Source organism: Sphingobacterium micropteri (assembly GCF_014692515.1).
In the GTDB taxonomy this organism is placed as follows: domain Bacteria; phylum Bacteroidota; class Bacteroidia; order Sphingobacteriales; family Sphingobacteriaceae; genus Sphingobacterium; species Sphingobacterium micropteri.
This window is the reverse complement of record NZ_JACOIK010000016.1, coordinates 57672-115342: the sequence shown is the minus strand read 5'-3', so window position 1 is coordinate 115342 and position 57671 is coordinate 57672. Positions and strand designations below refer to the sequence as shown.

The 57671-nt window shown below is 39.2% G+C and carries 59 protein-coding genes (1 of these 59 only partly in view); 30 read left to right on the top strand and 29 right to left on the bottom strand.

Features of this window, described 5'->3' with window-relative positions; all coding sequences use genetic code 11:
- On the bottom strand, nucleotides 1–703 hold the 5' portion of the coding sequence (locus H8B06_RS19160; protein WP_190995806.1) for a GIY-YIG nuclease family protein. Its footprint begins 80 nt before the window's first position; only the first 703 of its 783 coding nucleotides appear in the window; the start codon lies at nucleotides 701–703; its stop codon lies beyond the left edge, outside the window.
- A gap of 157 nt (nucleotides 704–860) precedes the next feature.
- On the opposite strand from H8B06_RS19160, the gene H8B06_RS19155 reads away from it, so the two are divergent.
- The 5 genes from H8B06_RS19155 (at nucleotide 861) to H8B06_RS19135 (ending at nucleotide 3800) form a co-directional block, all read left to right on the top strand.
- Nucleotides 861–1016, top strand: coding sequence for an ORF6N domain-containing protein (locus H8B06_RS19155; RefSeq protein ID WP_190995805.1), 156 nt, complete (start codon nucleotides 861–863; stop codon nucleotides 1014–1016).
- A 278-nt stretch (nucleotides 1017–1294) separates the two neighbouring features.
- Nucleotides 1295–1660, top strand: coding sequence for a hypothetical protein (locus H8B06_RS19150; protein ID WP_190995804.1), 366 nt, complete (start codon nucleotides 1295–1297; stop codon nucleotides 1658–1660).
- 251 nt (nucleotides 1661–1911) lie between these two features.
- Nucleotides 1912–2490 carry a hypothetical protein gene (locus H8B06_RS19145; protein ID WP_190995803.1) on the top strand — a complete coding sequence of 193 codons (579 nt, stop codon included), beginning with the start codon at nucleotides 1912–1914 and terminating at the stop codon, nucleotides 2488–2490.
- A gap of 279 nt (nucleotides 2491–2769) precedes the next feature.
- On the top strand, nucleotides 2770–3144 hold the full coding sequence (locus tag H8B06_RS19140; protein WP_190995802.1) for a hypothetical protein: 375 nt from the start codon (nucleotides 2770–2772) through the stop codon (nucleotides 3142–3144).
- Between the two features lie 155 nt (nucleotides 3145–3299).
- Nucleotides 3300–3800 (top strand): MepB family protein, encoded by a 501-nt coding sequence (locus H8B06_RS19135; protein WP_190995801.1) that lies wholly within the window; start codon nucleotides 3300–3302, stop codon nucleotides 3798–3800.
- A gap of 79 nt (nucleotides 3801–3879) precedes the next feature.
- Here the strand turns inward: H8B06_RS19135 and H8B06_RS19130 are convergent, their stop codons facing one another.
- Nucleotides 3880–5019, bottom strand: a complete 1140-nt coding sequence (locus H8B06_RS19130; RefSeq protein ID WP_223857784.1) for an MBL fold metallo-hydrolase — start codon at nucleotides 5017–5019, stop codon at nucleotides 3880–3882.
- A gap of 110 nt (nucleotides 5020–5129) precedes the next feature.
- On the opposite strand from H8B06_RS19130, the gene H8B06_RS19125 reads away from it, so the two are divergent.
- Complete coding sequence (locus H8B06_RS19125; protein ID WP_190995800.1) at nucleotides 5130–5492, top strand: MerR family transcriptional regulator; 363 nt, start codon at nucleotides 5130–5132, stop codon at nucleotides 5490–5492.
- Here H8B06_RS19125 and H8B06_RS19120 read toward each other — a convergent pair.
- On the bottom strand, nucleotides 5451–5780 hold the full coding sequence (locus H8B06_RS19120) for a Fic/DOC family N-terminal domain-containing protein (RefSeq protein WP_317170961.1): 330 nt from the start codon (nucleotides 5778–5780) through the stop codon (nucleotides 5451–5453). The genes H8B06_RS19125 and H8B06_RS19120 overlap by 42 nt on opposite strands.
- 277 nt (nucleotides 5781–6057) lie before the next feature.
- Here H8B06_RS19120 and H8B06_RS19115 point away from each other — a divergent pair, with 277 nt between their 5' ends.
- The 4 genes from H8B06_RS19115 to H8B06_RS19100 all read left to right on the top strand — a co-directional run bounded on the left by H8B06_RS19115 (nucleotide 6058) and on the right by H8B06_RS19100 (nucleotide 8244).
- Nucleotides 6058–6486 (top strand): hypothetical protein, encoded by a 429-nt coding sequence (locus tag H8B06_RS19115; RefSeq protein ID WP_190995799.1) that lies wholly within the window; start codon nucleotides 6058–6060, stop codon nucleotides 6484–6486.
- A 45-nt stretch (nucleotides 6487–6531) separates the two neighbouring features.
- Entirely contained in the window at nucleotides 6532–7275 is a 744-nt protein-coding gene (locus H8B06_RS19110) for a hypothetical protein (protein WP_190995798.1), read from the top strand.
- Nucleotides 7276–7486: 211 nt separating this feature from the next.
- Nucleotides 7487–7765: a hypothetical protein gene (locus tag H8B06_RS19105; RefSeq protein WP_190995797.1), complete on the top strand. Its 279-nt coding sequence runs from the start codon at nucleotides 7487–7489 to the stop codon at nucleotides 7763–7765.
- A 317-nt stretch (nucleotides 7766–8082) separates the two neighbouring features.
- Complete coding sequence (locus H8B06_RS19100; RefSeq protein ID WP_190995796.1) at nucleotides 8083–8244, top strand: hypothetical protein; 162 nt, start codon at nucleotides 8083–8085, stop codon at nucleotides 8242–8244.
- Here H8B06_RS19100 and H8B06_RS19095 read toward each other — a convergent pair.
- The 12 genes from H8B06_RS19095 to H8B06_RS19045 form a co-directional block, all read right to left on the bottom strand.
- Nucleotides 8222–8464, bottom strand: coding sequence for a DNA/RNA helicase domain-containing protein (locus H8B06_RS19095; protein WP_223857783.1), 243 nt, complete (start codon nucleotides 8462–8464; stop codon nucleotides 8222–8224). The two genes, H8B06_RS19100 and H8B06_RS19095, sit on opposite strands and share 23 nt — an antisense overlap.
- 10 nt (nucleotides 8465–8474) lie before the next feature.
- The gene (locus H8B06_RS19090; RefSeq protein ID WP_190995794.1) at nucleotides 8475–9893 is read right to left on the bottom strand and encodes a Fic family protein; all 1419 of its coding nucleotides are present in this window, start codon (nucleotides 9891–9893) and stop codon (nucleotides 8475–8477) included.
- 328 nt (nucleotides 9894–10221) lie between these two features.
- Complete coding sequence (locus H8B06_RS19085; protein ID WP_190995793.1) at nucleotides 10222–11037, bottom strand: SDR family NAD(P)-dependent oxidoreductase; 816 nt, start codon at nucleotides 11035–11037, stop codon at nucleotides 10222–10224.
- A gap of 76 nt (nucleotides 11038–11113) precedes the next feature.
- Entirely contained in the window at nucleotides 11114–11935 is an 822-nt protein-coding gene (locus H8B06_RS19080) for a helix-turn-helix domain-containing protein (protein ID WP_190995792.1), read from the bottom strand.
- 600 nt (nucleotides 11936–12535) lie between these two features.
- Entirely contained in the window at nucleotides 12536–12853 is a 318-nt protein-coding gene (locus H8B06_RS21010) for a DUF5763 domain-containing protein (protein ID WP_223857792.1), read from the bottom strand.
- Nucleotides 12854–13054: 201 nt separating this feature from the next.
- The gene (locus tag H8B06_RS19075) at nucleotides 13055–13498 is read right to left on the bottom strand and encodes a hypothetical protein (RefSeq protein WP_190995791.1); all 444 of its coding nucleotides are present in this window, start codon (nucleotides 13496–13498) and stop codon (nucleotides 13055–13057) included.
- 31 nt (nucleotides 13499–13529) lie between these two features.
- Nucleotides 13530–14507: a DUF4407 domain-containing protein gene (locus H8B06_RS19070; protein WP_190995790.1), complete on the bottom strand. Its 978-nt coding sequence runs from the start codon at nucleotides 14505–14507 to the stop codon at nucleotides 13530–13532.
- Between the two features lie 4 nt (nucleotides 14508–14511).
- Nucleotides 14512–15075 carry a hypothetical protein gene (locus H8B06_RS19065; RefSeq protein ID WP_190995789.1) on the bottom strand — a complete coding sequence of 188 codons (564 nt, stop codon included), beginning with the start codon at nucleotides 15073–15075 and terminating at the stop codon, nucleotides 14512–14514.
- Nucleotides 15076–15603: 528 nt separating this feature from the next.
- Complete coding sequence (locus tag H8B06_RS19060; RefSeq protein WP_190995788.1) at nucleotides 15604–16176, bottom strand: thermonuclease family protein; 573 nt, start codon at nucleotides 16174–16176, stop codon at nucleotides 15604–15606.
- Nucleotides 16177–16200: 24 nt separating this feature from the next.
- The gene (locus H8B06_RS19055) at nucleotides 16201–16866 is read right to left on the bottom strand and encodes a response regulator (protein ID WP_190995787.1); all 666 of its coding nucleotides are present in this window, start codon (nucleotides 16864–16866) and stop codon (nucleotides 16201–16203) included.
- Between the two features lie 12 nt (nucleotides 16867–16878).
- Entirely contained in the window at nucleotides 16879–18564 is a 1686-nt protein-coding gene (locus H8B06_RS19050; protein ID WP_317170960.1) for a tetratricopeptide repeat-containing sensor histidine kinase, read from the bottom strand.
- 194 nt (nucleotides 18565–18758) lie between these two features.
- The gene (locus H8B06_RS19045) at nucleotides 18759–19019 is read right to left on the bottom strand and encodes a hypothetical protein (RefSeq protein WP_190995786.1); all 261 of its coding nucleotides are present in this window, start codon (nucleotides 19017–19019) and stop codon (nucleotides 18759–18761) included.
- Between the two features lie 195 nt (nucleotides 19020–19214).
- Between H8B06_RS19045 and H8B06_RS19040 the strand changes: the two genes are divergently transcribed.
- Nucleotides 19215–20150: a hypothetical protein gene (locus tag H8B06_RS19040; protein ID WP_190995785.1), complete on the top strand. Its 936-nt coding sequence runs from the start codon at nucleotides 19215–19217 to the stop codon at nucleotides 20148–20150.
- Here the strand turns inward: H8B06_RS19040 and H8B06_RS21005 are convergent.
- The 5 genes from H8B06_RS21005 to H8B06_RS19015 all read right to left on the bottom strand — a co-directional run bounded on the left by H8B06_RS21005 (nucleotide 20063) and on the right by H8B06_RS19015 (nucleotide 24182).
- Complete coding sequence (locus tag H8B06_RS21005; protein WP_190995827.1) at nucleotides 20063–20389, bottom strand: DNA/RNA helicase domain-containing protein; 327 nt, start codon at nucleotides 20387–20389, stop codon at nucleotides 20063–20065. The two genes, H8B06_RS19040 and H8B06_RS21005, sit on opposite strands and share 88 nt — an antisense overlap.
- A gap of 382 nt (nucleotides 20390–20771) precedes the next feature.
- Nucleotides 20772–21692: a helix-turn-helix domain-containing protein gene (locus H8B06_RS19030; protein ID WP_190995784.1), complete on the bottom strand. Its 921-nt coding sequence runs from the start codon at nucleotides 21690–21692 to the stop codon at nucleotides 20772–20774.
- 94 nt (nucleotides 21693–21786) lie between these two features.
- Complete coding sequence (locus tag H8B06_RS19025) at nucleotides 21787–22773, bottom strand: aldo/keto reductase (RefSeq protein ID WP_190995783.1); 987 nt, start codon at nucleotides 22771–22773, stop codon at nucleotides 21787–21789.
- Nucleotides 22774–23074: 301 nt separating this feature from the next.
- Nucleotides 23075–23512, bottom strand: coding sequence for a DoxX family protein (locus H8B06_RS19020; RefSeq protein WP_190995782.1), 438 nt, complete (start codon nucleotides 23510–23512; stop codon nucleotides 23075–23077).
- A gap of 10 nt (nucleotides 23513–23522) precedes the next feature.
- Nucleotides 23523–24182: a hypothetical protein gene (locus H8B06_RS19015; protein WP_190995781.1), complete on the bottom strand. Its 660-nt coding sequence runs from the start codon at nucleotides 24180–24182 to the stop codon at nucleotides 23523–23525.
- A gap of 467 nt (nucleotides 24183–24649) precedes the next feature.
- Between H8B06_RS19015 and H8B06_RS19010 the strand changes: the two genes are divergently transcribed.
- Nucleotides 24650–25726: an energy transducer TonB gene (locus H8B06_RS19010; RefSeq protein WP_190995780.1), complete on the top strand. Its 1077-nt coding sequence runs from the start codon at nucleotides 24650–24652 to the stop codon at nucleotides 25724–25726.
- An 81-nt stretch (nucleotides 25727–25807) separates the two neighbouring features.
- Here H8B06_RS19010 and H8B06_RS19005 read toward each other — a convergent pair whose 3' ends face one another.
- From H8B06_RS19005 to H8B06_RS18995, 3 genes are all read right to left on the bottom strand, one after another.
- Nucleotides 25808–26668 (bottom strand): sugar phosphate isomerase/epimerase family protein, encoded by an 861-nt coding sequence (locus H8B06_RS19005; RefSeq protein ID WP_190995779.1) that lies wholly within the window; start codon nucleotides 26666–26668, stop codon nucleotides 25808–25810.
- 177 nt (nucleotides 26669–26845) lie between these two features.
- A complete protein-coding gene (gene prfH / locus H8B06_RS19000) occupies nucleotides 26846–27451 on the bottom strand; it encodes a peptide chain release factor H (protein ID WP_223857789.1) in 606 nt (201 codons plus the stop codon).
- A 14-nt stretch (nucleotides 27452–27465) separates the two neighbouring features.
- On the bottom strand, nucleotides 27466–28866 hold the full coding sequence (locus tag H8B06_RS18995) for an RtcB family protein (RefSeq protein WP_190995777.1): 1401 nt from the start codon (nucleotides 28864–28866) through the stop codon (nucleotides 27466–27468).
- Nucleotides 28867–29586: 720 nt separating this feature from the next.
- Between H8B06_RS18995 and H8B06_RS18990 the strand changes: the two genes are divergently transcribed.
- The 5 genes from H8B06_RS18990 to H8B06_RS18970 all read left to right on the top strand — a co-directional run bounded on the left by H8B06_RS18990 (nucleotide 29587) and on the right by H8B06_RS18970 (nucleotide 32671).
- Nucleotides 29587–30330 (top strand): tetratricopeptide repeat protein, encoded by a 744-nt coding sequence (locus H8B06_RS18990; protein ID WP_223857782.1) that lies wholly within the window; start codon nucleotides 29587–29589, stop codon nucleotides 30328–30330.
- A 19-nt stretch (nucleotides 30331–30349) separates the two neighbouring features.
- Nucleotides 30350–31006 carry a carboxypeptidase-like regulatory domain-containing protein gene (locus tag H8B06_RS18985; protein WP_190995776.1) on the top strand — a complete coding sequence of 219 codons (657 nt, stop codon included), beginning with the start codon at nucleotides 30350–30352 and terminating at the stop codon, nucleotides 31004–31006.
- Nucleotides 31007–31028: 22 nt separating this feature from the next.
- On the top strand, nucleotides 31029–31619 hold the full coding sequence (locus H8B06_RS18980; RefSeq protein WP_190995775.1) for a hypothetical protein: 591 nt from the start codon (nucleotides 31029–31031) through the stop codon (nucleotides 31617–31619).
- Between the two features lie 30 nt (nucleotides 31620–31649).
- Nucleotides 31650–32036 (top strand): hypothetical protein, encoded by a 387-nt coding sequence (locus H8B06_RS18975; protein WP_190995774.1) that lies wholly within the window; start codon nucleotides 31650–31652, stop codon nucleotides 32034–32036.
- 431 nt (nucleotides 32037–32467) lie between these two features.
- Complete coding sequence (locus H8B06_RS18970; RefSeq protein WP_190995773.1) at nucleotides 32468–32671, top strand: hypothetical protein; 204 nt, start codon at nucleotides 32468–32470, stop codon at nucleotides 32669–32671.
- A 433-nt stretch (nucleotides 32672–33104) separates the two neighbouring features.
- On the opposite strand, the gene H8B06_RS18965 is transcribed toward H8B06_RS18970, so the two are convergent.
- Nucleotides 33105–33584 carry a DinB family protein gene (locus tag H8B06_RS18965; protein WP_190995772.1) on the bottom strand — a complete coding sequence of 160 codons (480 nt, stop codon included), beginning with the start codon at nucleotides 33582–33584 and terminating at the stop codon, nucleotides 33105–33107.
- A 115-nt stretch (nucleotides 33585–33699) separates the two neighbouring features.
- Nucleotides 33700–36441 (bottom strand): DEAD/DEAH box helicase family protein, encoded by a 2742-nt coding sequence (locus H8B06_RS18960; RefSeq protein ID WP_190995771.1) that lies wholly within the window; start codon nucleotides 36439–36441, stop codon nucleotides 33700–33702.
- Nucleotides 36442–36690: 249 nt separating this feature from the next.
- Between H8B06_RS18960 and H8B06_RS18955 the strand changes: the two genes are divergently transcribed.
- A complete protein-coding gene (locus H8B06_RS18955; protein ID WP_190995770.1) occupies nucleotides 36691–37845 on the top strand; it encodes a TlpA family protein disulfide reductase in 1155 nt (384 codons plus the stop codon).
- A 47-nt stretch (nucleotides 37846–37892) separates the two neighbouring features.
- On the opposite strand, the gene H8B06_RS18950 is transcribed toward H8B06_RS18955, so the two are convergent.
- Nucleotides 37893–40430, bottom strand: coding sequence for a tetratricopeptide repeat protein (locus H8B06_RS18950; protein ID WP_190995769.1), 2538 nt, complete (start codon nucleotides 40428–40430; stop codon nucleotides 37893–37895).
- A 255-nt stretch (nucleotides 40431–40685) separates the two neighbouring features.
- On the opposite strand from H8B06_RS18950, the gene H8B06_RS18945 reads away from it, so the two are divergent.
- The 5 genes from H8B06_RS18945 (at nucleotide 40686) to H8B06_RS18925 (ending at nucleotide 44111) form a co-directional block, all read left to right on the top strand.
- Entirely contained in the window at nucleotides 40686–41048 is a 363-nt protein-coding gene (locus tag H8B06_RS18945; RefSeq protein WP_190995768.1) for a VOC family protein, read from the top strand.
- 18 nt (nucleotides 41049–41066) lie between these two features.
- Nucleotides 41067–42152, top strand: a complete 1086-nt coding sequence (locus H8B06_RS18940; RefSeq protein ID WP_190995767.1) for a Gfo/Idh/MocA family protein — start codon at nucleotides 41067–41069, stop codon at nucleotides 42150–42152.
- A 125-nt stretch (nucleotides 42153–42277) separates the two neighbouring features.
- Nucleotides 42278–43105, top strand: coding sequence for a helix-turn-helix domain-containing protein (locus H8B06_RS18935; RefSeq protein ID WP_190995766.1), 828 nt, complete (start codon nucleotides 42278–42280; stop codon nucleotides 43103–43105).
- 71 nt (nucleotides 43106–43176) lie between these two features.
- Complete coding sequence (locus H8B06_RS18930) at nucleotides 43177–43782, top strand: DUF417 family protein (RefSeq protein ID WP_190995765.1); 606 nt, start codon at nucleotides 43177–43179, stop codon at nucleotides 43780–43782.
- Nucleotides 43783–43886: 104 nt separating this feature from the next.
- Nucleotides 43887–44111, top strand: a complete 225-nt coding sequence (locus tag H8B06_RS18925) for a VF530 family protein (RefSeq protein WP_190995764.1) — start codon at nucleotides 43887–43889, stop codon at nucleotides 44109–44111.
- A gap of 40 nt (nucleotides 44112–44151) precedes the next feature.
- On the opposite strand, the gene H8B06_RS18920 is transcribed toward H8B06_RS18925, so the two are convergent.
- Nucleotides 44152–44610: an SRPBCC family protein gene (locus H8B06_RS18920; protein ID WP_190995763.1), complete on the bottom strand. Its 459-nt coding sequence runs from the start codon at nucleotides 44608–44610 to the stop codon at nucleotides 44152–44154.
- 135 nt (nucleotides 44611–44745) lie between these two features.
- Between H8B06_RS18920 and H8B06_RS18915 the strand changes: the two genes are divergently transcribed.
- The 3 genes from H8B06_RS18915 (at nucleotide 44746) to H8B06_RS18905 (ending at nucleotide 48211) form a co-directional block, all read left to right on the top strand.
- The gene (locus H8B06_RS18915) at nucleotides 44746–45189 is read left to right on the top strand and encodes a DinB family protein (protein WP_190995762.1); all 444 of its coding nucleotides are present in this window, start codon (nucleotides 44746–44748) and stop codon (nucleotides 45187–45189) included.
- 175 nt (nucleotides 45190–45364) lie between these two features.
- A complete protein-coding gene (locus H8B06_RS18910) occupies nucleotides 45365–46873 on the top strand; it encodes a gluconokinase (RefSeq protein ID WP_223857781.1) in 1509 nt (502 codons plus the stop codon).
- An 18-nt stretch (nucleotides 46874–46891) separates the two neighbouring features.
- Nucleotides 46892–48211, top strand: coding sequence for a gluconate:H+ symporter (locus tag H8B06_RS18905; protein WP_190995761.1), 1320 nt, complete (start codon nucleotides 46892–46894; stop codon nucleotides 48209–48211).
- 8 nt (nucleotides 48212–48219) lie between these two features.
- Here H8B06_RS18905 and H8B06_RS18900 read toward each other — a convergent pair whose 3' ends face one another.
- Nucleotides 48220–48585 carry a winged helix-turn-helix transcriptional regulator gene (locus H8B06_RS18900; protein WP_190995760.1) on the bottom strand — a complete coding sequence of 122 codons (366 nt, stop codon included), beginning with the start codon at nucleotides 48583–48585 and terminating at the stop codon, nucleotides 48220–48222.
- 150 nt (nucleotides 48586–48735) lie between these two features.
- Here H8B06_RS18900 and H8B06_RS18895 point away from each other — a divergent pair, with 150 nt between their 5' ends.
- The 4 genes from H8B06_RS18895 (at nucleotide 48736) to H8B06_RS18880 (ending at nucleotide 55515) form a co-directional block, all read left to right on the top strand.
- Nucleotides 48736–49416: a YceI family protein gene (locus tag H8B06_RS18895; protein WP_190995759.1), complete on the top strand. Its 681-nt coding sequence runs from the start codon at nucleotides 48736–48738 to the stop codon at nucleotides 49414–49416.
- 778 nt (nucleotides 49417–50194) lie between these two features.
- Nucleotides 50195–51745 carry a PepSY-associated TM helix domain-containing protein gene (locus H8B06_RS18890; protein ID WP_190995758.1) on the top strand — a complete coding sequence of 517 codons (1551 nt, stop codon included), beginning with the start codon at nucleotides 50195–50197 and terminating at the stop codon, nucleotides 51743–51745.
- A gap of 74 nt (nucleotides 51746–51819) precedes the next feature.
- Nucleotides 51820–54219: a TonB-dependent receptor gene (locus tag H8B06_RS18885; RefSeq protein ID WP_190995757.1), complete on the top strand. Its 2400-nt coding sequence runs from the start codon at nucleotides 51820–51822 to the stop codon at nucleotides 54217–54219.
- Nucleotides 54220–54225: 6 nt separating this feature from the next.
- Nucleotides 54226–55515, top strand: coding sequence for an ACT domain-containing protein (locus H8B06_RS18880; RefSeq protein WP_190995756.1), 1290 nt, complete (start codon nucleotides 54226–54228; stop codon nucleotides 55513–55515).
- Nucleotides 55516–55787: 272 nt separating this feature from the next.
- Here H8B06_RS18880 and H8B06_RS18875 read toward each other — a convergent pair whose 3' ends face one another.
- Nucleotides 55788–57431, bottom strand: a complete 1644-nt coding sequence (locus tag H8B06_RS18875) for a glycoside hydrolase family 32 protein (RefSeq protein WP_190995755.1) — start codon at nucleotides 57429–57431, stop codon at nucleotides 55788–55790.
- Between the last annotated feature and the right edge of the window lie 240 nt (nucleotides 57432–57671).

Here is a 57671-nt window from a genome sequence, read left to right as displayed (position 1 = left end):
GGTCCCCAGGTGTTTCCCGGGCACAAAAGCCGAACCCTCTGTAGATACCGCGCTCGATATAGACCAGCCCCTTTTCCGCCGAACTTCTGCCTTCTACCTCAAATAGTTTGGTAAACCGCTCGAAACGATGGGCATGCAAAAACGTATCGACACGCTGGTTATAGCTTTCGGGAGGTTCCTGATCAATGCAGGCACCATAGCAGCTCTTAATCTGGTAATGAAAACAGGCAGACCGTGTTTTATAGAGTCCGTTTATTTTCGGACAGAGCTTATATTTTTCCGTGAGCCGATAAAGGGTGTTTTTCGCCTCCGTCATCCCGGCAAAGGTAATGATCTCGTCTCCCCGCTCCTGGTTATTCGCAATGTGCAGTGCCTTATAGCCATTTTCGTGCTGTATATATAATCCGAACGGATCCATAGTACGCCGCTGTGTACAGTTATAAAGCGGCTGGTGGCGCTTGATAAGGTCGGACTCATAAAGCAGGGAGATGAGTTCGCTCCCCATTGGCTCGTAGGCGATACGTGTCACCGTGCGTTGTATTTTGCGCGATTTACTGTCTTTGCCTTGAAAATGTTGCTGCACACGCTTACGGATGTGTATGCTCTTGCCGATGTAGACCAGATCGTCGTGTTGGGTGTAGAAGAAATAGACACCCGGCAGGCCGGGCAGTCTTTCGATCATAGCTTGCAATTCTGCTGTCATTCGTTAAATCTGCTGCGTATCATGTTCAGACGTTAATAACACTTTGTTCAAAATCTGAATAACAAAAATACTAATATTTTTAGTTTTTAGAAATATTAGTTATATTTGAGGCTTATAAGTTCTAACACCAAAAAAGTTATCATAAACTGAGTAAATTATGAGTAAGACCAATGAAATAGCAATAACGGAAGAGAACGTGATGAACAAGATTTACTACATCAGGGGGCAAAAAGTCATGTTAGATAGTATCTTAGCAGAATTATACGGAGTCGAGACCAAGGTATTAAGAAGTCCCCAAGCCATCCCACACTAGGCTCCTATTTGTTATCTTGGAGTAGTGTTTAGCAGGAGTATAAATTAGCACTAATTCGGTAAAAGGAAGTATGTGCAAGGTCAACTTCATTTAATTGACCGTCATTTTTAAATAATGCGCTGTAATATCTATCTTTATTTTTTCAGAAGGAGCAGATAATATTAAATTTTCTTTCACAATAGAAATCTAATAACCCTCTTCGACATCATACATTTTTTCGTAGTTTTATAAATGGATGTGCATAATAAAAACACATCTCAATCAATAATATTTAATAATTGATGATTTTATACATTTTATCTATTGTAGGCATCGCTTTATTATCGGTAACTGCGATAGACGCGTTAGGTGCTATAGCTTCCAGAAAGTTTCGATTCAACTATGGTTATTTTGCTATTTTGTCGTTCATTACATATTTCTTCACAGGATACTACTTATCTTTCGTCACCTCCCCAAATTCGGTTTTACTTTTGTGCGGTATGGTCGGAATATTTGATGGAACAATCGGTTTTAAAATTGCGAAGAAATTAAAACCATACGCAGGAAAGGTAAATTATGATGAAATTAAACATGATTATTCCATCGTACTAATAATTTTCTTCTTAGCTATAATAGTAGGAGCGCTGGGTCATGCAATAGCTTAATTCGTGCTCGATATTAAAAATGAAAGAACAAATTAAACGTAATTTCAATGGATATCAGACGCCAGTTAACGGATTACAACTAAAATTTGTTCCACCTTTTTAGTCGGTTTAGAATAATTAACTTTACTCCATGGACACAAGCTTATCCCCTATTATTACAGCCGAGGATTTAACACCTTGTTGTAGTTGCTGCACACATACATTGAACGGAGTAGTTTTCTAATGGGAAATCTGCCAAAACTGATTACAAATTGAAACGATATCAATATAAAGATCTGACAATTGAAATACTTGATGAGCAAGATTATAGATTGGGATCGGCAGATAATTCTTTCTTTTACAAGAAACAATATTTCGGTATTGATGCACAAGAATATCCGACTTCAAAACACGGCATCAAGGTTTGGCGAGACGACCAAGTAATTGATAGTTGTATCATAATTGGCTCCGGTGGCGCTACAGGTATTCATCAAAATTCTTCGCTACTTGACGACGAGCATTTACTAATTTGCTGTTGCGACACCATATTTTGCGTTACGCTTCCATATCTAAACTTAGAATGGAAGACGCAGGCCGACCCAGCCACATGTTTTCAGGTATTTAAATTACAAGATGACTATGTTGTTCACGGTGAACTTCAAATAGTTAGGATTAATAAAAAGGGAATAATAAAATGGGAATTTAGTGCTGCAGATATTTTTGTCTCGGTAGACAATAAGGAAGAATTTAAAATCGAAAATGACGGAATTTTACTTACGGATTTTTCTAATACGAAATATAAAATTGGTTTTGATGGAAAACTAATTTCGGATACTTATGGCAAGTTATAACTAATCAACCGTTCCCTTATCATGAAAATCTAGGGATTGATGAAGATGAGTACCGGTCGATCTTAACCGCTTTGGATTCCGAAAGATTGATAAAAGTAGATTCGACAAGCGTACGTATTATTCATTCGGAGCCTTTCGACGCGACACTATTTAGATGTACTATCGGTAAAATCGAGGAAACTGATGATATTATATTGTATATTACGGCGAAGATAATTGAACAGGGACAACCAGCTGTTGATACGAAGTTGATGTTAGTGCTTAGGAAATAACTAAAAGATGGATTGGTTTTATATACTGAAACACTGGGGATGCACATTGATTCTGGCTCCTATCCTATCGCAATTAGCCAAAGAGATTGGGTTGTTACCTATTCGTCTATCATATAACACAGCGCTGGGGAATGAAAATACATTGGATAAAATCGATTTTAATCATTTGGACGATATGTGGCATTTCTTTAACACTTCATCTATTAGGCGGAAGTGTCATACCACAAATCAGCGTGTATTATATGATAGCTTCTGCCATTTGTGGAATATTGATAAAAATGAAAAGGAAAGAAGTAGAACCTATCGTTGTATGAGTATGAATATAGGTTTTGACAACATATTACAACACGTAAAATTGGTTTCAGATTATGATCTTAGTTAATTCATTCACAGAAATTAGCAGCATAAAAAGTCTCCACTTTTAAGTTGCAATTCCAATTACTTTGTACAACTTATTTTGATGGACAACAATAAATTTCGAGAGAGCAGATTTATGGGTGAAAAATATTGCCCTATCTTTGGATTTTAATCCAAAGTATGATTGACGAATTAAGACATATACAAGATTTCATATTCCGTGCCCTCGGGTTGCCTATTGCTGGTATAACTGAAGATAAAGAGTGTAAAGAATATGATGGATATAACTTTCAGATAGGAAGTTTCAAGATTAAATTTAGGAATGCGAAAGTCACGCCAAAGAAAATAGGACAATTTGTAACCCTTTGGAGGCGTAACGCGGAAAAACAAACGGAACCGTTTCATATAAATGATGATCTTGATTTCTATATGATCACTACGCATAACAACGAAAGGTTTGGATTTTTCTTTTTTCCAAAGCATGTACTGGGCCTACATCAAATTCTGACCGAAAACGGGAAGATTGGAAAAAGAGGGTTCAGGATTTATCCTGATTGGGACACACCTGTAAATGAACAGGCCCGGGCAGCAAAAGCATGGCAAACAACATATTTTATCGATTTGACTGATGATAGCAATACAGCCATTGAAAAATTAAACGTCCTTATTCAGGATAAGTAGCAAGGACTGCATTTAGTCATGACTATCAAATGTTAAAGTAATGTGCTAAATCTTTAACATTCTTTTCCATATGATAACTTCAATCGAGGCTTTCCCACCATTTGGTAAACGTTTGCTCCGTATCGTTCAAGTATACGATGTCGCCTATTCTGGGTGTGATCAATGTCGTTTTATGCGCTTCTTCATTTAACGCAGTAACACTTGTCAAAGGTTCGTCCCAAGGGTGGTAGCCCAATTTGAATTTGGATGAATGTATCGGTAACAATCGCTTTGTCTGTAAGTCCTTTGCGGCTTTCAATACTTCATCTGGCAATAAATGGATCTCCCTCCAGGCTGGATTGTACTGACCGTTGTCCAAAAGGGCTAGATCGAATCCACCAAACTGTTTCCCAATCTCGGCAAAATGCGTATCGTAACCGCTATCACCACCTAGATACAATTTCAAATCTGGTGTCTGCAAAATGTAAGAAAGCCAAAGCGTACTATTACTCTTCATGCCTCTGCCGGAAAAATGCCGTGCTGGCGCAGTGTGGACTGTAAGATCATCTCTGATCAAAATACGTTCGCTCCAATCTTTTTCGATTATTTGCGCAGGATCAAACTTCCAATATTCAAAATGCTCGCCCACTCCCAGACCACATATAACCTGCTTTATTTTGGGTTTTAATTTTATAATGGTTTCGTAATCGAGGTGGTCGTAATGATCGTGCGTGATGAGGAGATAATCAATATCGGGCATATCGTTAGCCGAATAAATATCTGTTCCAATGAATGACTTATTTGAACCTGGAATAGGCGAAGCATTGCCGCTGAAAACAGGGTCTACCAGGAACCGCGTACCGTTGAGCTGGATGAAGTAGGACGAATGACCGAACCAGATCAATACATTCTCGCTGACCGGCAAGCTTTTCAAATCGGTCTTTAAAGATGGGATTTCGTCTATCGGTTTGGTCCGAGGAAATTTTCGGAAAATAAAATCAAAGGTCACTTTGGTCATCGAATATCCCTCGCTGACCATAGGTGTATAGTGTGTGTTTTGAAATTTCCCGTCTCTGTACTGGGGCGATTGTTTTATCCGTTCCAATCGTTTTCCACTTGGTGCTTTCCCGAATTTAGGATGTTGCATATAGGCAAGGACAGCTACAGTCAATATACCTATAAAAATGAGTATCCCTATCATTACATTTTTCAATATTTTAAAAAGCTTCTCCCTTCTCATACTTTTGCCTTATGCACTTTGATTATGCAAATATACTTTGTAGATTTACAACCAACAACCATATAGTATGGTTTATACTTTATATTTTTTATCCACAAAAACATAAAGACATGTTAATCAATGAATTATCAAAAAGAACTAGCGTATCGATAGCTACGTTGCGATATTACGAGAATTATGGAATGTTCAAAGGTGTATCTGATGAAAAGGTGAGAACAAACAACTATAAACATTATGACGAACTTGTAGTGGAGAAAATAGAAATCATCAAAGGTGCCAAGGAGGTTGGATTTACATTAGCTGAAATAAAAGATTTGTTGGAAAACTGGCATAGTGAGCAACTATCGGTAGAAAAGAAAATAGCGGTCGTAAATAGCAAAATCAACGAGGTCGATGCCAAGATCCACCAACTAACGGAAGTCAAAAAGCTCCTAGCAAGATGCATTGAGGATATCGAAAACGGGAGGTGTTAGTATGATTTGAAAAAGTTTTTCCTTTATACGTTTATATCCCTCCCAAAGTGCTTCCCTATACCGCAGAACTTCTTTTGTTGCAGGATTTGCATTTTTTTCTTGGATAGTATCCCAAACGGCTTTATAAAGTTCATCTTCTGTCGTAAAAATATTTTCAATAGCTGATGATGCCCTGGCCTCTTGGAGAGCAATAGTATTGATCAACATATGGGGATTGGGCAGACGTTGGATATTACTGTATACACAAAGTAATAAAAGAAAATGGACATATTTATGGCATTTGTTCACTTTGTTTCAAAAAATGAACATATAAGGATTACTTGTTCAACCGCTTGATGGTGCGGTATAGTTCAAAGCTGATTTCAACCTACCGTTTAGCGAGGTCAATTGATCTGACCTGTGAGGCATGAATATAGAGGCTACAACATACAACTACTCGATTTTGAGTCTCTATTGACTCAGTTCGCGCTGAAAACAATAATTTTGTCACAGATATTCACTAAACTTGTGATAAAATAAAAAGGGGACTCCGATTCCCGCCTGACATATTAAACCGTCGTTACACATGAAATTATTCTTTTTATCAGCGTTAATATTCATAACAACATTTGTTAAAGCACAAGTTGACACATTAAAGGCCTACGATAGGGCGGATAGCATAATCCGATTAATAGACGAAAGAAAGATGGAAGAGCTTATATTAAACAGTACAGATTCAATAAAATGTTTTCCATGCGAGAATAAGAACATGCTGGCATCACGCTTTTTCAAATATGAATTATACCATATTTTCAATCCCGATTTAATAAGAAGGCTTAAGTCTTCCGTTAAACAGCTACATGTCGACAAACATCATGCTGATGTGGCAATAGTGTTCTATAATATTTACCAAAAGAATGAACTTGCTCCAGGCCATGAGGGCGGTACGTTCGGTATCTGGCTATATAGGGATGACGAAAATTTGAAATTTACGGGAGTTGAAACTGTGCCGTAATTAATGATTAAAAATTAACTGCCTTGTACTTTTACAAACTACACCATGATAAAATATTGCCTATTGCTGTTTGCCTTGTTTGTAGGCAACGTGTATGGTCAGCTAAAAGAGCCCCAGCTCCGACCTAAAATCAACAGAGATTCCCTAATAAAGACGCTTATAGAGGAATTTTCCGCAGAAGAGCAATCGGAGTTGCTTAATGCTACGGATGAGACTATAGATTTCATTCTTTTTATGGGGACAATGCCGACATCAAGCAAAAAGGAACTTATAGATAACTATACAGAACGGGAAGCAGAAATAAAACAACTCAAAGATCATTTCAAAGAACTAATCCCTGCAGGGGTCCATGTCGATTTTGGAGTTGATCCCCCTCATAAATATTTTGATATTCCAGAACGTATATCGCTGAAAATATTTAAAACAGGAGACAAAGAGAATTCAAGAGATAGGATGATATTCCATAGCGACAGCTATAATGACGTACCAGACTCATTGGAAACAGGATATAAGATATTGGGATGGGACGAATTTACATTGACAAAGATAAGACAGCTCCTCTCCGATGCAAATTGTATATCGATATCGACAGGCAATGAACTGGCTACAATAGGATTCTCTTATAGCGGTTTAGGTAAATACGCTTACAAACTATTTGATCAACTACTTAGTGAAGAGCAACAACAGAAATATAATGACGGATGTTTTTACATTTACTATAAAGACAATGTCGTTCTTGAGTATGGAGGCGGCGCGATTGGACGTCAATGTTTTGAAGAGGATGAGTAATAGCAGCAAAAAGCTTGTTATCTGATGAATTCAATAGCACTAAAAAAGGGATGTGTTATCACATCAATAGTGTACACACTATTAATTTTAGGCTTTTATTGGAGCCTTCTTGAAGCTTTCGGCACCAAAATAAGAACTGTGGAAATCGACAAACCATTAGGAAAATACTGACAATAGCATGTGGTGGAGAATATCAACTGACTAATAAATAATGAAAATTCATAAATTAATAATGTCATTAACATTGTTGACGATGGCATCATGCGCTACAAACAAATTTACATTTCAAAAAAAAATGTTTAACAGATTGAGCGAACTTGACATCAAGACCGTAATTGAAGTAGAAAAAGAAAGGAACTCTAAAGATATTACCCCCGTTCATCTGATAGAAATAGGAGAAGGAATTTATCCAAATAAAAACAGATATATTTTAGTGACACCTAGGAGTTATGAAAGCAAAGACAAGCCAAATTTCAAACTTGCAACATAATATTTTTATAGCGTAAATGACAGCTTGGTAAAAGTGATCCTATACCAATGGGATTTAGCATACAAAAACGATTTTGATTTTTTTGAAGATGAAAACTATACGCGGATGTTCAATGAATTTCAAACTAAGTTTGATGATCTAACTATCAAATTAACAAAGGAATTTGGCCAACCTGTTTTAAAAAATATCGAACAGAATACTTGAGGTCAAAGGCTTCTACAAGGACAGCTGGGAATCTTTTCGAAAAGGTAAAAACTACGATGCTTTTTTTATATTTAAAAAATAATAACGAACTTTGTATTAGGAGGTTTAAGACTATGAGTACCAACAGAGATAGAAAGAACAAGAAAAATGATGAGTTGACGGCTCAAGAACGTCAAAGCATCTATAACAACTCCTACTTCTTTAAAAAGAAAAACGAAGAGGCAATTGACTTCCTGAAAAAACATCCGATACCTAAGGAATATCTTCAACGCTAAGAGGGTCCTTTCCTATACTCGGTTTTAAGAAAGAAACGGACTCGGCCTGCATGCAGATAAAACTTGATGAGCCGATCTTCCCTCTGCGTACCGCTTGATAATCGTCGGTAAAGAATACCGATATACGTGCTTCCCGCAAGAGGTCCTCGACCTGTAATCTTCCAGTAGGTTTGAAAGGGTATCCGGTCTTCTCGCGTATACGGCGCGATTCATCATCCATGAGCAGGACATTAGGCGCGACCTCTCCAGATTTCCTGCCACTTCCTAAACTCGTCAAGCGAAATCTTGTACCGGGCATAATTTCCTTCGTGCATACCTAACAGTTCCGTTTCCAATGCTTCTATGAATTTGTTACGATCATCAGCCGGCAGTGTTTGGGCTTCGCTTTGTATGGCGTGTTTGGCCTGGTCTTTATTCATCATCTGCAAAGCAATATTCAGTATAACAGTCCGGATTTTGTCGCGATATTGTAAACGGAATGTGTCCGGTTCGCCCAATGATTGACGGATTGCAGCATAGCGCATCGCTGATCTTTCATAAGCCCAGATAAAAACGTCTTTAAACAACTCGATACGGTTCAATTCGTATACACCAAGAAGACCTCTGACATAATATTCCTCTGGAACATCTATGAATGTTAATGGGGCAAGGTTATGACGGTTCAGCGGTATATTTGCCGCCAAGCGTGAAACCCTCTTATTAACATCATCGAAAGGTTGTAGGTATGGTAAATGAACCGATACGAAGAATGCCTGCTCAAACGGATTTTCGATGAGGTTTGCGTTTTCCAAAATGAGGTCAAAGAACTCAGAAATAAGTTGTGGAATAGCCAAAGGGGTAAAAACGGAATTGGTAATGCCTACGGAAAACTCTCTTAACCTGCCCGGTGCTGCAGGATCTGGCAGCAAATTGTTTGAAAGGAGTGCATGCAGATTCAAGATGATATGCCGGCTAAATGAAATATCGCCTGCCGTATCTACAAGGAACTCAATAGCATCTTTATGGTTCAAGATCATTTGTGTTTCTCTGAGAGATTTATCCTGTGCCGGTGTTCCTTCGTGGATAAGACGTTCCGTATCCAACAATGAATAGGTATTACCCTCCAAACGGCTGGAGTTCCATGAGAGATCGATTAGTAATCTGTTTAAAATTTGTTGAGCGTATGTTCCAGCCGGTTGATTGCCTCCTTGTGTCCTGCCGATTTCGGCAAGTTTTTCTTTGTCCCCATTAGTTAGGTAGCTATCTATATTGGGACGGTAATGCTCTAAAAACAACCTATTGTAGCTAACCGGCTTCCGTTTGGCTACGTGCTTGGTAATAAAGCCAAGAATCTCTTTCCCTTCGGGAGACAGTGGAATCAGATCTTCCTGCTCCTTTGGCAAGCCCTGTAGTTTTTCTTTCAATGAGTAACGTGTAGCACGGGCGTCTCCCGACACAGCAATACGATTATCTTCCTTTAACTCCTTTAACCGTCGCTGTAATGTCCGTCGCTTAATGGCAAAACCGAGTTGATCACTAATCTGCTCAATAGACAAACTGCCTTCTGCCAGAAGGGACAAGATAATTTCTATTTGTTTTTTCTTATCCACACTATTTCTTATCGCGACAAAGTTAAATGAATTCTGTCGCGATACCAAGTATTGCGACATGTTTTGTCGCAATACTTGGTATCGCGACCGTTGTCAATTCCAGTAAATACGATGCTAATACATCCGTTGGAGCAATGCATATCGCTGAAAATATTTTAAAACAGAAGACAAAGAGAATTCAAGAGATAGGATGATATTCCATAGCGACAGCTATAATGACGTACCGTACCAGACTCATTGGAAAGCTGTTTGACCAACCAATTAGTGAAGAGCAACAAGAGAAATATAATGACGGATGTTTTTACATTTATTCTTTTTGAAACTGGCCCTTGGTTGATGGTTGTACACGGCCAGTTTTCACTAAAATCGATTTTTGTTCGTGGTCTACTTAATCAGCTTCACGGCTCAAATCTTCCCATTTTCTGTATTCATTTAATCTAGCATCAATCATTACTAATACTTGGTCATAAGCAACTCCTCCTAGAATTATTTTCTTGGGCGGTTCTTCAATATCTACAATTTTAGATACAACCGCTGATGCTAAAGAAACAGGTACGTCATATGAAGATGTCCATAATTTAGCAAGCTTGTTACGCAAATCTATGTAAGAGGGATTCTCTCTAGTAGAAGTAAGACCTCTTGTAAATAAATCGGTAACATACCCCCCTGGTTGTAAAATAGTTACTTTTATTCCAAAACTCTCAACTTCCATAGCGAGTGCCTCGCTCAGACTATCTAATGCGGACTTCGATGCGCTGTAAAGACCTACAGATGCAAAACCACCATTAGCACCCATAGATGTTACTTGAAGGATATGACCGTGTCCTTGACTTCTTAGTACTGGAGTTACTGCTTGTACTACCCATAATGCTCCAAAAAAATTGACTTTCATATGGTTCATTGCTTGCTCCTCGGTGACTTCCTCTACCATACCGAATAGAAATTGTCCTGTATTATTAATAACGACATCTATTCGACCATATTTTTCTATACATCTACCAACACTAGCAAAAACTGCATTTCGATCTGTTACGTCTGTTGATAATGCATAGAATCGATTAGGAAATTTCAACACTAAATCGTTTAAGGGGTCGACATTTCTTGCGATCACCATAACAGAATCACCCCTAGATAATGCTGTTTCAGTGAATGACCGACCAAGTCCACTGGAACCGCCGGTAATAAACCATACTTTAGATGACATTTCTTTTCTTTCTTTTGATTATCATTTTGTAAAACTACATTTGATAATCTTTGAAAAATTGTAAATAAACGACATTTTAGGTTTTGGCAAAGACAATATCTGAAGAGGCTACATTTTGATATGTAAGAGGTGTAAAACCACTGAATTGTTTAAAATCTTTAATAAAGTGAGCTTGGTCAAAATAGCCAAAACGGTAAGCTATATCGGTCATTTTGAAACGGTTTTCCAGACAGATGTCAGCGGCTTTTTCAAATCGTGAAATTCTATGGAAATGCTTAGGGGAAAATCCTGTCATTTTTTTGAAATTACGCTCAAATTGCCTCAAGGATAAGGAGTATTGATCCGAAATATTATTTATATCTAAAACACCTTCCAAGTTAATCAATTCATTGACGGCGTTTGCAATTATTATTTCTCCTTGAGACCTACAGTTTTTATTCCATTTTTTTTCAAGGAAAGAGCTTATGATTTTTATACGTGAATAATTGTTTGGAGCGGTAACAACTTTCTCCTCCAGATCATTTCCAAGCTTAGACCAAATAGAGTTAAAGTCTAAATATTCATTACTTAAAATTTCGGCTATATGCCCGGTTAGACTAAATAAGCTGTAAGGTTTTAAGACTACACCAAAAACAGAAACTTTCTTGCTGTATACAGTAAATTTCATAAAGGTGTTTGTTTGGCCATTAAACCCTGAACTATTTAAATTGATTTGTCTACCATCATCTGAAGAAATAGAAAAACAACCTTCAAGACCAAATACTATCCTAGGAAAAACTGTTGCTGTTGCGTAATGTGTATAGGCACCGATTCCCTCATCTGATTCAAAAAACCAGAAATTGGAAATAATATGCTGTACATTTAAAGGAGCAGCGAAAGTTCTAAAGATAAATGACATTTTCAAATTTAGCTAACAAAAATTGAGTTAAAAAATGAACCTTTTTTGTGCGAACGTCTTAATTGCACCCGTTGACCAGAGTGCCAATAGAATTAAAACCGGTTGAAAGAACAACCGCATAAGTCTTTTTTTGTCTGTATCGAGACCAAAGGCATCAATCTGGCAAATAACATAAATCCGCACAAAAAGATCCTGCATATATTTTGAAAATTAGATGTTTTTATCGAGGCCATAATTATAAATATTGCCCGGCGAATGTCTGCACAACCCTTTGCAATGTTCCCTCAAAGCTGTTATCTTTCTCGTTGCCGAATAATGCTGTTGCTTCCTTTTTCTTTATTAACTGTTTCTTAAGTTCAGCAATGGCAATCCTTGCTTCAGCATAATTAATTTCGTAAGTAATATTTTCGCACAAAACTTTGGGTATACTGTGAAATGATATCCATAATACCCTTCGCCTCGTCTACATTTTCTATATCTCTTGCCTTTTCGGCAATGAATTGCACAGTCTGTTGTAACTCGTACAGACGTTTTTGATTGATAGTGTAGCCTTGAATTAGGTACTCTTTAAATCGTTGGAAAAAATAGCGTTAAGAATAGCTATTGACTCGGCTCATGTTGAAAACAATAACCATTGACATTTTTTGTCATACGCTTGCAGCGAGCGCCCGCTTTAGTAATACCCCGGCACCGAACAGAAGTACTTCGCACACCTTTCGCCTCTCCCTGTCTGATTCCTAGTCCCGACGAAGAAGCATTACTTTGGCCAGTTTGATCTGGTCGACATTGGCTGCACGGAGAGAGTCCCAATTTCCTAGCGTCAGCAACCGTCAACTTTGTCGATACATTCTTAACGTAACGACACGTAGCTGTATGATACTTTTGGCCAGAAGGCGTCTTGTAGACTGTCTGTCCCATTACTATCGAAACGCTTAAAATAAACCCAGCAATAAGTAAAATTCTGATCATGGACAGTCAATATATAAATCCATCTACTAACGTTGAAGATTGTAGCTTATAACCAATTATCGATCTTAAAGATAGCTATTTAAAGTAAGTTTGAAAATTATTCTTACCCTGTATGGTAACAAAGAAATTTTAAATGAATAATATAATGAATTATTTATGCTGCCAACATCTTCCTCCACCACTCACCTTGCGCTGGCATGGAGCGCCTTTCTGGGTAGGTGCACCACAAATACCGGACACTGGCCTTGACGATCCTGACGACGGTACCTTATGACTGGCGGTAACACTGCCTTCGCCCGAATGGGTACTGATACGCGAACCATTTTTCAAAACGTATACATAAATGATATCCGATGAATTGGATTTTGAATTTACAGTTATATACATTTCAGAAATGCCTCTGAATTCCTTCTTCCATTGATTTCGATGCTCCTGAACATGTACATAGGTATTAAATTCGTTGAGATAGCGAATATCACAATAGTCACAAGTGACTTCATATCCGTAGGTTTCCTCCCCTTGATCATCTTTGCTGCATCCTGCTATCATAACAAATCCCAGGAATAGCATGTAAAGTAGTCTCTTTTTATTCATATCTGTAGTCTATAAAATCTATTTAGAGTATTTAATGTAGCTGTTGTGTCGGACTGATTTTTAATTGACTTAACATTTCCAATCTAACATCGACCTGATGTGCTATCAGTTTATCGTAATCGGATTCTTTGTCACTCATTTTCATGATAAGGATAAAAAGCTCCAATGAAAGGAAGAAAAACAAAAACAAGCTGTATACAAACATACCTACCCAGCTTTCTGCTACAACTTCTTTCAGCAAAACGAGTTCATCTAGAAAGCCAGTCGCTTCCTTAAGTTCTTGCTCTTTTTTGGTGCGTAATTCTGTGATAGACTGGCTCAATTCAAACTTTTTCTTATTCAGCTCGCCTATCTGATTTTGTAAGAACTCAAATTCTATTTTCAGCGGATTGTCAGCCACGGATGTATTACGCTGTGTAGTCGAATTCAATTGGTTACCTGAGCTATCCCTTGTAATACTTCCTGTGGTATAACTTGTGACGATTACAGGTCTTTTTTGCAATTCTTCACTTAAACTGAACAGCTTCTTATTGGAACCATCCAGCATGCTATCTATTTCCGCGACTTGGCGACGTATATCGACTTCGCTTATCTTTATTGCTTCTTCTACTCTTAAGCTCAATACCTGCGATTTCCGCAATTCAATATCATCTTTGAATGTAAATTGGTCCATGATCATCGCTCCTAATAATGCCATCACCAGTCCAAGGATTACACGGAATACCTTACCTCCCCGACTGATATGGTGCGACAGGATAATGATACGCTCTATCTGGAGAATGATAAAAGCCATGAGCAATCCTCCTATAATTCCGCCTGCTTCTCCCATATGGAGATACCTCGTCGCAAAACAATAGCCGATAAAAAACCAAACGAGCATAATAATCAACAACGCGCCGGTATATTTTTTGGCATTTTTCACGCTCTGTTCGCTGGAATTTCGAATCAACGGATAGCTTAATCCGGTTAAAAAGCAACAAAACTTTAAATAAGTATGATGAGCTTTCATAACTTTAAAATGATTTAGTTAACAGACTTGCCTGTGTGATAGATGCCATACCTTTCGTAAAACCTCGCTGATACGAGAGAATCGCTCGTTCGCAATAACCATTGTTACTTTTCAACGAAGTATCTATTTCGTTCACTTTCTGAATGTGCTCCATCAGATCCGTCTTACGACTTTTTAACTCTTCAACTAAATCCACCAATCCCGCTCTCGATCTGGACAGGATATGAAAATCCAAATCCTTTAAAAGGGAATCATGGTATATTCTGACTTTTTGGATAATGATCTCCAAGTCATATTTAATCAGTTGGACATTCTCTCTTTTATAGCTTTCATCGGGGCTAACCATAGCATCATTAAAGCCTTTTGTTTCAAAATCCCCTTCTAGATAATGGTAGATGGCTAGGATTCCTTTGGTATTCGATAAATATCCGTCAGAAGAAATTGCATTCTTTTCGATAAAAATTTCTTCTTTAATATCCTTGACGGATCGGTCTTCTTTGAAGGATTCTGGAACCGGAGGAATAGAAGCATCGTTTCTTCCGAAGATGTTTTTGAATAAAGCTGTCATATTTTTTATTTTAAATTACTATTGATGGTACTTTGTACAGGTAATGCCCTCGTTGGTGGCAAGTTTCACAGAGGGCAATCATCAGAACATGGGGGTAATCCCAAGGTTCTTTGAATTTCCTTGTTTTAATATCGAAATGGTATTGTCTATGATGTACCTGCAATTTTTCTTTGGCCCCACAGTTCACACATTGATGTTGATCCCTCTCCAAAATTTCCTTCCGCTTCTTTTTCCACCTTTCATCTAACAAGGACGCACCATAAGTACCGTGGGTGTGTTTACGCAAGAGTTCTAAAATAACGGTCATCGGTATAGTTTCAAGTGAACTCCGGGGATAATCTTTACACGTCGTCTAAATTTCCATGCCATGATCATTCATATTTAGTCATCTGGTGATTGTTAATGATACAAATGTATGGCCTCCAATGGTTTTGATTTTACGGCTTCCCGTAAAGCAACGATTTTGTAGAAAATAAAAGAGACTGCCGATTTCAGCAGTCTCCAGGTGAGAATTAATAATTGGGAATATTATTCGGGCAATTCTCCCCAAAGCCCTTGTTTTGTCTCGCGCGCCTGTTTTTGCAGATCAATAAACAGCTCCACATATTTTACATTGGGTGGATAGGTGTCGACTACGGCGTAGCCTTGTTCTACCAAAGAAGCATTTAAAAACGTTCCGTCTTCCAGATAAACATAGGCAAGCATCCGCTTATACCTATCCATAGATTGTACATCGAACTCCAAGCGAACCCATTGGTGTTCCGTCTGAGTCTGAACAATTTTTTTAGATTCGGATGCATAATATCCTTTCTTCTTCCAACGGGAGTTCCGTGTTTCCGGAGCATCGATACCAATGAAGCGTACTTTAAAAGATTCCGTACCGTTGTCCACCCAGAATGTGTCACCGTCGATAACTTTAGTTACATAGGCAAAACCCTCTTTCCAGCGTTTTTCTTTTTCCGCGCGCGAAGGTTCGTTTTCATGAAGCACTTGATCGGCGCCTCCTTTTATACTATAAATGTAATCTGATTGACTCTGGCACGCAGTATAGACATAGCATAACAACACCGATAAAATGGTAAAAATGTAACGATTCTTCATCGTGCAAAGATAGATTCCAATTTGCTAAATAATGCCAACATCTTTACAATAGGCTACGAGTTGTTCATTCTTTGAGAAACCTAGCACAGTACGCATAAGGCCTAATCTTTTCTCGACACTACTAAGCCCTGAAGGCTTCATGTTCTTCTCTTGTAAATAGAAAGGGATATTCTTCTGCGGAACGCCCTCCGCCAATAAGGAAATAATGTAAACATCAAACGCCGTGAATTCATGGCTATGTTTTTCCCGTAAAGATTCTTTAACCTCAGGTGAATAGTAGGCTCTGTTGTTATAAACTGCTTGTAAAGCTTCTTTAAGATGTTGCGCATCGCGGCGTGCTTTACGGACATAGCCATTGACAGCATCATGTTTAAATAACTCGTCTATGATACTGAACCGCGATTCTAATGAAAGTACGATTACTTTTATATCGGGCTGAATTTGTTTAACTGCTCGGACAAGTTCTGCACCATGTTTAATCTGTTGTGGAGTATGGTCATCTTCAAAAATCAGATCGGTAATCAATAGATCATAAGGTTCGCCCTCGTGCAACGCTTTTTTTATCCAATTTAAAGCGTCGTCACAATAGTAAACATATTTTGCGTCTTGAATACCTAAATCGTGCAATGTTTTCTGAACGGAAATATTGGCTATTTCGTGGTCTTCAGCAATCAATATTTTTTTAAACATACATCTCTTTTTTTAGGAAATGGGAATTGCGATTTCTACTTTCAACCCGTTTCCCGTTTCGCTGACAAAGATAATTTCACCATCTAGATTTTTAATACGGGAACCCGTATTCTTTAACCCATTTCCTTGAGCATGCACATTTTTCATTCCCACGCCATTGTCTTTGTAGAAGATTTTTAGTTTCCCTTCGTTTTTTCCGAAACGGATCACGACCTGGTCGGTATGGCTATGCTTTCGCATATTAACCATAAGTTCCTGCAACATGTGCTTGATTTCGGCTTTTACATTCTCGTTGACATGATCCCAGAGTTGACTCTCATTTCCTACGATGAGTACTTTTTGGTGTGCTGTGGCAAATGATGTCAATAATTCGGTTATCTGTTGTGCATAGGACTGCTCGGCTGGTAAAGAATCTTCGGCTTCATAAGATATATCACGGGATTTATGGTAAACACCTTCCAATTTATCCAAAATTCCTTCCCGGTCGATATCTTCTTTGTTTTCTATTTCACTCATCACCCGATAAATACCGTTGGCGACGACATCATGAACTTTGCGGGAGGTTTTAAGTTGGCTGGCTTTGATTTTATGCTGTGCTTCGAGCTCCAGCCGTTGTTTACGTTTTTTATACCAAAACCGTCCTCCTGCAACAAACAGTATCAGTAGGAATACAAGGCTTCCGATAAAAAATCGTTGTCGAGTCAGCCTATTGATTTTTTCTGCATTGTCTTTCTGCAGCCGCAGGTTATCGGCTTTATTTTTCTCTACTTCATACCGTATAAGGGCGAATTGATTTTTAGCAGCGGCTCTAGCTTGATGTAAACTATCGGTAAGCGACTGGTACGTCTGAAAATATTCCTTTGACTCTGTCTCGGGACTCAGTTCGATAAGTTTGCTTAAGGCGTAAACTTGGTCATCGGCACTTTGTATCTTTTTAGCCGTGTCGTACATTTTTTTTGCATACCATAGTGCGGAATCAGGCCGTGTATCGGCGTAATAGTCTGTCAGGTGAACGTAACTGGCATTCAACCCCCATAGATCATTTTCCTGTTCCCGGATAGCCAATGATGTTAGAAACTCATCTATAGCTGAATATGCAGGGTCAGCAAGCCATTTTGTTCTGGCTAAATTTGACAAGACGCGGGCGTATTCTATCTGGCTAGATTTTATTTCTTCATGAACGCGAACATAAATCTGCAATGCTTTATCATATTTCTTAAGTTGTTGATAGCATATCGCTATGTTATTCTGATATACCAATGTATTTAAAGAGTCATTCGAAAATTGAAGTGCGAGTTCGTAGAAAGTTAACGCTTGTCCAAAATCGCTGAGTTTTACTGTAGCAGCACCAAGATTATTGTAATTTGTACTAAGGTAGATATAATGCTCAGGATTACTTTCATCCAAATAATCTGTTGCTTGAAGAGCTGTCTCCTGTGCACCAAAATAGTCACCTTGATCTTTTTGGGTAATAGCCATATTGATTAGGCAGTTGGCTACATTCAGACTATCATCTGCTTCTATATAGATATCCTTCGCTTTGCTAAAAGCAAAAAATGCACTGTCATCAACTCCTCGCTCCAAATATTCATATGCCTTATCGATATCTGGATTTTGTACAACAACACGATGATTCTTATCGTCTTCTGAACAGGCGACAAAAACGAAAGCAGCGATATATATAGGCAGTGACTTCACTAAGGTTTGTTTTCTCTAAATTAGAGAGAATAATTGGCAAAACAAAAAAGGCAGCTTTCGCTGCCTAAATGAAAAATTATTGATTTTTGGGACGGGGGGGACGCGGTGGACGAGGAGTTGACGTTTCTCCACCGTGATCACCAGCTGTTTGAACGGTTTGCTGTCCACATTTATTACCATTGTGAGCTGAGTCACTACCTTGTCCAAATAATAGGGCTAAAATTAAATACCACATTTTTCAAAAATTTAAAAGTCAAAAACTTGGTAGGTCCACGTGCTTCATGCACGGGATTGCTACGATTGTTTTCAGAAGGCCTTCTGAATTTTTGGGAAGTGGGAGCTTCGGTCGCGGGAGACAATAACTGCTTCCCAAACCGGCTAATGCCTACCGCGACTTCTTCTCTTTTTGGAATCTCTTTCGTATCTTTCCTCGAAAGAACGAGTTGATGTTTCAACTGATTCCGAAAGCAAATTTATGACTAATAAAGACCTACAAACCAATGTTTTACGATGTTTCCGACATTTCCGAAATTATTCCAATTATTCCGGCAATTCGCTGGAATTTCCGATGTATTGATGTTGATTTTAGGTTCGCTATGTTTACGGGTTTCCGTAATTTCCGGTAATCCAATTGATATAATTTTGTAATAATGTTTGAAAAATTCCAAATGGCGGTGAGAAACGCCTACCTAGATTTGAAGAATGAAGGCCGACTAGATTTCGGTAGGGAATGTCCTTCGCCGGGGAAACTTAGATCCTGGTGCTTAAAACGTTACCTAGAAAATCTCAATCATGATGACGAAAAAGTCTTTATTGATTTTTTTAATAGCGGAAAGTCCTCAAAGGATCTCTCCGTTCTTATCGAAAAATTTGATTTGGACAAGCTAAAACCTTTGCGGAGTTTTATAAATGGTGATACGAAGAAAAGACCAGACGAAAATATTGTGAAGTTGCTCGCTGTGCTGATCGACTTCAAACCTCGCCCCTACAATGCTTCGCATTGGAACGAAGATTCATACGGTGATAATTTGAATAACAACGGAGAAAATCCCCCGACATCAAGTTCGGACTCCGAAGACTTTCCTTCAGAAAATCTATCTGACACAGCTGAAGCTGGAAAAGAAGGACATACGCCAGAAGCTATTGACCAGGCACAGGTTACAACGACAGAATATAAACAGGATATAAAGCCGATAGAAAGAAAATCGAAGAATAAGACGCTATTATACGCAGGCAGCGGTTTAGTTCTCGCCTCCGTATTCTTTATTGTTTATAATATAATTACGCCTGCGGACTGTATGTGTTGGAATGGTGCACGTTATGTGGAGGTGGATTGTCAAGATAAAGGACAGCCCTATCAGATTATCGGGCTTGACAAAAATAAATTGGCTCATTTTCAAAAAATTACTCGTCCGGACACATTAAACGATGAGGACATAGGAAAGGTTTGGTACTCTAAAATAAATAATGAAGTGGAATTTTTCACGTATCCAGGACATCATCCGATAAAACAAGAGAGATCACTAAAAGCGGTCACAAAACACATTATTGAGAGATATGCAGGGGAATATATAAAGGAGGAATGATGTTGTGTGAAGCATCGTTTCAATCGCCTCCTCACTCTACTCCTAAAGTATATCGCGGTCTCCTTGTCCATAAAGTAAACATAGCATGCCATCATACCACGACCAAGGAGGACACGATACGTATTCTTGACCAACTGTAGAAAGTCTGGTCCTTTGACTTGGCTATCGTGGGAGTTCTCGGGAAAATCCTCTGCCACCTTATCCCGAATAGCCTGCTCTACCGCATGGGGACTATCCATTTTGGAACTGCTGCCAGTCGCGAGCGTCGCGAAAGTCCCCAAGCTGAAATTTTGATTCCCACGAAGCTGCAATTCCCAATTGTTGATCTTTATTCACAACAATAGCTTATCGCCATATTGCCCAACTTTTGCCCCACTACCATATAGGAAATACTTGAACCAGAAGTACCAGTTTTAATTAGAATTTTGAATTTACTAGACAACCCTGTTAATTCAGTCGTCGCTGTTTTGCAATAGAGTAGGTTACTGCAAACATCAGGTCCTTGCGTTTTATCGTTGATTGCACCTTGCAGAGTGGTATGTCGGGAATTCCGACATACCACTTCTTCTTCCAACTTAAACATAAAAACGGACTATAAAATTCAGGGTGGTGATTTATTTCTTAATTAAAACTAGTCCGAAATTCCAAAGGCGTTTGATTTGTTTTGGATTTGAACAATCTATTGAACGATTGAGGTTGTTCAAATCCTAATTGGTACCCGATTTCGGAAACGGAAAGTGATGTGGAACTGAGCATGTTTTTAGCCACATCTATCAGTTTACCGTGGATATGGCTTTGGGCACTCTTACCTGTTGATGTTCTCAAAAGATCACTTAAATAATTAGGTGACATATGTACAGCTTCAGCAAAATATTTCACGTTAGGCAAACCCTTTTGCAAATGAAGCTCCTCTTGAAAGTATGCATCCAATAATTCTTCAAACTGAACCACGATTGGCTGCTGATGTGTTTTTCGGGTGATGAATTGCCGGTCGTAAAAACGTTTTCCGTAAACGAGCAACAAGTCCAGAAAACTCACGATGGCTTCCTGACTATAACTATCTATTTTACTCTTGTATTCGGTTTCGATGCCTTTAGCAATTGTATTACACTGGACTTTTTCTTCGTCTGAAAGAAACAAAGCCTCATTGACTTTGTATTCAAAAAAATCATAACGTTGAATCTTTTTGTCTAAAGGAAAAGTACGCAGAAAATCGGGATGAAAATTGATAGAAAATCCCTCTTTCACAATAGCAGCGTTGGGATCTACCTTGATGGTTTGTCCGGGCTTGAAAAACGACATCGCTCCCTGCGTAAAATCAAAGTGATGCGGACCATACTGAATCACGCAATCCGCACCTGATTTCACGCTGATGTTGTATAAATTAGAATGGATATTGCAAGTCACTTTCGGATGCGAATAGCTAATCTTTGAAAAATTGACGATACTAAATAAAGGATGCAATGGTTTTTCAATGCCCATCATGTCATGATAGGATGCTACAGAATCAATGTGGATATTTATTTCCTTGGATGAAGCCATTGTTTTACGATGGAATATATTGTGTATAAATTTAGTGATTTATATAATAAAAGAGCTTCCCAGTTGTGAAGAAGCTCTTTTGTAACCTATTTATTTATTCCGGAAAGTCAAAAGTACGATTACCTGTTTCCGCACCAGCGGGTAGTATCTCTTCAATTTTTTGCAATTCGGATGCTGTAAATTTAATTTTTGTAGCCGCTATATTCTGTTCTACATATTTCACTCTTTTAGTTCCGGGAATAGGCGTAATTCCTTTTTGAATGAGCCATGCAATTGCTAGCTGTGAAGTACTGTATCCTTTTTCATCTGCCATTTTTTCCAATTCTTTTACTAATTCAATGTTTTTGTAAAATTGTTCTCCTTGAAAACGTGGTATGTTTCTACGAAAATCATCGTCCGGCATATCGTCTGGAGATTTTAATTCACCCGTTAAAAAACCTCTGCCTAAAGGTGAATATGCTACTAATCCAATGCCTAATTCGTTGACTGTATTCAATACACCATTGGTTTCTACATCGCGACTGAATAGCGAAACTTCATTTTGAACTGCCGTGATGGGAGCCACGGCATGTGCACGTCTGATCAAATCTGCATCGATCTCGGAAACACCGATGTATTTTACTTTTCCCGCTTGCACTAATTCTGCCATGGCACCAATTGTTTCTTCGATCGGCACTTTGGGATCGGGACGGTGAAGATAGTATAAATCGATGACGTCTGTATTCAGATTTTTAAGCGAACGATCGACTGATTTTCTAATGTATTCCGGGCTGGCATTCGTTCTCCAGGTCATTTGACCGTTATCATCTATCTCGTATCCGAATTTTGTTGCGATGATATATTCGTTACGGTTTCCGGCAATGGCTTTTGCGATCAACTGTTCATTAAAATGCGGACCGTACAAATCGGCTGTATCTAGAAAATTTCCGCCCAACTCAAGGGAGCGATGGATCGTGGAGATGGATTCTTTTTCGTCTGCTTTTCCGTACACATCAGCACCTGCTAAGCTTGTCATACCCATACAGCCTAATCCTACTAAGGGTATTTCAAGTCCTTGACTACCTAATTTTTTTGTTTGCATAACTAATAAATTTTGATAGTTCAAAGGTAGAAAGCTAAAAATCAGCCCGATGATCCAAATTACGGATATTTGTAGCCGAATTAACCATACCCTTAAAAGTTAGGTGTATCGTATCCATTCCTCGGAGAAGAGTTTCCTCATCATGTGAAAGCGTATGACGAGCAATTTAACAAGCGTCACCATAGATGAGTGTTTGATATGGACACTATACCGGCGACATTAACCGGCTTACTGATTTTGCGATTAGACGACAATTTCTTAACCAAACATGATAAAGAAAACTTGAGGAAATGGGTCCGAACTAAGACTTGTTGAACTTTTTTTGCATATACGCCTTAATTGCACCCGTCGACCAAAGTGCCAACAGCATTAAAACCGGCTGAAAGAACAACCGCATTAGTCTTTTTTGATCTGTATCGAGACCAAAGGCATCAATCTGATTGGTGTATTGCGAGATGTTACCTGGAAAAACGAGCATGTAGAATAGGGCTAATATAACGCCTACTTTAACTTTATATCTGCTTAAAAATATCATGGCCAATCCAAGAGCAATTTCAACAATTCCGGAGGATATAACCACGAAGTCCATGAAAGTTGGATTGCTTGGCAACCATCTAGGTACCTGAGCCAAAAATTCTTTTCGAAGAAAGGTTAAATGACTTATGCCCGCAAATAACATGAACCCGCCCAAAAAGATCTTGCATATATTTTGAAGCGTAGATGTTTTTACTGAATCCATATTAGCTTTATCAATTTAACACTTCTTCGTCGACCGAAAAACTTTCGTTAAAATAACGAAGTACGCCGTGCCATTTTCCGTCCACGGTATATTTTTCACCGGTGGTTTTATCGTGTATGACCAACTTAAATGAACAGATGATATCATGCCGGTCAATAGATTTTGCGAATATTAGTTTTGATTGTGCGGGTACTTTCAGGTCGAAGGTAAATGTACTGTTACGCTTGTACGGCTCCCGTTGCTCGCTGTCGCTTATTGTAAAAGGTTCGGGATAATAGGAAAATGTCCCATCTTCGTAATATACATCAGGCACCTTAACCTTAAATTCGGTGATATTTAAATCTAAGGGTAATTCGTTTTCTTCTAGATTTAATTCAAAAAAGGAAGTTTTGAAAAGATCATCAAACGTTTCGACGTGCTGTACTTCCTTAAGGGTATTCCCGGAATTAGTAAACTCCTCTGTGCATATTTTGATCTTCACAGTATCAATTTTGTCGTCATCCGCCAATAGATACGTCAAACTTTCTATTTCATATTCGTGAGGAAGAATGGTTTCGTCTCCGTCAACTTCAGGATGTAAAGATTCCTTCGAGCAGCTACCAAGAAATAAAGAGGCTATAGCAACGATAAAAAGTAATTGTCTATAATTTAATGCAAATGTTAGGATCATACCGAAAAACGTAAATCAATAAACCAAACTTACGTAAAAAATATTGCTTCCTTCGAAACTAGGCGCGTTAAACTTTTCTTTTAGATTCGAGTTTTCATGACTTGTTTTATCCATTTCGGCTGATTGGATTATTTTCAAAATGATTATCTGTTGTCGCTGCAGCGAGGGGCGCCTTTTATTTCTGTTGGTTTAGGCGGCGGCTATTTGTAACTTCAGAATCCCACCATTACGTGACTGGTATAATTAAATTAGCGCCACTGACCCGCCTAAATGACTTTGACATCTTCCCATTGATTTATAAAAGATTTTTGGTAGTTTTATAAAGTTTAGTTATTTGTAAAATAACTAAAGCAACTGACTAATTTATGTCTATAGCAACTCCAAAACCCTACACTGAGAAATGGGATAACATGTCTCCTTCTGAACGAGGACGGCATTGTTCTATCTGCTTCACATAATTGACAATTATGAATTATTTAAGAAACATATTTTTAAAAGCTAATAGTAACCATATCCATTTAGCGATAACAACTTTCTTCTTTTTACTATATGGATTTTTCCCAATAAAGGCACAAGAAAAAACAACCTTGTTAGGCGATTGGATAAAAGTAGGTGTGACCTATTTAGACGGCATGGAAGTAGAAGAAGCGCACCCGCTGAAATATGCATTCTTAAAATACAGTTTCAAACCAAAGAACAAGGCTGCCATAATTACTGATTATACCCATGCAGGAAACTTCAATTCTTATGAGGATAGAAACGGTACAATAGAGATTTCTACCAATTTTAAAGCCAAAATAACATTGGGAATTATCCGTCTTACTTCGGATAGCTTAATTGTCGTCCAACCGGGAACTTTAGGAGCAACAGATCCAAGTTCGCTATTGATAACATTAATTAGATACGAACATTTACAAAATACATCGGAATGGAACGGAAAGGATTTGGTAGGTATTTCCAAAACTGATACGGTTTACAAAGCCAGTCAAAAGATCCATCCTACTTTTTCGAACCCCTATGGACTACGCCATGCTTTGCAGACGGCGATGCCATCTTATAGCAAATATATGACGGGCTTTTCCCAGGATTATGGGCGGCTGTTTTTGGCAACTTTTGTTGTTCGTAAATCTGGCTCCGTAGATAATATAAAAATCTTGCAAGGGATGGATGATAAATTTAACAAGGAATTTATTAAAACCTGTAGTAAAATGGCAAAGAATTGGAACCCCGCTCATTACAATGGAGAGCCTGTTGACGCTCAAGTCACCCTGGAAATAGATTTCAATTTTATGGATCAATTTTTAACTGATGAACGATATACTAGATACGCTGCGAAGCGGATTGAGGAAGGTGATATTTATGGCGCTATAACGTACTTTGACAGGATGATCGCCAAAAACCCTAAAAATGAAAAAGCTTTGATAAATCGCGGTTACTGTTATCTCTTGTTAAATGATCAAGAGTCTGCCTGCGAGGATTTCAGAATACTGCGAAATCTCGGATTCGACTCTGGAAAGTCATTATTAGAAAAACACTGCAAATAATATTAAATGGAATAAGGAATGTTTGGAAACAAAACTAAAAAACCATTATACCGAAAGGTCAACACAGAAGTTGATATCCAGCTATAGCTTTTTCGCCAATTCCCACTGTTTGGCAATAGTTTCTTTCGCTAAAGGAAGTTCCGTTTCCAAATCCGTAAACCGACATTCCAATGCGATCATTCCTTTGTAACCAATTTGCTGAAACGCACGGAAATAAGGCACAAAGTCATCTCCTTTTACCCCTGGGGAGGAACGTGTTTCTTTCTCACCTATATCGCAATGGTAAATATATTTTCCTCCATCGATAATATGGTCAGCTGGCTCATCTTCACGCATCATATGGTAGATATCTACCGTTACACGGAAATTTGGATGATCTACTTCTTTGGCAATCAAAATGGCCTCTTGCAAAGTATTGATGAAATTGCATTCTTCTTTATTCTGGCTTTCCAGCGAGAGTACGATATTATATTGCGCAGCAAGAACGGCCAGTTTTCCAGAAATGTCTACAAACTGCTTGCGTGCGACATTTTTATCAAACCCATCGGGGATCATGCGGGATGCGCCACTACCAAAAACAATTAGCCGAATATTTGCTTTTTCTGCTCGCTCAAAAACTCTGGTAGCATACGCCATGATTTTTTGCTCATTAACTTCGGGCCCGGTGGTCTTGATGGAACCGGGGATAAAAACATTACAAACGACCATATCCAGCGGATAATTAATATTATTGATATGCCCATCATATAGACTATCCGGTTTTTGCGGTTGCAACATTTCGGCAACAGTCGGTTGAATAAAAGTATATCCATGTTTATGGATCAAAGGAACTTTATCCATTGTCGCACAAACGCCTAACAGTGGAACGTCTGTTTTTTGGCCAAAAACTAAATCTTGACTGGTGACAATAAGTAACAAAAAAAGATAGATCAGTTTTTTCACTGCTTCGATGTTAAGGTTTATAAGTAAGATGTGTCTTAATAGCACTATTTAAAAAGTTAATATAGTATTTTTTATTGAATCTTCATGAAACTTTTCGTGAAAATGCAAGGGAGATAGCAGCGTATCCTTTCTACTCATCTCTTCGATCAATTGTCGATAGAATACTATATAGCCGAATCAAAATAAATCACGTCTAATTACTTTGACAGCATTACCACGCGCCAACTCATAATGATTCTGCCATTGGTTTTGCTGTTGTTCCATGAGTTGCTCTGTCTGCCAGACTAATACTTTTTCCTGCAATCTGGCTAAACAAAGTTTTTTGTTTTCCAACTGCGAGCGTGTATCCATAACCAGTACTTGTAAGCCTGATAGCAAGTGTGTTCCGCGTACGGCTGTTTCAACTTTATTTACGTTTTGCCCACCGGGACCCGATGAACGGCAGGTTTCCAACTTAACATCTTTGGGATCCCATTGCATTAGTGTCTTCACATCGAAGGCGGCAACACCCACAAACCAATTTTTACGCTTGTGGTATCTACGATATGGGCTCTGTGCGATCCATTGTATCGTTCCTACCCATTCTTTTAAAAAGTCATCCAGATTATTGCCTATAAGCATCATAGTGGAAGACAATAGTGTTCCCTTTAATTCGCCAGCCTTATTTTCAAGCACCTGCATTTGAAAGCCTTGTTGTTTGGCCTGTTTCATCATTAAACTTTGCACACAGGCGACAACCCGGCAGCATTCTGCCGGGCCCTTGCCTGATGTAATTTGTATCATAATTTTTTTCATCATTACTCTTTATTCATTCGAACAATACGCGGATAGAATTTACCTTGGATATCAACCAGATCACGTTGTGCAATCATGACGGCGTCAATGTCTTTATATGCCAAAGGATTTTCTTCAACTGTGCCTCCGATTAACGTAACGTCCGCATTGATAAGCATCTTTTTCATGGATGAAACTGTCATGCTATCCTTAGCCTTTTGCCTACTCATCGCACGGCCTGCACCGTGCGATGCGGAATATAGTGCATCGTGGCTTCCTTTACCGGATACGAGGTAAGCTGGTGTTGTCATGCTACCGGGAATAATGCCCAGTTCACCTTTATGGGCCGGTGTTGCGCCTTTACGGTGTATGATCACTTCTTTGCCATCGGACAATTTGCCTTTCCATGCAAAATTATGATGGTTTTCCACGACACAGATTGCCTTTAACCCTAAAGCTTTTAATAGGTTCGAATGGATCCGGTCATGACACGCTTTAGCATAATCACCAGCCAATGTCATAGCAAGCCAGTACTCCTGCCCCGCTTCGCTATTCATGTCTAACCAAGCTAGCTGTTGTGCATGCCGAGGCAACTTACAGCTGTCCATAGCGAGTTTCGTGTAGTGTTTAGCGATGGCAGCGCCTAAACCACGACTTCCCGAATGTGTTAACAATGCTAAGTACCTCCTAGCCGGTAATCCTAGAGCATTATTGGCCAGCATCTCTATTTCACCAAACTCCACAAAGTGGTTGCCTTTTCCGGATGTGCCCAATTGCCTGACAGCTTTACCTCTTAGCGGTTTCAAAAAAGGTATTTCGTTGAATACTGGACTATCTAAAACTTCATGATCCTGCCTGACGTCCAACCCACCCTCCATTCCAAAATGAGTATGGTTTTTTAACGCCTGCTTGATTTGATATGCAAACCTCTTTATAAAACTATCGCTTTCATCAATAATAGAAAGTGTCATTCGGCAACCGATATCCATACCCACTGCGTATGGGATCACCGCGTTATCTGTAGCTAACACACCACCAATAGGTAAGCCAAATCCCATATGCGCATCTGCCATTAAGGCACCTTGTATGCTTACCGGCAACAGGCTAGCAAGTTCCATTTGTTGTTTGGCTGATGGTTCAATGCCCTTACCGCCGTATGTTTTAAAGCATACCGGTTCATCGCGGAGCCCGTAAGCTTTAAATGATACTTCATCGATCTTCCCGATAACTTTCTCGGCTATTTTACGTGTCAGTTCGTTATCCAAAAATGCTTCGGGATCGTTCTTAATATCTTGGAGCAGGTCAAGTATTTCCTGTTTGCTGTGATGTTTGAAATTTTTGGAGACTATCCCAATAACCAGACTTCGTAGCTGATCATTATGATAACCTATCTTACTTAAATCTTTTGTTCTTAAATTGCCCATGTGGGGATATATATTTAAACCCAGAAAAGCCTGATTGAGGCTCTATCTGGAAATGTTTGTAATTTTTGTTGAATTTGATTTTTGATTGCAATTCGTCCTTGTAGAAGGATATACCCTGTTAGGATCGCGCAGCACAATCTAATGAAATTTCAGGCAGGCAAACATTGCATAAGTTAATTACACAACTGCTTAATTCTAAAAAAAGAGGTTTGACTACCTTATTAGGCAATGAGCGAAAGGGACGATATGTAATTTTGCGTTGTCATGATTCCTTGATATTAAAAGATGAATAAATCAAGAATGAGTGCAAAGATAGACAATAATTTAATATTGCGAAAAAAATCTATTTACAGGAATCAGCATTCTTCGCATACGCACTGAACATATCCACACTACGTTCAATAACTATTCTCAAAGTTTTCATAAATGTTGTTTCTTTTGTTTTCATGGGAAAAACAGCTTGATGGCTAAATTTACAAATTTTGTGAGCATCGGGGTAAAAAATGACATTGTGTAGTACCATTTCGAACTACATTAACATTTCCATTAATATTTCGTACTTTTAAAGAAGTAAAGAAAATTATGAATTCCATATATAAAGTAGCTGTGGCACAAAGGATTCTGGTTTGTTCAAAAAGTTGGAAAGATATAATAAGCTATTAAGGATATACGACCGTTTTACACAATAGAGATTAAAAATTTTAACCAAAGCCTCACAATATGAATTTTTTAAATAAATTATTCGGCTCCAAAGCTGAATCACAGAAAGTAGAAAATACGGATTTCTGCATGAATTATATGAATAAATTTCTAATACTTACTTTTACCTGTTTATTGTACATAGCATGTTCATCGGTTCAAGACTGTAAAGAAGGTATTAACCTCCTTCCCATGTATGGCAAATTAACAAAATGCGCAGCGCAAATTAAAAGCGACAACGATTTTTTCGCTTCCGTAGATTCAAAATTCTCAGATAGGAAAACTGCCGCAGTGTCTTACATTGATATGGCTTGGGAATATTTCTATAAAAATGACTTGGAAAGTTCTATGAAAAGATTTAATCAGGCTTGGCTCTTAGATAGTACAAATGCCGATGTTTATTGGGGTTTCGGCAATCTACTGGGAAGACAAAATGAACTGGAAGAATCAATCTATTTCTTTGAGAAATCATTAAAAATAAACCCCTTCAATCCAAGGGTTTATGAATCGCAAGCGACGAGCTATGGACAATTATTTAGCATGGATCAAGATTTAAACACGCTTAATAAAGCTATTGAAAGCTTAAGAAAAGCCAATACTTTAGACAAGGATAATCCGAGAATTTTGGCACAGTTGACAGCTGCGTATTCCTACTTTTATCAAAAAGATAGTGCTAATAAATATTTAAATCTAACCGATAAAATTGATCCACAAGCTGTCCATCCTCAAGTTAGGGAACTGCTGGAACAAAAAAATAAGCGATAATAAAAGTGAAATCAAATTTATGTCTATAACAACTCCAAAACCCTGCACTGAGAAATGGGATAACATGTCTCCTTCTGAACGAGGACGGCATTGTTCTGTCTGTCAAACGGAAGTGGTCGATTTTACGGATTGGAAAACAGACGATATCATAGGATACATCCAAAACACCAACAAAAAGATCTGTGGAAGAATAAACAGGATACCTAACCACAATTGGTTTTGGAAGAGCAAAAGTTATATAAGAGTAGCTGCCAGTTTAATCCTTTCAACCACAATAGGTATCAAATCTACACAAGCAACATTCAAGAGCAACAAAAGTATTGTCGAGATTAATTATATAATACAAGTCGACTCTATAACTATCAAAGGAGTTGTCACAGATCAACAGAATAACCCTTTGGTAGGCGTTCCAATCTCCATAGACAAACAATATCTTTCCTCTACAGATGCTAAAGGACATTTTACACTGAAATTTGCAACAGAAAACAAAGAGGAAGTTTCACTATTTTTTCAATACATTGGCTTTAAAAACAAAATAGTAAGAATAAAGCTAAAAAAAGAGACGATTCGACCGCTCAAAGTGATATTAGACGAGGATATCGTTTACATAGGAGAAGTTATCGTTAAACGACCTAATATCTGGCAACGATTTATTCAATCTTTAAAAAAGAAATGACCCACCATTAGTTATTTACATCATGAAAAAGCTTATTCTCATTCTAATCATGTTTACTTCGACACATTCATTTGCCCAAAGAGCGAAAAATGTGTTCTCAAAGAAATCCACGCCTGTTACAATCAATAAAAGTAGAGACACTTCCTTGCGAGTGATCATAGTTAACAGAGAGAAACAGATACAGCTGCCCGCCTACTTTATTAATGATAGATTTGTACAAAATCTTGGTTCTATCAACCCTGAACAAATAGAAAGCATGAATGTAGTCAAAAGAGATACCCTAATCGAAACGCAAAAATACGCGGCTCAGATCCATATAAAGACTAAAGCGGACTATACTCCAAAATTTATTTCCTTAGCAGAATTGAAAAATAAATATACAAGCTTTAAAGAAATACCTGTAGTATTCATGCTGGACGCAGAGGTGATCAATTCTGATCAAGAAAGCTATTTTGTAGATGAAAATAACCTGTTAACGATAATCGTTGACAAACTGCAAACAAATAATGACAATGTCGAGATAGGATTAATAAAATTATTGACAAAATCCAAAGAGAATATTGATAAAAGAAATACCATTATGATCCGTGGTGAAGGAATAGTGGCGAAATAAAAAATTAGTTTCTGAACATAAGAAAACAACATGAACACAAAAGTATATGACGTGTTCCTTGATGACAAGATTATAGGAACAACAAAATTTGAAAAATCAGATCCTCCTATGGGAGTTATATTTGGGTTGCTAACCTTCATCGACATTGTGTACGGCTACGATTTCATCAAGAATTATTGTACCGAAAACGCCATTCAACTAGTGCACGACTATCCAACGAACAAATTGCTATCAACGGGGACTATATCAAACTTAAAGGTTCTGAATGAGAATGGCATTGAAGTAAAAGGCGGTGAAAATCAGATAAGCGGAATGGATGGCGAATTTGAAATTACCTTGTTAGGTGTATCGTATCCATTCTTCGAAGAAGAGTTTCCTCATCATGTGAAAACGTATAACGAGCAATTTAATAAGTAAAAGGTGGATTTATCTTATATACTGAAACATTGGGGATGTACATTGATCCTGGCTCCTATCCTATCGCAATTAGCCAAAGAGATTGGATTGGGTAATTACGGATGGTTTCTGTCATCTTCATCATTTTTAATTATATATACAAAATACCTACAAGTGTTTTAACGTACTTATTATTTAATAACGTCTAGATTGTAGTATAGCACTTTCCGTTTGACATTCCGGTTACCTTCTTTTTGAACGGTCAAGGAATTCTTGACAATTGAGATAGATTCTAATTCTTCTTCGTTATAGCAGTTATTTATATGTAAGCTGATGTTTTGCTTAGTCTGATTAAACAACAAAGCCATTTGTTGCGCAGTTACTTTTTTTTGGATCGCGACAGTCATAATCCAATTCTTCAGTCTATCTTTATCTCGTTAATTGATCATATTATGAGCTTCGGTATTATTACGTTATTGGCAACTTTTGCGATTATGGGCTGGACTATTGGTCTGGCAAAAAAGAAAGGTGCACACTTCCAAGTTTTGGCAAATGGTGACAAAATGCTTAAAAACCATGTTATTTTTGCGATCCTAGGTTATTTTTTGGGTATATTATTATTGTTCTTTATAGGAATCGGCTTCTATTTTGGCTGAGAAACGAAAGACAATGAAATATGGACTTCTTATATATTTCCTATAGTTGTATTACTGGCTATACTGTACGGCTTCATCCATCTCACCTTTTACTACTACAACCATCGGGTGATTTACAACGCCGAAAGTATTACCTCCTACAATGCATGGGGAACAACAAGTTGCATTAGATGGGAAGATCTAAGAGATGCTGAATTCAATAAAAACATGCAACAGATTCGCCTCTATTCAAAACAAGGGGACCGGATTAAAATGAGCTGTTTCTTATATGGACTTAACGATTTCGAACGGGAATTTACAAGTCACCATCCGTACATGGTACAGCGTATTCTAAACAGATCTTTATTCTGATCTTTGATAAAGAATAAAGAAGGATTTCAAGAAATACTGAAACCTCTTAGATTTAAAAGGAAAACTATAATTTAATTTAGCGCTACTTTTCTAATCGCAGAAACTTAATGGTAATACCCAACTGCCCTAAATGATAAAGGTCATGATGGATAAGCCCCTCGATGAGATATTTAAAACTTTCATTATTGCGATAGCGCTTATCAAGAAATGTATCGTCGTTTTCCGCTAAAATTTCAATAAGCGTATACAAACTTTGGAAAAAATCATTCTTTAAATTCTGCCATCCAATTTCCATTAACTCATCATTCGTCCGCCAATTTTCAGGGCTGTTTATTGTTAATTTGGCATCCAGATTTTTTAATTTCCGTATCGCTTCTAGCCTCCATACTAATACATGGGAAATGAGTTCAGCAACACTATGCAGTTCTGGCAAGGGTCTTTTGAAAACTTTATCCTCTGCGACGCTTCCAATCTTCTTTTCGAAATTTTCATCTAACCAATTTTCTTGCCCCTGTAAGTCTTCCAGTTGCAAAATAATATTTTGAATCATGATATAGCTCATGGAACTAAAGATAGGATTTTATAGGGTATCTTCCTAGAGTCAACCGCGGGCAGCACAGAATACTGCAACAGCGTGTCGCAGTATCTACGCCAATCCGTTTTTACACCATTCTTTCCTATTTCCATTTGCTAACGTGTTCTACCTGGTCATCCAATTGGGATAGTAAAGATTTAACACGGGATTTAACCAATACCTGACGGCCGATGAGCGTACGTGTAAAAATTAATTCGCCCTGACCTACATAATTATTCCACTGTTTTTCAAAATATTCAGCTAACATTTTGTTTCGACCAAAAATTTCAGGTACAGCATGATAATCACGTTGATTTAAAAACGTCATGAATTTACTTTTACGAATAATAATATAACGTGGATTATCTATCGGGCTAATAATCTCTTCCAGGGTATGAATGAAGATTGATTTTTCAAACGTTGATCCACCTTCTAAATGACAGAAGACAGCTCCATGTTCATCCATCGAGGATTCTACTGTCAGCTTGGTGCGTTCCGTATGTACAGCATTTGCTTCGATCAGACACATAAGCACGGCATCACCAATGTTTTTCATATCTTTAGCAATATCACGGTAACTAACATATACTCGAAGTGCTTTGAATGAGCGATATCCAAAAAGAAGAAAGCCAATCACGCCGATGATACTTAAGACAACGTATGCATCATGAAAGGTTTTGATCCATCGTTGTGCCCGCAACACGATCTCTAAGACCGTTTCCATATATATCACTATACCGCTAGCTAATGTTCCTGTGAAATTGGCAATCGTTTTTTGCAAATGAACGGATTTTACAGTCTGGTATCCCCCCTCTTCATAAAAAGGAACTTTAATTTCTTCAACTAAGTTAATACCCGATTGAAGACCTTTTTCCCACCGCAGGCGTAAATCCTGCCGGTTACCGGCCAGCGTCAGGTTTTGTTGATTAAGGCTGGGTATATCCGCTTGGCTTAAGGGCCCGTCGACGGTCATGATCCGTCTGATCCCATTTTCAATCACGATTGGTTCGTCGTTCGAAACACCGACAAAACTTCGAAAACGTCTCCGTAATAGTTGAAAGTCGTCACCACCATTAGCGATCGTTTGATCTATACAGGCTAAATGCCAAATATTTCCGGTTTTGGCTGGATTGCCGCTTTGCGTTCGAATAGCACGACCCCGCATCTGATTAGAGGACACAAACGAACCGACAAAACTTGCTAGAATGAGTGAGTTGATCGCTGGAGCATCCCAACCTTCCCCGAGAAGAGATTTTGTACCGATCAGTACTTCAATATCCCCACGTTGAAAAATTTGGGTGATAATATGAATAATATCGTGTTTCAACTGCTCATTTTGTTGAATGATCACGTAGCTGTCGTCGAAGGGAACCGGAGAAAAGGTAAGTTGCTGATGTCCATACCTCTTGGCTTTTTCCTCAAAAATAGCTAAAGCTTGTTGTGGAATGACAATCAGTGATCCGGTCATAACCCCTAATTTCAGATCGCTAATCTGCTCTCTTCGAAGCATTTCAAAAATAGGGATAACACCCATTTTCTTGATTTCAATCGTATTGGTGAACGAATTAGGAAAATACTCCTTCCGGATATAATCCGACAAGATAACCATTCGAAGGTCCTTGTCTAATTTTTCATATTCGAACGATACGATTTCTTTTATTCCTTCCAGTTTACTAATACTGGACGTTAAATGCGTGGTTACTCGTTTACTCTTACTAAAACTGACCCTTCTACCAGCAATCAAACCATTGCGACGGAGTCGGTTCTCTAAAGTGGTACGATGTTCTGTATAAGGATCGAAATGTACTTTCTCCTTAAACAGATAGAATTCCAGCAGACACGCCATCCATTCGTAGTCCAAATGCGGAATATCGAATTCGCTTGCACCAATAATTTTTAGATGATCTTCGGAAATAGGGCGGCTGTTGCCATGCAGAAAGATGAGACTAGCTGAATACAAAGAGATATCTTCATAAATAACTTCTAAATGTTGCGTTGGGTTCAGCCAGAGGGGATGGGATTCAATGGCTGTAAGCAGCGTTTCATCTTGTCTGAGTTCATTAAAAAAGCGTTGGGCATTTTCTCTGAAGTCATGAATGATAATATTTTCCGCACTGGAAGGCGTGGTGAGATAGATATAATCCTGATGGGGGCATAAGTCCCCTTCCACCACGAGTTCAGGAACCGAAATCTCTGTATCAACAGGCCCGTTTAAGGTGATATAACGATGCCATTCCAAAGGAGTGACGTCATAGGGAGGTGTAGCGGTTAATCCGACGATCACGGGATTTAACGTATCTTTTAAACGAATTAACGTTTGCCACCACTCATTCTTTAGATGATGTGCTTCGTCCACCACGATGGTCTTTACACCAACCTGTTTCAAGCCTTTAATAATTTGATTGATGTTGCGGTTGTGGTTACGGCTACGCCGAAGTACGGTGGTGGCTTCTTCCTCAGCTTCGTTGTCGTCGGCGTCTATTTCATTTTCTGAAGTCTTTACATGATTGCAGGCACTATGGAGACCCTGATATGTTACGACCGTTAAGAACTTAGGTTGTCGTATATCTCTGGAAATCCATTCGGGAACTTCGGATGTTTGGAGAAATAATTCGCAAAACCGCTGGATCCATTGATTGCGAATGGCTAAGGTCGGCGCGAGAATTAAAGTGGGTTGGTTGATCCGAATAGCGACCTCTAAGCCTAACACTGTTTTTCCTGATCCCGGTGGAGCTACAATGTGAAGATGCCTGTCAGTAAGATGTGAACGCAGTTCGTCAAGTACACGTTGTTGATATTTTCGCCAAGGATATTTGAATAGAATGTCTTGTGGAAACGAAGTCAATGTATATATTATTAAGGATTTCGTCGTTGAAAATAGCAAATCCGAATGGAAGTATCAAGGGTACAATCAATCGGAAAGTTATTTCCCATTCTCCTTTACCGATAATTTTCCGACAACCACCGAGGAATAACCTACATCCCCCTAATTAATATTAGATAACCAAAAACAACGGTCTACTTTTAAAAATACAAGTGTTTGTATTTTGCCTTTTTTAGTACTGTTTTTAATATCTTTTTATTTAAATCCTTAATGATGAAAATTTTAGTAATTACCCTATTTTCTATTTTGGCAATGGCTCCTTTTGGACGATCAAATGCGCAAATCACAGCGACAATAAAGGGACTCGGCAATGACACGGTTTATATTTGGAAATATCCTTTGGCGAATATCGAGGACATGCATAAAGACACATTGATAGCGAACGACAATATGTTCACCTATCCAGTATCCACCGAGCCCACAGCTTATGCAATAATTCCGCATAAAGCGGTATATAAAAGAAGTGGTGGCAGTTTTTACGTTGCTCAAACAAAATTTATCGAACTTTTTAGCCGTCCAGATGAACAGATCACTATCGAAGGTCAACTCGAAGAGCGCTATCTTGATTATCAAACTTCGGGGAATGATGTTAGCCAAAAATTGGCGCAGTTCCGCACATCTTACAAAACCGCTAGTATAGACGCTGTTAAAATTGAGCTCAAAATGGATTCTATACGAGAAAATGGCGGAACCGAGGATCAAATCAACGAACTATTCCGTACCAGACAGCAGTATTTTGGTAAAATTTCCCAAGCCAAAACAGATTATGTAAATGATAATTTTGATCAAGATTTGTCGGCATACCTTATTTCTAGATTTTCGCTGGAGAAGTTTGCTACGTATTATCCGAAACTAACAGCAGACATTCGGAACGGAATATTCCGGGACGTCCTTGAAAACGCCTACAGAAACTATCAAAAATTTAGCGCTGTAAAATTAGCGGAGGAAAACTTGAACATAGGGAATGATGCAGCGCATTTCGAATTAAAAGATAACAATGGCAAAGACGTCTCGCTGTCGGATTTCGAAGGAAAAATAATAGTTCTTGATTTTTGGGGAACGTGGTGTCATCCGTGTCTAGCGGAAATCCCTAAATTGAAATCTTTTTATGAAGAAAACAAGAAAAATATAGTCTTAATAGGGATTGCATGTAATCAAAAAAGGGAAGAGTGGAATGCAGCTATAAAAAACTACAGCCTGGAATGGCCCCAATTAATAAATTCCGACAAAGATGATGTCGCTATAATGTATGGTATCAGTACATATCCTACGAAGATCGTGATTGATAAAAATTTGAAAATAGTTAAAAAATTTGTAGGTGCAACAGAAGATTTTTTCGCCGAAACACAGGATTTAATAAAGTGAGATAGCCGTTGCCGAGTTGCTTGATAAGAAGTATAGATTTATATAAGTTACTTCATGTTCAATTTCTGTAAACGTTCTTTTGCTGAAGGAATGACATCATCATCTTCTTCATAATTTTCAATCACACTTTGCAATGTACTCTTCGCCTGCATATTGTTACCTTTAACAGAATAGGTATCTGCAAGCAGGAGGAAGCTCTTGGCCACCCAGTAGTCTTGTGCACCCATATTGTTAATCACATCAAAGGCTGTTTCTTGGGCTTTGTCGTATTCTTTGTTTTTATACTGCAATTGCCCCATGCGGTACCGTGCCTCTGCGCCTACTGCCGTTTGGCTCTTGAGCGCCGCCAGATTCAGTTCCTTCATGGCAGAAGCCACATTTCCTTCCCGCAATATGGCCCGCGCACTGTACAAGTGCGCCTTGGCAATGTCTTCCTCAGATGACCGGTCGTAATTCTTGATCAACTTCGCGTACTTGGCCACCTGATCCAAGTCACCGATTTCGAAATAACAAATCATCAGGTTAGTTACCGCGTAGTTATAGTTTTCTTTATATTCTGAAGTAAGCTCTAGTTTTTTGAGATGCACGATGGCTTCGTTGTATTCCTTCAAGTTTAGGTATAGCGCGGCCACGGTCAGTAAGGTGCTCTCCGTATACTTGCTCGTCCAGTCGTTCAGGATGATGTTCAGGTCGTGTAGCGCTTCTTTTGGATGCCCAGTACGGTACAAACTCACCCCACGGATATAACGCGCATGTTTTTCTTGTATTGGTTTCGGAAATTTATCAAAGTATGCATTGATTGCTTCCACAGCCCCTTCATATGCCCCCTTGGCAAACAAGGAGTGGGCTACTCCGAAAGTAAAGTTATCCTGTTCCGCGGCACTCAGATTACTGATATTGGCGCTGGTCGCGTAATGAATATAACTCGAAGCATCGCCTTGATCCAGATAAATATTTTCAATGGAACGCAGCGCTTGTCTTGCTTCATCAGTTGTAGCGTGTTGCTCCACCACTTTCTGGAAGGAGGCCTTCGCCGCTTCGGTGTCACCTTTATTGTATTGGACAAGCCCAATGGTCATCAACGCCCGGGGAACATAGCTGCTTCGGGGGTATTGTTCGATCATCCGCTGCAGCCCTTCAATGGCGGTATCGTAATCTCCCGTAGTGAAATACGTATACGGGACCTCAAAGGCCACGTCATCCGCATAGTTCGAACCGGGGAATCGCTCCACAACAGACCACAGTGTGCTGAGCTTGGTTTCGTTGTCACCCTGCAATCCATAGATAATACCGCGCTGGAACAACGCATAGTCCTGATTGGGAGCTTTACGGTTGATCAGCTGATCGTAATATTTGTTGGCTCGGACGTAATCGCGTATGGACAAATACGAATCACCGAGACGCGCGATCACGTCATGACGCACATTTTCGTCTATCGAATGTCCATCGGTCGCCAAAAAACGCTCAAAGTAATCAGCTGCCATGGCAAAACTATTATTGCGAAACGCCGCATATGCCAGACCATAGTTCGCATAATTGTAAACATTGGTGTTTCGTGCAACGGGCAATCGAAGGAATCGGGAAAAGTTTTCCACCGCCTCCTTGTACTTGCGCACTTCGTACATCGCCTCTGCTTTCCAATATGTGGCCAACGCCGCCATTTCCACATCGATCGGGAATTTTTCCGATCTCATAAACATAGATATACTATTTTCGAAGGCACGCTCATTATAGAACTCCAGTGCACGGTAATACGTTGCTTTTTGATAGGTTACATCGGCTTCGTGGTTCCTTTTGTTTAACGATTCCAGCATACTTACTCCCGCATGAAAATTACTCGTACCCAACAAAACATCTACGGATAACGTTTCCGCACTCTCCTGTTTCTTGCCATCACGATCACTATCCGCATATTTCTTCGCGATATAACCTTGGAGTACTTCTAGGGCAACTTGGGCGGAGTCTAGTTCATGTAGGACTTTGGCGTAGTTATACAACGCTATCATTTTCAATTCTGGATCGAGATTCATTCGCGACGCGTTAAGAAAAGCATTCCGCGCACGTTCTTTATCACCAGTCTCTATACCAATATTGCCCAACGTAATTATTGCGCCCTGATAAAAGGCATCCGATTTTTCCAAACTCTCCAAAATAGAGGTCGCTCTTGGATACTCTCCTGCACGGTAGGCCAAATAACTAATTCGGTAATTGTCGATATTGTTACGTGAGGCGTTGGGATTCCGTTTAAGAAGTTCATCATTGTAGGCTTGTTTAAAACCATTTCTTGAAAAATACGTTGCAGCGGCGATCTGCTGCAGCTCACGCTCAATCGCTTCCTTGTTGAGGCCCATATCCGGGCTTCGGCGGACCTTTACGGCATCGGCCAGCATCGGTCGGTAATCACGTACAACATCGATGGAATCCATAAATGTAGTTTGCTTTTCCTGCCGTTCCTCACTAGGTTGTCGCGTGTCTTTCTGTTGTTTATCCCCTTCCTGCGCATACCCCATAATCAGCAAAGCTGAAAACACCCCGGTAAGCAGGTATTTCAGGTCGTTATAGCTGATGCTTTCTTTCAGTATCATTGTTCGTCCGTATTTCTGAATTTTTCCAAACGTTGCTTCGCTCAAGAGATAATATGGCAATTTTCTCCTAACTAGCTATAGTCAAAACTAAAGAATTCCATTCAATTATGTGAATCGTCAGCAAAAAATGGATGCTAAAAGGTAATTTATACGCTAGTATATATCACATTTTCGTCATTTAAAATTTGTTAAATTTACCCTCATTATGTTTTATCTTTGATCTGAATATCGCAAACAATTTCAATATAATATGAGATGAAACAAAAAGCAATCTCCATTCGCCCATTCATTGGAACAAAAGATTTTGATGAGTCGAGAAAGTTTTATAATGAGATAGGATTTCGAGAAATAGTATTAAGCCCCGTCTTATCTTTATTTAAATGGCAAGGACTGGGCTTTTATTTGCAGAAAGCCTATGTAAAAGATTGGGTAGATAACACGATGATTTTCTTTGAGGTAGAAGATGTTAGTCTTATCTGGAAAGAATTAGTCTCTCTCGATCTCCGTGAAAAATACAATGGTGTGAAATTAGTACCAATCCGCGAAGAGTCTTGGGGGCGGGAGTGCTTTTTGCATGACCCTTCTGGAGTGCTTTTACATTTTGGGGAGTTTTCCTAAAATATTAAACCGTTTATTATGAAACCCATTTTATTAAACATCTTTTTGATTTTAATCAGCCATTTAGTTTTTGCTGAAGTTCCTTTACGGCTGGCCGTCGCTGGGTTAAGTCACGGACACGTAGACTGGATTTTTAACCGAGAAGACAAAAAGGATGTGGTTGTAATCGGCATTTATGAAACCAATCCCGAGTTGATTGATCATTATGCCAAACGATACCAGCTAGATAAAGCTCTTTTCTTTACGGATTTGGAGGAAATGTTGGATGAGCTAAAACCGGCCGCTGTGTCGGCATTCGGCGCTATTAATGAACACATTTCTGTTGTACGTGCATGCGCACCGCGAAAGATCCATGTGATGGTGGAAAAACCGTTGGCGACGACCGTAGCGGATGCCAAAGAGATAAAAGAGCTCGCCGAACGATATAAGATACATGTTCTGACAAATTTTGAAACATCGTGGTACGAAAGCAATCAGCAGATCAAAGAAATGTTAGCGAAAGGTCAATTGGGGGAAATACGAAAAGTGATGGTGAATGACGGACATCAAGGGCCAAAGGAAATCGGGGTGAGCAAAGAATTCTTGGAGATACTGACCGATCCGGCAAAAAATGGAGCGGGCGCATTAGTGGATTTTGGATGCTATGGCGCCAACCTGATGACATGGTTGATGAACGGCGAGCGACCTCTTTCGGTAACGGCCGCAGTACATCAAAATAAACCCAACATCTACAAAGAGGTGGACGATGAAGCAACCATCATTCTACAATATCCAAACGCGCAATGTCTGATTCAAGCCTCATGGAATTGGCCATTTTCTAGAAAGGACATGGAAGTATATGGCACCAAAGGTTATGCTATAGCACCTGATGCAACAACCTTACAACACCGCTTGTCGGGCAACAATAAAGAAGAAAAGACGCAACTTCCTGCAAGAGCGGCTCCGTTTGATGATCCATTTTCTGTATTGGCCGCGGTAGTGAATGGTTCTTTAGCGTTGGAGAAACTTGATCTTTATGAATTAACCATTAATTGCATCGTTGTCGAAATCCTCGATGCGGCCATGCAATCGGCAAAACAAAAACGAACTATATTCTTAAAATAATACAAAAGCGCGTAATAATCCATAATAACACCGATAACATCAGTAGATAAAAAATAAATAGTAATTTTATGAAAAAACTGCACAAAACGTGATAAACGCCTTCATCATTGGAGTAATGAAAAATTATGCACAGAGGTATCAGGATTCATGACAGCAACTATTCTGGCAGTGAGATAATAATAAATGATGCTTATTATTATATACTGATATTAAAACAGGTAAAAGGGCTAGCAATCAATGTAGTGAATTATAATATTTCGGATTGTTGCATTTTATTTCTATCACCATTCCAATTAGCAAGACTTCAAATAAACGAGCATTCAAGGGTTCACATGTTGCACTTCCACGCAGATTTTTATTGCATTGAGTATCACAAAAAAGAAGTAGCATGTAATGGTGTATTGTTTAATAATATTTTTGAGCAACCGTTTATTCACGCGTCTCCAAATTTTAGCGACGAAGTGTATCAGTTATTTGAGCGAATAGCGCATCTTCAAACATCAAATGAATCATATGATTCATCCATCATGAAATCTTACCTGCAGCTTATTTTAGCGATTTGCAACAAGGAAATGTTTCTTCAACGAAGAAAATATACGAACGCAGCTATCCATTCATTATCCGAATTTCGAGATTTAATTAATGAGAATTTTATTCGGCATCGAACAGTTCAGTTTTATGCAGATTATTACAAAATGAGTATATCAACTTTCGGCAAGCGGGTCAAGACTGAATATAGCAGAACACCTCTTGAACTGATACAAGAGCGATTGATCTTAGAAGCAAAAAAACTTTTGCACCTAACCTACAAAAGTGTAAAAGAAGTAGCATCTGAATTGGAATTTCAAGATGTATTCTACTTTAGCAGATTCTTTAAGAAACATGTTGGGGTATCACCTAAAAAGTTTAGAGACAAAGTAGGAATAGCAGAGGTTGCAAAAAAGTCCATATAATTTATGAAGTTGTCCATTTTTAATCGTTTACATTAAACATAATTTAGCCTTGTACAAATTAGTTAGTAAACATGAAAACTTTGTTAGTATTCTTCGAGCGTTCCAATGCATATTTCGTTAATTTCTTACGTATATCAATTTTTGTGGTGACCGTATGGATTGGAGGATTAAAAGCTTTCCAATATGAAGCAGATGGTATTGTTCCATTTGTTACTAATAGTCCATTCATGAGTTTCTTTTATACTAAATCGGAAGCTATGGGAATTAATAAGGATGGGCTTTTAGTAAAACAATATCAACTGCACAAAAATCCGGAGGGTTTAGTCGTACGTAAGAATATTGAATGGCATAAGGAAAACGGCACGTATGTATTCTCTTACGGATTAGGAACCCTAATTTGTGTCATCGGTATGCTAGTTCTGCTTGGAATATGGTTCCCTAAGGTTGGGTTTTGGGGAGGGATATTGACTTTTGGAATGTCAATTATTACGCTTTCATTTTTGATTACTACCCCCGAAGTTTATGTACCCAATTTAGGTGGAGATTTTCCGACACCGCAATTTGGATTTCCGTACTTATCGGGCGCGGGGCGTCTCGTTTTAAAAGACATCATAATGATGGCCGCGGCATTAATTATCGTATCCGATTCAGCTCGAAAATGGTTGAAATATATTTAAAATACAAATACCTTGACAACACGCCGTTGGAATTGAGTGGAACCGACATCCGAATTTCCATAGGGATGCTCTCTACATACCATTATTTTTCATAATTTTATTGCATGGAAAAACAACCGAACAACCCTTTACATGGCAAGCGGCTCGATACGATTATCGAAGAACTGTTAACGTACTATGGCGGTTGGAAAGCGCTGAGTCAAGAGATACGGATTAATTGTTTCGTTGACAATCCGAGTCTAAAATCGTCGCTGACTTTTTTAAGAAAAACACCTTGGGCTCGTAAGAAAGTTGAGGATCTATATCTCGCGACTTTTCCGAAGCAATAGTGCCAGGAAGGTGTGGCGGTTAACCCCACGATCACTGGATTTACTTTTCAGCAATTTCTTTCAACTTATTCAAAGCATTGGGATAAGTGTTGTTGAAATAATCGAGATATTCGTCTATCATATCCATATCTACTGTTACGGTTGTAATGTCATTGTTCTCTCGAAAGCTGTAATTTTCGTGCCCGCCTGACCATTTTTCCAGTTGCTCACCCGTAGTTACTTCGGTATCACCATCCAAAAAGCCATAGTGACGAATGGAAACAAACTCAGCGGGTCTGTGTTCTACGATTTCCGAAACCATTCCACCTTTTTTTCCGTTTTCGTCTGTGCCGACGAAATGGATTTTACTCCCTTTATCCCAACTTCCTTCATATGTAGAAGTCGGATTAAATGCCGACGTCCAGTGTTCGTAGGTCGACTTATCATTTAAACCCAACATCGCTTCATATACTTTTTGAGCCGATGCGTTAATTTCTTTTGTGAATTGCAGTTTTTTCATCGCTTTATGTTTTAGTTATCAACCTCTTTTTCTAATCAATTATCTATTTACAAGTATATAAAGATTTCTCTTACTTAAAATTGCCCCAGGACAAGAATATAAGTATATTTATAATCCATCTACACGGATAAAACAATGGTACAATTCTTCAAGGAACTCTTCGATTATAATCTCGAATGCAACCAAATATTGGCACAGGCGATAGTCTCTCAACAAGAGCAACTACCCGAAAAGGTCATCAGCTTATATAGTCACATACTTAACGCGCACCAGATATGGAACAATAGGATTGATCCGAAAGCAAAGACCTTCGGTGTATGGCAGGTCCACGACACGGGTGAGTTCATAAGTCTGGATTTAACGAACTATAGGCATTCGTCAAGTATTATAGAGAGCACGGACCTCAACCAAACTATAAATTACAAAAACAGTACAGGACAACATTTTACCTCTACTATCCGGGACATTATTTTCCATATTATCAACCATTCTACTTATCACCGCGCACAGATTGCAACGGAGTTCAGGCAGAGTAATCTGGATCCGTTGATGACAGACTATATTATGTTCAAGAGATAGTTTGATTTCGTACACAAACTGGATGAAACCATTATGAAAGCAGCCCTTCTCCTATTACATGCACGCAGGAACATAGCGGAAGGTTATAGTGTTTCCAAGAAAACTTTATTGTTAAAAAGAAACGAAAACTGGTTATAAATGACGCACATCTTCGTACCTTGTAATCGGCTTTTCTATGAATAAACAAAATATGATCATTGGTTTAGATATCGGTACATCCTCTACAAAAGCAATAGCGTTTGACCATGGGGGGACAATCATTACACAATATAGCGTAACATATCCTATTTTATCTCCACAAACTGGTTATTTTGAGCAAGATCCGACGCAAATTTACGAAGCTTGTGTCCGCTCAGTTTCGGAAGTTATGGATGCTGTAAACAATTGTAAACAGGAACATCGCTTAGAAGGTATAGCTGTAAGCAGTGCTATGCATGGGCTTATCGCCATGGATGAGCAAGGGAATCATCTTACCAATTGTATTATTTGGGCAGATACACGTAGTCAAGATATTGCAGATAACTTAAAAGGAACACCCGCAGGCCAGAACCTATTCCGACAAACAGGTACGCCCATACATCCAATGTCTCCATTATGCAAACTAATGTGGATGAATAAGCATATACCAACTGTCTTTAACGAAACCCACAAGTTTATTGGCATAAAAGAATACCTATTTTTCCGACTGTTCCATGCATATGTCATAGATTATTCTATCGCTTCGGCTACGGGTCTATTAGATATCCATACGCTGCATTGGAGTAAACTAGCGCTTTCAGAGGTCGGAATAACAGATAAACACCTATCCTCATTAGTCTCTGTTGATTATGTAATAAAAGTAGAGGATGAAGCGATAGCGCAGCGATGGAAAATTCCCGTAGGCACACCTTTTGTGATTGGTGCGAGTGACGGGTGCCTCGCCAATTTGGGTGTGGGCGCAACCAAGCCCGGCGTAGCCTCCCTGACAGTAGGAACCAGTGGCGCTATACGAGTAATGACAGATCACTCCAATACGGACGCTAAAGAACGTGTTTTCAGTTACATCCTTCGTCCCGGTGAATTTGTGGTGGGTGGTGCTATCAATAATGCGGGAGTTGTCCGAAACTGGTTTAAAGATCAGTTTATGCCCGAACTTTCGCAGCCATCGTTAGGTACGGATTCCTCTGCTTTATTTGATGACGAAATCACATCCGTCCCTCCTGGTTCGGACGGATTAATCTTTCTACCTTATCTGACGGGGGAACGTGCTCCATATTGGGATGCAAAGGCAAAAGGTCTTTACTTTGGAATCCAGCTTCAGCATCGTAAAGCACACTTTGCGCGCGCGATGATTGAAGGGATGCTATTTGCATTGTATAACGTTGGAATCGCATTGGAAGAAACAACACAACCGATAGAAACTATTTATGCAAGTGGTGGCCTAGCACGTTCCGTGCTCTGGGTTCAAATGCTGGCAGACGTATTTAATAAACCCGTATTTGTAAAAGAGAATGTAGAAAGTTCGGCTTGGGGAGCGGCTATCGTAGGAATGGAAGCACTTGGTATAAATGGGGCATACCTATCGCCCAATACAGTTGACACGTACAGTAAACGATATCTTCCGGATGAGAATAACCATCGCATTTACATGGAGAACTTTCAGAAATTTGAACGTCTCTACCTTAAGTTGAAAGAAGAATTTTAAACATCTAATAACTGTATTATGCCTTTGATGATTGTTTTTGGTGGAATCATTTTACTGTTACTATTAATAACGGTAGTAAAGCTTAATTCGATAATTTCTTTACTGCTTACGTCGATGGCAGTTGGTTTCGCTATGGGAATGGATGGGACATCCATTATGAAGTCTGTAGAAGTTGGCGTGAGTAGCACAATGGGCCAGTTGGCGCTAATACTTGCGTTCGGCGCAATTTTAGGAAGGCTGCTTGCTGATGGCGGAGCAGCACAGAAGATAACCGATGTTTTGACGAGGGTGTTTGGCGTCCGAAATCTCCCATGGGCGATGGTATTAACGGGATTCCTCGTGGGAATTCCTCTCTTTTATAATGTAGGCTTTATCGTGTTGGTTCCATTTGTTTTTATGGTATGTCGGTCGAACAAACTTCCTTTGCTTTACGTGGGTATCCCCTTACTTGCAGCACTTTCTGTCACGCACGGCTACCTGCCACCGCATCCTGGAGCAACAGCTATTGCGATCATATTTCAGGCAGATATTGGGTTAACAATGATCTATGGAATGATTGTCGCGGTACCGGCTATTATTATAAGTGGCCCACTTTTTGGACGCTTCTTGAAATCTATACCCACCAATCCACCGGAAGAATTATTTACTCCTAAATCCAGAATTCAGACCGCTTCACCTGGATTTGCTGTAAGTATTTTCACTGGACTATTTCCCGTATTTCTCATCGCATTGGGATCATTTGGATCGCTGTTTCTGCCCGAAAATCCCCGTATCTTGAAGGTCATACAATTCCTAGGGGATCCCGTATTTGCATTACTTTTAGCGGCTCTATTGGCTATGTATACGATGGGCATAAGACAGGGTAAGAGTTTGAAGCAGCAGGCGGAGAGCATTGAAGATGCTCTCCGGGGTGTGACGATGATACTATTTATTATTGGAGCATCCGGTGTGTTTAAGCAGGTGCTTGTGGACAGTGGTCTAGCCCAATATATCACGGAAATTACCGCTGACCTTACGCTATCACCATTGGTTTTGGCTTGGGCAATTGCCGCTATTATACGTCTAGCTATTGGATCGGCTACTGTGGCGGGGCTTACGACAGCCGGAATTATGCTACCCATCCTCGAGTCTTCCCATAGCAGCCCCGAACTCATGGTGCTGGCAACTGGTGCAGGAAGCCTCATGTTTTCGCATGTAAATGATACCGGTTTCTGGATGTTTAAAGAATACTTTGGTTTATCTATGCGGGATACTTTCCTATCGTGGTCTATTATGGAAACATTGGTTTCTGTTATTGGCTTATTTGGCGTTTTACTCTTGAACTGGTTTGTTGGTTAGGTGTTGATTTATTCGGTCTTACCGTGCAACCTATTTCGATAGAAAACACCCCAATTTGCAATTTCATCTATGATCGGCTCCATCGTTTTCCCATATTCCGTGACTTCGTATTCGACCGTTATCGGCTTAGTGTCAACGACAGTCCTCGTTACAAGCTGGTTCATTTCTAAATCTTGCAATTCTTTGGAAAGCATTTTAGCGGCAATACCATCAATCTCTCGTAAAAGATCCATAAATCGCATTTTTCCACCTTGCAAAAGCGTTCCCAGGATATGAATTTTCCATTTACCGGACAAGACTTGCATCGTGTCCGTTATCGCCGTTATTCTAACCTTACATTCTAAGGACTTCGTAACTGTTTTCCTCTTTATCATGTTGGAGTTTTATTTTTTTCAAAAATAAACAAATGAATATTACTTACCAATTGGAAACTAGTTTCCAATTGGTAAGTAATGCATTTTTTAAACCGACCTTATATTACCTTTGCAGCGCTATTTAGAGATCAATAAACAGTAAAATAAAAAATGAGAAAACTATCAGCTTTAACAATCGTTGCCGCATTAGCATTGGCGGCTTGTGGAGGTAACTCCAACGGAGACAAAGTACAGACATCAACAGCGCAAGAAGTTGCAACGGAAAAAGGTACCGTATTTTATCTTGATCGTGCAAACAGCTCCATAAAATGGAAAGCTTACCATAAAGGTGGTTTTGATCCGCGATTTGGAACATTGGAGAGCGAAGGAAGCCTGACCCTCGAAAATGATGCGATTGCGAGTGGTAAATTTATCATAGACATGAATTCGTTGCGTACGGATGAAAATGCTGTAGATGCAGCGAAAACGGGCGGAAAGACGGCTGCAGATTTAGATGGGCATTTAAAAAACGAAGATTTTTTCGAAGTTGAAAAATATTCTACATCGAAATTGGAAATCACGGCTGTAAGACCTTTTGATCCTACAAAAGATAAAAGTGTACTAGCGGATGCAACAAACGTTATTAGTGGTAATCTAACCATTAAGGAAAAAACGGTAAATATATCTTTCCCAGCTAAAGTGTCCATCCGTGAAAACGAGGTGAATGTACAATCGAAATTTAGCATTAATAGACAGGATTGGGGCCTTACTTACGGAACAGATGGTGACCCTAAAGATTGGATGATTTCACAAGAGGTTGACTTAGAATTTGATATCACCGCTAAAAAATAAATATAGCTCTTCACCACTAAGCAAAAATTCTTAGTGGTGAAAACAGGAGAGGCAGACATGTTACGACGTGTTTGCCTCTTTTTTGTTTTATAAACTCAAGTTGTTTATGTTGTAATATTATTTATATTTGTTCTAAATTACATCAAATGCCTTTTTTATTTGCTATTATAGGTTGCTTTTTTTTGTACAGAACTTCAAAATATTTTCCTGCTGGAATCATTTTGTTAAAAAGACCAATTCGGCCTCAAAATAGGTATCTCAAAATCATTGGTTCGTTTTTTCTGCTAGCATCTGCTGTATTATCTACCATAGTATATGGTCTGGGAACCGGGCTTTTCATTTTTTTTGCCGCCGTCATGTTTAATTTCTGTTTTATGATGATCGTACTCCCCTTAAACAGAAAATGGGTATATCTAGTGGCGGGAATTTGCTTGGCATTAATTGTATTCGAAAATATTCTTTGATATGCCGGCGGACAAAAAGCATCTTTCAAGTACAGGGCAGAGAATATTGAAAATTACTGCCGGCATTTTGGGCGGATATTTTGTCTCCGTACTCTTGCATAATGCCATAGGATCAATCTTAGAAGACAAAGATGGTTTGATTGTAACCTCTGCCTTTACGTCGTTTTTAGTCTGGTCGTTTCTTCTGGTAATTGCCTTTCTCGCCAAGAACGGTTGGAAGGTATGGGCGGTCTATATGCTGCTTATCTTGATTTTCATAGGTATAATATTTTTAAATAAATAGGCGTATGAGATTAAAACCTTTAAAACCGAGGATGTATAACGCAATATTCCATACACATACCGTTTCGGGTATCGTGATCAGTTTTGCATTATATGTTATTTTTTTTGCGGGAGCGATTTCCTTATTTATGAATGAATTATACCGTTGGGAAAATCCAGAGGCGAGATTCGAAAGTATCAACCCCGAGATGGTTGATTATGACCAGATAACCTCTATTGTCCAACAAAAAGTAGAAGGGTTTGATATCACTTCGCAATTCGGAATGATGCCGCCGACAAAAACCAATCCGTTGATGCTGTTTTACGGAACCATCAAGCATTCGGACGGAAAAAAGGAACGTTTTTCAACGTACATCAACCCGACAACACACGAAATAACGCCGCCCAACAAGCCTAAAACGCATATGGCCCATACCCTTTATGAACTACATTACTTCGGTCAGATTCCAATTGTCGGAGGTTACTTATCGGGGTTGGTGGCTTTCTTTTTTATTTTTGCGACCATTACAGGACTGCTTATCCATTGGAAAAACATGGTGAGCAAGTTCTATAGCTTTACGAGCAAAGGCAAATGGAAGCAAATCTGGACAAACAGCCATATTTCCCTGGGTTTTATAACGTTGCCGTTTCAACTGATTTACGCCGTGACTGGTGCTTTGCTCTGCCTATCTATATTTCTCCTCGCACCGAGCGCTTTTTTGATGTTCGACGGAGACACCAGTCAGGTACTGAAAGCTGTAAACCCCGAGGCGAGTTACCGGCATGATCAAAATGCTAAAACATTGCACGACTACACTTCCTTAAATAATATATACGCAAAAGTAAAATCAGCAAATCCTGAAGTTGAGATCACATATCTATATGCTAACAATTATACGAAGGAAGATGGTACCGTCAGTGCGAGAACAGATGATCGTCTTGGCATCGCGGGTGACGGACTATTCATTTATAGCGGCAAAGATGGCAGATTACTGCAATCGGTAGATCCGGAAGAAAAAACGTACACCTCTGCTGCGTTTGGTGTTTTAGTGAAATTGCATTATGCAAATTTTGGAGGACCGCTAATGAAAATTATCTATTTCTTTCTTTCCGTCGTCACCTGCTATGTTATTATAAGCGGCGTTATGATCTGGCAAACAGCACGGGACAACGATCGCTATACCGCCAAACAGAAAAAATTCCATCACCGTATTACGAAGTTTTATCTGGCAATTACCTTATCCATGTTTCCTGCATTAGCCCTTATTTTCCTAGCTAATATTTCCGTACCGATGGACGTGCCCGACAGAGCGGAATTAATCAATACGATATTTTTCCTAGGATGGCTCCTGCTTACCATTTTAGGTTTATTTTGGAACGAGTATCGACAACTGAACCGGAACTTCATCTTAATCGGTTGTATTTTGGGACTATTGGTGCCAATTGCTAATGGTGTATTTACAGGTGACTGGCTATGGAAAACGCTCCTATCGGGACAATATTATGTATACGCTGTAGACGCTATCTGGCTGATTACCGGTCTATTTGGCATACTTATCTATAAAAAATATTTGTCAAATCAGCCGTCGAAAGTTATAGCATAATTTTTAGTTTTTTTCGTTTATTTAGAATAAGTCTAAAAAAAGACATACTTTTGTAACATTAATGCAATATTGACGTGAAAAGACTATTATTATCCTTATTACTTATACCGATTACACTTTTTGGACAAGATACCTTTACCATTAAAGGAAAGATTAGCTCTCAATACGCTAATCCGCTTGCTTTGATCAGTGTTAAATTAGAGGCAAGTGGTAAATCCACCCAAACGAATGACAATGGTGTTTTTGAATTTAAGAATGTCAAAGCCGGAACGTATGTCGTCAGCATTAGTGGCGTAGGATTTAAAAGCACTAAATCAACGATCAATGTCGACGATAATTTAGACCTTACTTTCATACTCCAAGAGAGTTCACAAGCCATACAGGATGTCAACATTATAGGTAAAAGCAAGGCGATGCAGCTCAGCGAACAAGCCATAAACATCAATGCGTTGGATGTAAGCAAAGTGGTAGACCTTTCTCTTGGTGCGGAAGAAGTACTGAGAGCTTCGACAGGAGTTGTAGTCCGGCAAAGTGGAGGCTTGGGTAGCGAACCAAACATTAATTTAAATGGGCTAACAGGTGAAGCTGTACGCATCTACTACGATGGTATCCCCATGGAAGTATATGGCAATGCCCTCCAGTTGAATACTGTTCCCGTTGATGCACTACAACGCATAGACGTGTATAAAGGTGTCATGCCCATTGACGTCGGAACAGACGCATTGGGCGGCGGAATCAATCTGATCCCCGTCGAACCGACCGAATCACAACTACGGGCATCGTATTCTGTAGGATCCTTTAATACCCACCGCCTTACCTTAAACGGCAACAAAAACTGGAACAATAAAACATCGCTCTCTATTTCATCTTTCTACAATTATTCTGACAATGATTATACCATGCGAAACATTCGCAATAATGTCGAGCGTTTTGATGAAAATGGTGATTTTTTAAACATAGAAAGAGAGTATATCGACGCCAGACGCTTTCATGATCAGCATGCTTCCTCATTTGTCGAAGCAGCATTAAGCCTAAAAAATAGAGGATGGGCCGATCGGTTGGTACTTTCTTTTTCGCATTCCTATCGATTTGACGAAATCCAACAAGGAAAATTTATTGACGGTATAGCCGTGGGCGAAGCAGAAAGTAAAGTAAACGGCCTTACCCAACGCGTAGACTACCGTAAGAAATTTATGGATGACAAACTGAGCTTGCGATACTTTGGGATATTGTCAAACGCCTTTTCGAAAGTTAACGACAGTACAAAATTTGTCTACAATTGGACCGGTGCACCGTTTAAACGTTACAACGATACTGGTTCTGAAATTTTTTCTTCTCCAACGGCCAGAGGTGCACACGATTTGGGTACTTCGCATCGCCTTATCGTCAATTATCAAATGAGTCCAAATACCGCGGTTAAGTTTTCAGATTTTTTTAGCTATACACGTATAAAAGGAGAAGACCCTTTCGGTATACGACTTTCCATAGACGGACAGCAACTGGATCCCAACACTATTCCTTCCAAAATAAGTAGAAATATCGTTGGAGTGGAATTAGAGCAACTTTTTTTTGAGAAGAAACTTACCGCTATTGGGTTCTATAAAAACTATAAATATGCCGGAGAATCTATTGATCTGCGAACATCATCAGCGACCATACTTCCTATTCGGAAAATTAATGATACGCAAAATGGCTATGGTGCAGCATTAAAGTACAGCATTTTGCCATCATTATTTGTTAGGGGTAGTGTGGAAAAGGCCGTGCGGATACCCACCGAACCCGAAATTTTTGGCGATTTTTTGGTCATCCTACCTAATTATGAGTTAAAACCCGAAACGAGTGACAATATCAATGCAGGTATTTCATTTAGTGACCATTTGGGTGAAGAAGCTTATCTATCCATTAAGATTGATGGATTCTTACGCAATCAAAAGAACCTGATCAGAATAGAGCGGGTAGGGATTGAAAACGCGAGATATATCAATCAGGCTGAAGTAGATGGAAAAGGCGTGGAATTCTCGTCTAGATTAACGATTTTAAAAAGTTTAGATATTTCGGCGAACCTCACTTACCAGAGCAATAAGATAGCGAAAGTAGGCAAAGCTGCTGATAATGCCTCGATCGGCCGACAGGTTCCCAATATTCCAAATTTTTATTATAACCTAGGTGTTGACTATAAAATCGAAGATATCTTTAGATCGCAAAACAGTCTACGGTTATTCTGGACCTACTTCTATACCGATAGATTCAGCATCAACGAAGTAGGTAATTTGGATACGGCAAGTCCCGAATATATTGTTCCCGTTCAACATCTGCACAATGCAGGGGCGACCTATTCCTTGGTAAACCGCGGATTGAGCTTCTCATTCAATGTCCAAAATGCGCTGAATGCGGAAATATTTGACAACTTCAGGATTCCTCGTCCAGGATTTAACTGTGCTTTTAAAATAAACTATACTCTTTCTAAAAAATAAACAAAAATGAATGCAATAAACAAAAAATCAAAATGGACCAAATTGAATTTAGTTGCCGTGGCTCTAGTGGTAACCTGCACTGTGGCCTGCGACAAAGATAACGACACGGATAACGGAACTACCGAAATCAAAACTTCGGGGTTCGTCATCAATGGTCTGACCAGCAGTGAGACAGCGACCGTGAAATATGTTGCCGAACTTCCCGCAGATGGTGGAACGATCAATATAGCCGACGGACAAGATTTCGTCCGGTTTTGGGCAACCTCAGTTTATGATCATGCCTTGTATATCCAAAGTCCGGATGGTACGGCTGGCTTTTCCAAAATGGTGGTCAATGCAGACGGCCGGATTGTTGAAGAGGGGATTATTCCTACCATCAATAATACCTCGGCACAACTCATGATTAAAGATTCAGAAACAGGGGTTTTTCAGGACCGTGCAGTCCAAGGGAAAATTTCTGTATTCAACCCAAAGACGATGCAAGTCACTCGGACAATTGATTTGACTGAAGGTCCTGTTCCTGGTAACATCGTACACCGTTATCAAAGTTTTTACTTTAGAGGCAATGATATTTTTGCCGTTATACGGGGTCTTACTGGAGAAGATTTCAATACGATCGTCGTGCATCAGGGAGATATCAATACGGGTAAGTACATCGGCTGGACAGAACGTATTGGTGATGGTTCAAGCCCCATTGATTACTATGAACCTTTTGGACAACAGTCGATAGATGACCAAGGAAACCTTTACATCGTTGATGCGGGAAATATCGGAGGGACAGGTCTACCGGCACGTGTCAGTAAAATCGCGGCCGGCAGCAATAGTATCGACGCCGACTACAAGTTTGAACCGGCAAAAATATTGAACGCGCAAAATGTATTCTTACCTTGCATCTACAAATTTGCAACTATCGGTAATGGAAAGGCTGTGTGTGTAGTGAACAGCGAGACACCACAGGAGGCTATCGCTATAGTACAGGCTGCGGGAGGTATACAAAACCTAACAAGAGAACAGATCAACGAAATCTTTTATATTCTTGCCACAGCTGCTTCCGCACAATGGTGTATCTTAGATCTAAATGCACAGACGGTTACCCCAATCGGTGGGATCCCTAAAGTTGGGATCTTTGTTAACGGAACGACATTTACACACAACGGCAACATCTATCTTCCCGCTGTAACGACACAGGAAACGGCCTACTACAGATTAAATGTGTCTTCGGGAACTGCTGTAAAGGCCTTTAACATCACCGGTGCTACCTTAAACGGCATGTACAATATTGCTAATAATAACTAAAGAGAATTTCTACTCCAATTCTATTGCAGAACGCAATACAAAATTGTAAACATATTTTAGACGTCTTCAAATAAGCACAAAATCGGGCAAAAGCCCGATTTTGCTTCTTAATGTCATATACTATACACCAACGACACTGATCAACGGATGTAAAGGCTCCGGTAAGCCAATTTATCTGTTATCAAATACTGCGGCATTATTTCGATGATGAACGACAATTCATAAATACCATCATCGAAAATAAAAAGATAAATTAGGAAACAAATAAATGATCAGTCCCAGATAGATGCTATACGAAACAGTTCTAGATTTTTCACTTCAATATTATTTCCCCAGAAATTCAATCCTTCCGGACCATTGGTAGGAAACTTTCGTTCGAACGAATAAGAATATGCTCCTCCGTCGATAAAGACCTCAACATTGGTCTTATCAATATAAATATCTGCCGAAATCTCCATGCTGGTCATATCATCCGGCGAATAGAAGACACCATTCACCTTGTTACCATTTAGGTCATAATCTAGTATATGCTGGCCAAAGAAACTAATTCCTGCACTGGTAGCATGGGAAAGCACTAAAGTAGTCCTAATACGCAAACAATCTTCACTGTTCCATACGACCAGTAGTTCGTTGGCTTTTTCGGATGTCAGGTTTGTCCATTGTTGCAAAGGTGTAAACAGTTGCTCTATTTCCTCTGTCGGCTCGCTAAATAATCGAAGGCCATCCCTGGTCGTACGTAAAGTTAATTCTGTAGGAAGCAGCATCATACCGTTAAAGGGCATACCGGGATGTTTAACACGCCCCCAGCCAATCTGTACACGTCGGTTATCAGACATATTGGTAAAGGTCTGCGCAGCGTATATCGAGCCAGTAGTGAATTGATACTTTCCTCGCTCGGGTATGAACTGCTTACCATTGAAATTACCGATCATATACGTCCCCGACGCACCATACATTACCCATTTGGTATTTGTAGCGTCTCCGTCAATAGGCAATTCAAATAGTTCTGGGCATTCCCAAAAACCGGTAACATGACTCTCATAGTGCCACTCCTTCAGGTTTTTGGACGTATATATGGAATGTCCATCACGTTCATTCAACACCATGACCCAATGGTCTGAAGGACTATACCAAAATACTTTTGGATCTCTAGTATCAACACTGTTCCACGTATCCTTTGAGTCAATCACAGGATTTCCTTCATACTTTCTAAACGTTCTGCCGTTATCAAGGCTGTATGCTATACACTGGGTTTGTCGGTCTGGCGCTGCTGCTGTATACGCGATAACCATAGCGGGCTTGTCTTGCTGATTATATCCTGCCGTATTCTCGTAATCAACGACGGCAGATCCAGAGTACATTGTGCCCAGCTCATCTGGAAAGAGAGCCACCGGTAGTTCCTCCCAATGGACAAGGTCTTTGCTAACAGCGTGCCCCCAGTGCATGTTTTCCCACTCCCGCTCGTAGGGATTATGTTGATAATAAAGATGATATTCCCCATCGTGATAAACCAGTCCATTTGGATCGTTAATCCAACCTCGTTTCGTGGTAAAGTGAAACTGAGGACGCTTAGATTCTTTATATAAGCTATCTTGTCCGGCAATCGAATCATCTTGATAAATCTGAGACAACGCTTGTTGACTTCCTTCATAACGGATTGTCAAGACTTTACCTTGCAGATCTGAGACATCTTTAAACACCCAATAGTCTGGATCACTTGGCGCCAAACGTATGACGACAGCGAGATCAGGAATATCATTCGCCATAAAGACCATTTGAGCACGGTCTTGCGCATGGGAAATGGGGAAATTAAGATACTTTTTGTTTATTTTAATCTGGATCTCTCCCGCTAAAGAAGACAAGCTTGATACTATCAATAGTATGGCAGAAAACACACTTAACAGGGTCGTTGTCATGTTTTAAAAATTTTTAGTTTTGTTTAAAGTTACTAAAAAAGGAAAAAAGTTTGTTACTATCTTTTTTGATAGAATGAACTACTAACAATACCATTAAGCTATGAGTAAAAAGCAAAAATTTACACAAAAAAAGCGGCTAAAACGAACGAGATTCTTACTTTTCCTTGTATAAATAAGCGAATTATAAAACTTAAATGATAGGTTTTAAATCAAAAAAAGTTACAATTACACAGAAATTGA

Coding starts and splice junctions, on each gene's coding strand:
- H8B06_RS19155 (WP_190995805.1), top strand. CDS start 861: ATGAGTAAGACCAATGAAATAGCAATAACGGAAGAGAACGTGATGAAC.
- H8B06_RS19140 (WP_190995802.1), top strand. CDS start 2,770: ATGGATTGGTTTTATATACTGAAACACTGGGGATGCACATTGATTCTG.
- H8B06_RS19135 (WP_190995801.1), top strand. CDS start 3,300: ATGATTGACGAATTAAGACATATACAAGATTTCATATTCCGTGCCCTC.
- H8B06_RS19130 (WP_223857784.1), bottom strand. CDS start 5,019: ATGAGAAGGGAGAAGCTTTTTAAAATATTGAAAAATGTAATGATAGGG.
- H8B06_RS19125 (WP_190995800.1), top strand. CDS start 5,130: ATGTTAATCAATGAATTATCAAAAAGAACTAGCGTATCGATAGCTACG.
- H8B06_RS19115 (WP_190995799.1), top strand. CDS start 6,058: ATGAAATTATTCTTTTTATCAGCGTTAATATTCATAACAACATTTGTT.
- H8B06_RS19110 (WP_190995798.1), top strand. CDS start 6,532: ATGATAAAATATTGCCTATTGCTGTTTGCCTTGTTTGTAGGCAACGTG.
- H8B06_RS19105 (WP_190995797.1), top strand. CDS start 7,487: ATGAAAATTCATAAATTAATAATGTCATTAACATTGTTGACGATGGCA.
- H8B06_RS19100 (WP_190995796.1), top strand. CDS start 8,083: ATGAGTACCAACAGAGATAGAAAGAACAAGAAAAATGATGAGTTGACG.
- H8B06_RS19095 (WP_223857783.1), bottom strand. CDS start 8,464: ATGGATGATGAATCGCGCCGTATACGCGAGAAGACCGGATACCCTTTC.
- H8B06_RS19090 (WP_190995794.1), bottom strand. CDS start 9,893: ATGTCGCAATACTTGGTATCGCGACAGAATTCATTTAACTTTGTCGCG.
- H8B06_RS19085 (WP_190995793.1), bottom strand. CDS start 11,037: ATGTCATCTAAAGTATGGTTTATTACCGGCGGTTCCAGTGGACTTGGT.
- H8B06_RS19080 (WP_190995792.1), bottom strand. CDS start 11,935: ATGTCATTTATCTTTAGAACTTTCGCTGCTCCTTTAAATGTACAGCAT.
- H8B06_RS21010 (WP_223857792.1), bottom strand. CDS start 12,853: ATGGGACAGACAGTCTACAAGACGCCTTCTGGCCAAAAGTATCATACA.
- H8B06_RS19075 (WP_190995791.1), bottom strand. CDS start 13,498: ATGAATAAAAAGAGACTACTTTACATGCTATTCCTGGGATTTGTTATG.
- H8B06_RS19070 (WP_190995790.1), bottom strand. CDS start 14,507: ATGAAAGCTCATCATACTTATTTAAAGTTTTGTTGCTTTTTAACCGGA.
- H8B06_RS19065 (WP_190995789.1), bottom strand. CDS start 15,075: ATGACAGCTTTATTCAAAAACATCTTCGGAAGAAACGATGCTTCTATT.
- H8B06_RS19060 (WP_190995788.1), bottom strand. CDS start 16,176: ATGAAGAATCGTTACATTTTTACCATTTTATCGGTGTTGTTATGCTAT.
- H8B06_RS19055 (WP_190995787.1), bottom strand. CDS start 16,866: ATGTTTAAAAAAATATTGATTGCTGAAGACCACGAAATAGCCAATATT.
- H8B06_RS19040 (WP_190995785.1), top strand. CDS start 19,215: ATGTTTGAAAAATTCCAAATGGCGGTGAGAAACGCCTACCTAGATTTG.
- H8B06_RS21005 (WP_190995827.1), bottom strand. CDS start 20,389: ATGGATAGTCCCCATGCGGTAGAGCAGGCTATTCGGGATAAGGTGGCA.
- H8B06_RS19030 (WP_190995784.1), bottom strand. CDS start 21,692: ATGGCTTCATCCAAGGAAATAAATATCCACATTGATTCTGTAGCATCC.
- H8B06_RS19025 (WP_190995783.1), bottom strand. CDS start 22,773: ATGCAAACAAAAAAATTAGGTAGTCAAGGACTTGAAATACCCTTAGTA.
- H8B06_RS19020 (WP_190995782.1), bottom strand. CDS start 23,512: ATGGATTCAGTAAAAACATCTACGCTTCAAAATATATGCAAGATCTTT.
- H8B06_RS19015 (WP_190995781.1), bottom strand. CDS start 24,182: ATGATCCTAACATTTGCATTAAATTATAGACAATTACTTTTTATCGTT.
- H8B06_RS19010 (WP_190995780.1), top strand. CDS start 24,650: ATGAATTATTTAAGAAACATATTTTTAAAAGCTAATAGTAACCATATC.
- prfH (WP_223857789.1), bottom strand. CDS start 27,451: ATGATACAAATTACATCAGGCAAGGGCCCGGCAGAATGCTGCCGGGTT.
- H8B06_RS18995 (WP_190995777.1), bottom strand. CDS start 28,866: ATGGGCAATTTAAGAACAAAAGATTTAAGTAAGATAGGTTATCATAAT.
- H8B06_RS18990 (WP_223857782.1), top strand. CDS start 29,587: ATGAATTTTTTAAATAAATTATTCGGCTCCAAAGCTGAATCACAGAAA.
- H8B06_RS18985 (WP_190995776.1), top strand. CDS start 30,350: ATGTCTATAACAACTCCAAAACCCTGCACTGAGAAATGGGATAACATG.
- H8B06_RS18980 (WP_190995775.1), top strand. CDS start 31,029: ATGAAAAAGCTTATTCTCATTCTAATCATGTTTACTTCGACACATTCA.
- H8B06_RS18975 (WP_190995774.1), top strand. CDS start 31,650: ATGAACACAAAAGTATATGACGTGTTCCTTGATGACAAGATTATAGGA.
- H8B06_RS18970 (WP_190995773.1), top strand. CDS start 32,468: ATGAGCTTCGGTATTATTACGTTATTGGCAACTTTTGCGATTATGGGC.
- H8B06_RS18965 (WP_190995772.1), bottom strand. CDS start 33,584: ATGAGCTATATCATGATTCAAAATATTATTTTGCAACTGGAAGACTTA.
- H8B06_RS18955 (WP_190995770.1), top strand. CDS start 36,691: ATGATGAAAATTTTAGTAATTACCCTATTTTCTATTTTGGCAATGGCT.
- H8B06_RS18950 (WP_190995769.1), bottom strand. CDS start 40,430: ATGATACTGAAAGAAAGCATCAGCTATAACGACCTGAAATACCTGCTT.
- H8B06_RS18945 (WP_190995768.1), top strand. CDS start 40,686: ATGAAACAAAAAGCAATCTCCATTCGCCCATTCATTGGAACAAAAGAT.
- H8B06_RS18940 (WP_190995767.1), top strand. CDS start 41,067: ATGAAACCCATTTTATTAAACATCTTTTTGATTTTAATCAGCCATTTA.
- H8B06_RS18935 (WP_190995766.1), top strand. CDS start 42,278: ATGCACAGAGGTATCAGGATTCATGACAGCAACTATTCTGGCAGTGAG.
- H8B06_RS18930 (WP_190995765.1), top strand. CDS start 43,177: ATGAAAACTTTGTTAGTATTCTTCGAGCGTTCCAATGCATATTTCGTT.
- H8B06_RS18925 (WP_190995764.1), top strand. CDS start 43,887: ATGGAAAAACAACCGAACAACCCTTTACATGGCAAGCGGCTCGATACG.
- H8B06_RS18920 (WP_190995763.1), bottom strand. CDS start 44,610: ATGAAAAAACTGCAATTCACAAAAGAAATTAACGCATCGGCTCAAAAA.
- H8B06_RS18915 (WP_190995762.1), top strand. CDS start 44,746: ATGGTACAATTCTTCAAGGAACTCTTCGATTATAATCTCGAATGCAAC.
- H8B06_RS18910 (WP_223857781.1), top strand. CDS start 45,365: ATGAATAAACAAAATATGATCATTGGTTTAGATATCGGTACATCCTCT.
- H8B06_RS18905 (WP_190995761.1), top strand. CDS start 46,892: ATGCCTTTGATGATTGTTTTTGGTGGAATCATTTTACTGTTACTATTA.
- H8B06_RS18900 (WP_190995760.1), bottom strand. CDS start 48,585: ATGATAAAGAGGAAAACAGTTACGAAGTCCTTAGAATGTAAGGTTAGA.
- H8B06_RS18895 (WP_190995759.1), top strand. CDS start 48,736: ATGAGAAAACTATCAGCTTTAACAATCGTTGCCGCATTAGCATTGGCG.
- H8B06_RS18890 (WP_190995758.1), top strand. CDS start 50,195: ATGTATAACGCAATATTCCATACACATACCGTTTCGGGTATCGTGATC.
- H8B06_RS18880 (WP_190995756.1), top strand. CDS start 54,226: ATGAATGCAATAAACAAAAAATCAAAATGGACCAAATTGAATTTAGTT.
- H8B06_RS18875 (WP_190995755.1), bottom strand. CDS start 57,431: ATGACAACGACCCTGTTAAGTGTGTTTTCTGCCATACTATTGATAGTA.